Here is a 57,671-nt window from a genome sequence, read left to right as displayed (position 1 = left end):
AAAGAACATGGTGCCGCTATTTTGGCAGGTCATGAAATGCCGGATGGTGCTGCGCAAATTGCACAGGCCTACGCGGGTCATCAATTTGGTCATTTTAATATGTTGGGCGACGGAAGAGCGTTATTACTGGGAGAGCATCTTGCGCCAAATGGGGAACGATTTGATCTTCAGTTGAAAGGATCCGGTCGTACGCCATATTCTCGTGGCGGTGATGGACGAGCTGCACTCGGTCCGATGTTACGCGAATTTATTATCAGTGAGGCAATGCATGCACTTTCGATTCAGACAACACGCAGCTTGGCTGTTACGGCAACAGGGGATGTTATCTATCGGGAAACAGCTTTGGAAGGCGCTGTTTTAACTCGTGTCGCTTCAAGTCACTTGCGGGTCGGTACGTTTCAATATGCGGCTGCATTTGGTGAACCGGAAGATTTAAAGGCTTTGGCGGATTATGCAATAGAGCGCCATTATCCTGAGCTATTGCAGCAAGAAAACCGCTATCTTGCACTGCTTGAAGCGGTGCTTGACAGACAAGCGGCTCTTATAGCGAAATGGCAAAGTGTCGGCTTTATTCATGGTGTGATGAATACCGATAATATGACGATCAGCGGGGAAACAATCGATTATGGTCCATGCGCGTTTATGGATACATATGATGTGGCAACGGTATTCAGTTCGATTGACCGACAGGGGCGTTATGCCTACCGCAATCAGCCACCGATTGCATCATGGAACTTAACACGTTTTGCTGAGAGTTTGCTGCCGCTCCTTCATGAAAATGAAGAGGAAGCGGTCCAACTGGCTCAAAATATTCTTGGGAAATTCCCATCTATTTATGAAGCTTATTATTACAGTGAAATGCGGGAAAAATTAGGTCTGCTTTCGATTGATGAACAAGATGAGAAGCTGATTGATAATCTGCTGAATTTAATGGAAGAACACGAAGCGGATTATACAAATACATTCCGTGCTTTGTCGGAAGGTAAGCGACCGAACAATGACTTGTTCCAGTCAGACGCCTTTAAAAAATGGGAAGAAACATGGTTTGAACGTATTGAACAGCAGGACACGACGATTGATGAAACGATGCAAGTAATGCAGTCTGTTAATCCAGCCGTTATTCCTAGAAATCATTTTGTGGAACAGGCAATTGATCAATTTGCTGAAGGAGACCCGTCAATGTTTGCGGAGATGCTGCAAGTGCTGACAAGTCCGTTTAGCATGACAGAGCAGTACAAAAAATATACAGAGCCGCCGACAGACGAAGAACCACCGTTTGTAAGTTATTGCGGGACATAAAAAGGAGCACGGTACAACGTATAAGTTGTTGCCGTGCTTATTTTTTTAGTAGGGAATAAAAAAACATCCATTTCCTCAAAGAGAGAATGGATGTTTTGTTACCCTGTATTGTTAATTAAGATAGACGGTTACGGTAGTCTTCATATTGGAATGTACGAACTACTTTTACACCATCTTGTTCATTGTATGTGCAAATACTTGGTAAATTTACACCGTTGAACATATGCGTTTTTACCATTGTATAATGGGCCATGTCCGTAAAGACAAGTTTATCGCCTGCTTGAAGCGGTTCATCAAAAGAATAGTCTCCGATAATGTCACCTGCTAAGCAAGTCATGCCGCCTAATCGATAAGTGTAAGCTTTTTCGTTTGGCTGACCTGAACCGATAATATGCGCACGATAAGGCATTTCAAGTGTATCCGGCATATGGCAAGTAGCTGAAGAGTCGACAATTGCAAGCTCCATACCGTTATGCACGATATCAAGCACTGTTGCCACTAAATACCCTGTATTCAGTGCAATTGCTTCACCTGGCTCTAAAATTACTTTTACACCATATGTCTCTTGGATACGGTTGATTAAGCTGATTAATAGCTCAACATTATAACCTGGTTTCGTAATATGGTGACCCCCGCCGAAGTTGATCCACTTCATTTGATGCAAGTATTCACCATATTTCTCTTCGAAGTGTACTAAAATACGCTCCAGTACTTCAGCGCCTTGTTCACACATTGCGTGGAAGTGAATGCCATCAACACCGTCAAGTTCATCCGGACGGAATGACTCCACCGGAATACCTAAACGCGAGTTAATATAGCAAGGGTCGTACAGAGGTGTTTCCACTTCTGAATAACCAGGATTTACACGTAAACCAATTGAAATATTTTTCTCGTGATTTAACACTTTGTCTTTGTATTTATTTAACTGATCAAATGAGTTAAATACAATATGGTCGACATACGTTAAATATTCATCGATTTCATGCTCTGCATAGGCAGGGGCATATGCGTGCACTTCCTTGCCGAATTCTTCGAAACCAAGACGTGCTTCAAATAGTGAAGAAGATGTGATCCCCGCTAAATAATTGCGCGCCATCGGAAATGTTGACCACATAGAAAAGCCTTTAAGTGCAAGTAAAATATCACAATTCGTACGATCTTGTACGGATTTTAAAAGTTTTAAATTGCGCTCAAGTAATCGCTCGTCCACTACGAAGGCAGGAGATGGTGCCTGTGACCAGTCGATCCCTGTTTCTTCAGCTAGTGCAGCCGCCATCACAGGTTTTTTCACATTTTTGATATCTGTCATTACGCTTTTTCTCCAGCAGAAGTGAATTCCAAGTCGATTAATTCAGGGTTTTCTGTTTCGTGCCATGGTAATCCCCATTTATTTAATGCATCCATGAATGGGTCCGGATTGAAGTCTTCCACATTCCATACACCTGGTTTTTGCCATTCGCCGTTCATTACAAGCATTGCACCGATCATTGCCGGTACACCAGTTGTGTAAGAAATCGCCTGTGAGCCAACTTCTCTGTAACATTCTTGGTGATCACATACATTGTATACATAGTAAGTTTTTTCTTTACCGTCTTTAATACCGCGAACGATACAGCCGATGTTTGTTTTACCTTTTGTAAGTGGACCTAATGTAGCTGGGTCTGGTAAAACAGCTTTTAAAAACTGGATTGGCTGAATCATTTGACCTTGGAATTCGATTGGCTCGATTGAAGTCATACCTACATTTTCAAGAACGTTTAAATGTGTTAAGTATTTTTCGCCAAATGTCATCCAGAAGCGGATTTGCTTTAAACCTTTAATATTTTTCGCTAAAGATTCCAATTCTTCATGGTATAGAAGGTAGCAATCTTTTTCACCGATTTCCGGTAAGTTGTAAACAGTTTTATATTCTAAAGGCTCCGTTTCAACCCATTCGCCATCTTTCCAGAAACGACCGTTCGCAGTGATTTCGCGAATGTTGATTTCAGGGTTGAAGTTTGTTGCGAATGGAAGTCCGTGGTCTCCACCGTTTGCATCAACGATATCGATATAATGAATTTCATCGAAATGGTGCTTTTGTGCATGCGCTGTGAATACGCCTGTTACACCTGGGTCAAAACCTGAACCTAGAAGCGCAGTAATCCCTGCTTCTTCAAAACGCTCTTTATACGCCCATTGCCATTTATATTCGAATTTAGCAGTATCTAAAGGCTCGTAGTTTGCTGTATCTACATAGTGAGTCTTCGTTGCTAAACATGCATCCATAATAGTTAAGTCTTGATATGGTAAAGCTACATTGATCACCACATCTGGATTAAATCCATTGATTAGGTCAATTAGTTCCTCGGTGTTATCCGCATCCACTTGTGCTGTGTGAATAATCGTTTTACCACCATCTAATTTTTCTTTTAAAGCATCACATTTTGATTTAGTTCGACTTGCGATCATAATCTCTTCGAATACTTCTGAGTTTTGTACACACTTATGTACGACAACGCTAGCTACTCCGCCAGCTCCAATAATCAATGCTTTACCCAATTTCTTGTCACGCTCCAAATCTATAATTTTTTGGTTTCATTTTTGAAACAAGATTGATTATATAGAATAGTACGGTAGTTAGCAATTATGTTCTCGAATTTTTTTTGGAGAATATAGAGAAATTTAAATCATAAATTAATATCATTTTTGTCTAAAGAAGAAAAAGCCCAGAGAGAAGTCAATTCCACTGGGCAGGTATTTCTATTTAACTGTCTGTTTTTGCAAAAAGCTATCACGATTTGTAACGGCCTCAACAGCTTCATAAATTGTACTTTCAAAATGATTGACTTGAAGTGAAGTGACACCTTGAATTGTCGTTCCACCGGGTGAACAGACTTGATCAATTAATGCCCACGGGTGGGAATCGGACTGTAAAACCATTTGTGCACTGCCTAATACAGAGCTTGCCGCAATTTGAAGTGCCATCTCTTTCGGCATCCCTTCACGAACTGCCGCACGTGCCAAAGAGTCGATATAAAGGTAAGTGAAGGCAGGGGAAGCACAACCGATTGTTGTAAAGATTGAGAACAGGTTTTCAGGAAGCTCGACAATTGTTCCGACTGTAGCAAATAGCTTCTCAACGATTGCTTTTTGGTCGGTACTAGCTTTCTGAGTTGAGTAACAGCTTGTCGATGCCCCGATTGTAGCGTTGATATTCGGCATAACGCGGAAAATAGATGTTTCGCTTCCTAGTTCTTCGTGTAAATAATCGAGCGATTTTCCGGCAGCGATTGAAATGACGATATGGTTATTTGTCAGATGTTGTTTAATTGCAGGTAAAACCTCTTCAAACATTTGAGGTTTAACAGCGATGACAATAACATCGACTTGTTTCATTAATTGTTCAATCGAATCAGTTGCCTGAATGCTGTATTTATCTACAAGGTCATCCGTTTTTTCGCGGCTCCGATTCATCCCGTAGATATCGGCAGCATTAAACTGCTCGCTTGTAATCATGCCGTGTATAATTGCGCCAGCCATGTTTCCAAGACCGATAAATCCAAATTTCATTTTTAAATCCTTCTTTCAATTATTAATTATATTTAATACGTAAAATATCATAGCGCTTAGTATACCGCACTGGTCGGTCAATGCAACCGGAACGACTTTTTCTAAGCTTATAATGATGTTAATTCAGTTGCAATCCTCAATAAAACGGGTTATTTCCACGTGAGAACGGGAACATTGTGTGAAATGGGGAACGGTTTCGGATTAAATCACGCATTCGAGTAATAAATTGTATATAACGATAATTTTTGAGTACTTATTGTTGGAATGTATAAACAACGTTAAAATAAATGCAATGGACGAAGAGTGCAGATGCATTACTTTGTCGCCGATGGAGTGATTAGATGAAGGAAAACAAAAAAAATAAGGGTCAGGGAAAAGTAATTATTTTTCCAGGGATGATGGACCGGTTACTTAATGAAGCAAAATATTTGGCCGAAAATAACCAATACAAAGAAGCGAATGAGTTATTTGAGCAAGCTTTCTTGCTAGGTGAAGGGGATGAAGTATCACTTAGTATATTTGCATACTCTTTATATGAAGAAAAAAATTTCGAACGTGCCAAACAAGTATGTGAGGAACTGCTTGCGATAGGTCCTAACATGTACTTTGAAGTCATGGAACTGTATTTAACTATCTGCATGCAGTTACGCCAATTTAAACAAGTTGAAAAAATTATCGAATCATTGTTTGATGAACAATTAATTCCTGAACATGAAGCGGAAAAGTTTGAAAGGCTTAAGAACCTGAATGCGCATATCGCCGAAAATCAGGAATCTCATTTTCAAGCACCAATTATAGAAGGTGACGAACTAGAGGAATTTACGGTAGCTGAATTTTTAGAAATGTCCGCACAACAGCAAATGATGCGTATCCATGAGCTTACGGAAAAAAATATCCGTCCGTATTCAGAGGAATTGAAAGCGGTCATTGAAAATGAGTCAATTCAACCGTTTATAAAAAGTTTATTGCTTATTCTTCTTGTTGAACAGGAAGTTAATTTGGATGTAACTATATCAAAATTTGGTCAGTCCAAAGCATTGAACCCAGTGGATTTTCCGTTGCCGACAGAGCTGCCTCAATATAAGGAAATCTCGGGGGAAATAGCGGAACAGTTAGCGCAGGAGCCCTCGACATTGGAGTTTGCGATGCACTTGATCGACAAGCATGCAATTGTCCTTTACCCGTATGAATGGTCAGGATACGCCACTGAAGAAGTCGCATCAGGCTATATTGATTATGTGAAAACAATGTTTGGTGAAGAGAGAGAAATGAATGATGAAATAGTAACTTTTTTACAAAACATAGAAAAAATGTCGGATTTGCAAGAGTAGTGAAAAAAGTTGAAACATTGAGCATCTATGTTATACTAAAATGGTTGTCAAACAATATATATGACAGTTTGTTTAATCAAACGAATGTTAACTTTGGAGGTAATATATATGTCAGTAAAATGGGAAAAACAAGAAGGTAACGAAGGTTTATTAACAGTTACTGTAGAAGCTGCAGAAGTTGATAAAGCTTTAGACCAAGCTTTCAAAAAAGTAGTAAAACAAATTAACGTACCAGGTTTCCGTAAAGGAAAAATGCCTCGTAACGTATTTGAAAAAATGTACGGTGTAGAAGCTCTTTACCAAGATGCTTTAGAAATCGTTATCAATTCTTCATACCCAGTTGCTTTAGACGAAGCTGGTATTGAGCCAGTTGATTACCCAGAAATCGCGGGTACTGAGAATTTCGCTAAAGGCACTGACTTCACATACACTGCAACAGTAACTGTGAAACCAGAACCTAAATTAGGTGAATATAAAGGTTTAGAAGTAACAAAAGGATCAGCTGAAGTAACAGACGAAGAAGTTCAATCTTTAATCGACGCTCAATTAGCTAAAAAAGCTGAATTAGAAATTAAAGAAGATGAAGCAATCGTTGAAGGCGATACAGCTGTAATCGATTTCGAAGGTTTTGTTGGTGAAGAAGCATTCGAAGGCGGTAAAGGTGAAGACTACGCATTAGAAATCGGTTCTGGTTCATTCATTCCAGGTTTCGAAGAGCAATTAGTAGGCGCTAAAACTGGTGAAACGAAAGATGTAGTAGTTACTTTCCCAGAAGAGTACCATGCTGCTGAATTAGCTGGTAAAGAAGCGAAATTCGTAGTAACAGTTAAAGAAGTTAAAACAAAAGTATTACCAGAGTTAACTGATGAGTTCGCTAAAGAAATCGATCCAGAAGTTGAAACTGTAGAGGCATTACGTACTAAATTAAAAGAAACAACTTTAGCTAACAAAGAAGCAGACGTTGAAGCTTCTTTACGCGACGAGTTAGTTGAAAAAGCTGCTGCTAATGCAGAAGTTGAAATTCCACAAGGTATGATCAACACTGAAGTTGACCGTATGATTCAAGAATTCGGCCAACGCTTACAAATGCAAGGCATGAACTTAGACTTATACTACCAATTCTCAGGTCAAAACGAAGAAGCATTACGCACTCAAATGGCTGAAGAAGCTGTAAACCGTGTACGTGTATCTTTAGTTTTAGAAGCAATTGGTCAAGCTGAAAATATTGAAGTATCTGAAGAAGATATCAATACAGAAGTTGAAAAAATGGCTGCTCAATTCGGTATGTCTAACGACCAAATTTTAACTGCTTTAGGTGGAACTCAAGTTCTTGAGAACGATATCCGCACTCAAAAAACAGTTGAATTCCTAGTTGAAAACGCTAAAATTTCAAACTAATTATTTGTTTTGAGTTATCGAATTTAAATTCGATCCTGTACTGATTCATGACCATGGTGAATCAAGAATCAGTACCGACAAGTATCGGTTTTATTACTGGGCTACCGTCTAACATAAAGGTAAAACTAGTACGGATTGAATAAAATGAGATTTTGACAAGGTACGGTATTCCCGTGCCTTGTTTTCTACCTTTGAATACATACATATAATAGTTGGTTCATTTGAATATTTAATGATAAAAAGTTACAATATAAAGTGAAACTTAAATCAGTGGGGTTCTTTATCTCCCACTGATTGTTAGTTGAACGAATCGGGCTTTTACGGGTAGTTGATTTCCCGTCTTTCCTATCGCTGTACTTTAGTCGAAAGGCGGGAATCATACTACCCGTTAATGCGGGATAACTTCATTAACTATTGAACAGCCAACAAAGTTTAATAGGACATAAAATAAGCTAGTAACAACGCGCAATCAATTTATTTGATAAAACAACTAGAATCTTGTAAGATTGTTGCTTGAATAGGGGTGAACCAAATTGTTTAAATTTAATGATGAAAAAGGCAATTTAAAATGCTCTTTTTGTGGTAAGCCACAAGAACAAGTTCGTAAACTGGTTGCAGGACCAGGCGTATATATTTGTGACGAATGTATCGAACTATGCTCGGAGATCGTAGTGGAAGAGTTAGGGATCGAAGAGGAAATCGAGTTCAATGAAATTCCAAAACCTAAAGAGATTTTAAATATTTTAGGTGAATATGTAATCGGACAAGAACGTGCAAAAAAAGCATTGGCAGTTGCTGTATATAATCACTATAAACGTATTAATTCGAATTCAAAAATTGACGAGGTTGAATTATCAAAATCGAATATCGTATTAATCGGACCAACTGGTAGCGGTAAAACTTTACTTGCTCAAACGTTGGCGCGTATTTTAAATGTACCATTCGCAATTGCTGACGCGACAAGCTTAACTGAAGCAGGTTATGTTGGTGAGGATGTTGAAAATATTCTTTTAAAACTAATCCAGGCTGCAGATTATGATATAGAACGTGCAGAAAAGGGTATCATTTATATTGATGAGATTGATAAGGTTGCTCGTAAATCTGAAAATCCATCTATTACACGTGACGTATCAGGCGAAGGTGTACAACAGGCATTACTGAAAATTTTAGAAGGTACAGTTGCAAGTGTTCCACCACAAGGCGGACGTAAGCATCCACATCAGGAGTTCCTTCAAATCGATACTTCGAACATCCTATTTATCGTAGGTGGCGCATTTGATGGTATTGAAACAATTATTAAACGTCGTCAAGGTGAAAAAGTAATTGGCTTTGCTTCAACACAGAACAAAGGGATCGATGAAGATGCTTCAATTATGTCTCAGCTAATTCCTGAAGACTTATTGAAATTCGGTTTAATTCCGGAATTCATCGGACGTTTACCTGTATTGGCTACTTTAGAGCAGTTAAATGTTGATGCATTAGTACAAATTTTAACTGAGCCTAAAAATGCTTTAGCAAAACAATACCAAAAAATGTTGGAGCTGGATGATGTTGCACTAGAATTTGAAGATGAAGCCCTTGTCGAAATTGCCAAATTGGCAATCGAACGCAAAACAGGTGCCCGTGGTCTTCGTTCAATCATCGAAGCGACAATGCTTGATGTAATGTTCGAATTGCCTTCACGTGAAGATATTAAAAAATGTATCATCACAGCTGAAACTATTCGTGATAAAGCAGAGCCAAAATTAATTTTGGATGATGGTTCTGAATTGAAAAAAGATGACAACAAAAAAACTTCAGCTTAATTTATAGCTGAATGGATTCCAACAATGTAGCTGACTTAGACTTCACAAGCAAGTCCAAAGTCAGCTTTTTCTTACAAAACGTATATACATAAAGTTTCGGGTATTTTCGCCGAATGTTACAGATTTTGAAGCGTTATTTATGGTTATTCCAGTATTTAGAGCACATAAACTCGGAAAAATCTGGACACAGTTACGCTAAGGCGTAATTGACAAGGAACTAACACATACTTATATTGCGGGTTGTTTTTAAGATTTGGATGGAGGTGAATACCCGCGTGACAAAAAAATTAACTAATATGCCAGTTTTACCGTTAAGAGGACTTCTTGTATACCCAACGATGGTTTTACATATTGATGTGGGTCGGGAACGTTCTATTGCTGCACTAGAACATGCGATGCTTGAAGATAGCACAATCTTTTTAGTAACTCAAAAGGATCTACGTGTTGATTCACCGGGAAAAGCAGATCTTTATAAAATGGGAACATTAGCGAAAGTGAAACAAATGCTAAAACTTCCGAATGGAACATTACGTATTCTGGTTGAAGGTTTAAACCGTGCGGAAATGGTTCGTTATGAAGATTCCGGTAAATTTACAACGGCAGATTTAGAATTGTTTGAAGATGAGCTGCACAAAGATGCGGAAACCGAAGCTTTAATGCGTACGGTATTGTCGTATTTTGAAAAATACGCAAAATCTTCAAATAAAATTACGACAGAAACAATCGAATCGGTGCTTGATATTGAAGAACCGGGCCGTTTAGCGGATGTCATTGCTTCTCATTTACCTTTCAAGATTAATGAAAAGCAAGAAGTGCTCGATATTACGAACATTAAAAAGCGTTTAGATCACTTAATGATTCGTTTGCATGACGAGCAGGAGATCTTAAATCTCGAGAAAAAAATCAGTACAAAAGTGAAGCAGGCGATGGAGCGCACGCAGAAAGAGTATTATCTGCGTGAGCAAATGAAAGCAATTCAAACAGAGCTTGGTGATCGCGAAGGAAAAACGGGAGAAATTGCCGAACTTCGTAAAAAAATCGATAGTGCCGGAATGCCTGAGTCTACACAAAAAGTTGCATTAAAAGAACTGGATCGCTACGAAAAGCTGCCTGCTGCAAGTGCAGAGAGTGGTGTCATCCGCAACTATTTGGAATGGCTTGTTTCGATTCCTTGGACAGAAAAAACGGAAGACCGTATTGATATTGCGTATGCAGAAGAAATTTTAAATCGCGATCATGATGGCTTGGAAAAGGTAAAAGAGCGTGTTTTAGAATATTTATCAGTACGTCAATTAATGAATTCATTGCGCGGTCCGATTTTATGTTTAGCAGGACCTCCGGGCGTAGGTAAAACGAGTTTAGCGCGTTCTATTGCAGAAAGCCTTGACCGTAAGTTTGTCCGTGTTTCACTTGGCGGTGTGCGCGATGAGTCTGAAATTCGTGGTCACCGTCGTACGTATGTCGGCGCAATGCCCGGACGTATCATTCAAGGAATGAAAAAAGCAGGTACGACAAATCCTGTATTTTTACTTGATGAAATTGATAAAATGTCAAATGACTTCCGTGGAGACCCATCTGCTGCAATGCTGGAAGTACTGGATCCGGAGCAAAACAATACATTCAGTGATCACTTCATTGAAGAGCCATACAATTTGCAGGATGTATTATTTATCGCAACTGCAAATGATTTAAGTACGATTCCTGCACCATTACTGGACCGTATGGAGGTCATTAATATTGCGGGTTATACAGAGTTCGAAAAAGTAGAAATTACGAAGAACCACTTGATTCCGAAGCAGATGAAGGAACATGGTTTAAAGAAAACGCAAATGGCAATGAAAGATGAAGCCATTACGGATTTAATTCGTTACTATACACGTGAGGCTGGTGTTCGTGGGTTAGAACGTCAAGTTGCAACAGTTTGCCGTAAAGCTGCGAAAAAAATCGTATCCGGCGAAAAGAAAAAAGTAACGGTCAACTCAAAAGTATTAGTAGATATGCTTGGAAAACACCGCTTCCGCTATGGACAGGCGGAAATGGAAAACCAAGTAGGTGTTGCGACAGGTCTTGCCTATACGACAGTCGGTGGAGATACATTGCAGATTGAGGTTTCATTAACACCTGGTAAAGGTAAATTAATTTTAACAGGGAAGCTTGGCGATGTAATGAAGGAATCCGCTCAAATAGCGCTTTCATTTGTCCGCACATTAACTAATGATTTAGGTGTCGATGCCGATTATTTCGATCAGCACGATATTCATGTCCACGTTCCGGAAGGTGCAGTACCTAAAGATGGTCCATCAGCAGGTATTACGATGACGACTGCAATAGTTTCTGCAATAACTGGAAAAGCAATTAAACGCGAAATTGGAATGACGGGAGAAGTAACATTACGTGGTCGTGTACTGCCGATCGGTGGCTTAAAAGAGAAATCATTAAGTGCTCACCGTGCGGGATTGACGACGATTATCATTCCGCAAGACAATGAACGTGATATTGATGATATTCCTGAAACAATTCGTGAGCAACTCACATTTAAACTAGTTTCACAAGCGGAAGAAGTTCTTGCGCTCGCACTAGATGGAGGTTTTAATAAGTAATGAAAGTCCATAACGTAGAAATGATCGGCAGCTTTGTCCGACCAGAACAGTTCCCGGAAGACGGGCTACCTGAATTCGCTTTAGCGGGTCGTTCAAATGTCGGCAAATCTTCGTTTATCAATCGTATGATTGGCCGTAAAGCAATGGCGCGTATTTCGTCAAAGCCTGGTAAAACACAACAGCTGAACTTCTATAAAATTGAAGAACAGCTCTATTATGTTGACGTACCCGGCTACGGCTATGCAAAAGTTTCAAAATCAGAACGTGCAGCATGGGGAAGAATGATCGAGCAGTACTTTATGAGTCGTGAACAGTTAAGAGCGGTTGTCTTAATTGTTGATATCCGTCATAACCCTACTTCAGATGACTGTATGATGTATGATTTTTTAAAGCATTACAATATCCCGGTAATCGTAGTCGCAACGAAGGCCGATAAAATTCCTAAAGGAAAATGGGATAAGCATAAAAAGATTGTTCGCGAAACATTACAAATGGAAAAGCAAGATCCATTAATTGTGTTTTCTTCTGAAAAAGGTCTTGGTTTTGAAGAAGCCTGGGCCGAAATTGAATCACGCATGTAAACAATGCAACCCCGAATTAACTTTCGGGGTTGTTTTTATTTGGGCAATTTTCCTGTTAGAAATAATAATAATTACTTGATATTCATAGTATTTTGCCGATAAAGGTAAATAGGAGGTGTACTTTGGATATTGCTGCATTAGCGATGTCGATGAAACAAACTGAATTGATCCAAGATGTTTCATTGGCCATGACGAAAAAAATGATGAAATTTCAGCAAGAAAATGCGGAACAAATAGTCGAAGTGATTGAGGCATCACACCCCTTTTTAGGTCAAACAATCGATATTTCCGTATAAATAATTTCGACAACCAATGCCATTAGTCGGCAAATTTGTTACACTAAAATAGGTCCTGCAACAATATTTGGGATTAAATACAAATATTTTCAGGCGTTTACTTTGATTAAAATGAAAAGTTACTGAAAGAAGGAGGCGGAAAAATTGCTTAAAAAAATCATTACCGTATTGATGGCAATTACTTTTGCTTTGGCAATCTTACCGACAGGGCAGAAAGCTGAAGCATCGAATACATATACATTTATGAAAGCAAATTATAATGAAACCGAAGATAAAAAAGGGAATGTCACACGAACATTAAAAAGTGTCACATTAAAAAACAGTGCCGGGAAAACCGCTACATTTAATCTTGCCAATACGCAGAAATACTATATTAATAATACGGCGACAACTATTGCAGGGTTTAAAGCAGGCATGAGTGTCACGATTAAATTAAACTTAGGCAAAATTACTGAAATGCGTGGTTCTACAAACGTTGAAGGCGGTTCAATCGTCGAAAACACCAAACAAGTAACCGGTGCTGTCACACAGATTGATCCGAACGGTTTGCAAATCCGTGTGAAAATCGATGGTTCTTCAACGAAAAACTATACAGTGACAAACAATACGGAAGTGTTCAAAGGAAATTCATCTGTAGATTTGAGCACACTTTATGTAGGAGACCGTGTCCGCTTAAAATTCGCAACAGCCAATACTTCCCGCATCGCTGAAATTACGATTATGAGCACAGCCAATATGGTAACGGAGTTATATAAAGCAGATTTAAATACAGTTAATACTAACAAAAATTCACTAAATGTTAAAAATGCCCATCCTTTACTAAACTGGCGTTTTGGAACAGTAAGAACAAAAACACAGGCAACATTCAATTTTACAAATAATACAAGCATTTATGTAGGGAATAAGAAAATTTCAAAAAGCCAACTGAAAAACTATAAAAATAGTGAACTATATTTTGTAACTAAAACTCAGTTCAGCAAAGAAGTAATCGATAAGATTATTGTATTAGCTAAAAATGAGCGTACATTCTATCAACCTATTACAAGTGTCAATCTTGGTGTAAACACGCTGCAACTTAAAAACTCTTTAAAATTAAATTACCATAACGGTTCGATTTTAATCCGCAATGGCCGTTTAGTAGAACCAGAAGGCCTTATTGCGCTTGATTTAGCACAAAAACCAATCTCGACAACGGCGTTTGTATTAACGGATGGGGCGACTAAGAGTGATTATGCCCATATCGTCAATATTACAAATGATGCTTATTTAGCACCAAATCTATCGAAATACAAACTTTACTTTGGCCGAATTGATGTGGCGGATTTAGATGCTTATGAAGTGGAATTATCAGATTTACAACGCTTCGATAATCATTTCTGGAATACGGATAAATCCATTACATCATTTGCTTTCAGTAATTCAACAATCGCATCAGAACTGGATGGAACGAAGCAATTTAAAGTCATTCCGGAACTGGATCTCGATTTATATGATAATTACACAAATTCACCAAATCCATACTACGGATATTTCTTTGTAAATGATGGTCATATTGAAGGCATTCATTTTGTGCCAAATGAAAAACTGGCTACGTTAACATTAACTGGCAGTGCAAGTTCGATTAATTTCAATACGAAAAAGATATCTGTTGTTAACAGTAGCCAGTGGAGCAAGGACGGTCACTGGAGCTACCGTTCCGGTTCACTTTCACTCGACCTGTCTAAAGCGATGATTATTAAAGATGGGGAAGTTATCGACATTACTGATATTCATAAGGCAGATCATGTAACAGCGATTGCACGCTCTACATCGGAAGTCTATGTACTATTAGTGAACTAATTTAAAAAGGTGTGCGGGAGCATTTACCCGCACCCCATTTAAACTAAAATGATTTTAAAGAAATGGGGGACGAATTTGTGAGAAAGAAACTTTGCTTCACCTTCCTACTGGCATGCTCATTTTTTCTGATGCTGCTCCCTTCACCGAGTTCCGCACAATCTATTGATTTAACAGGCGGTATTAAAAATGAATACGAATATGAAGAATACTTTTTCTTAACAGGAAAGCCGATTAAATTTACAGGTACAAATAAAAATGCAACGATTTCCACGAAAGAGTCAAAAGGCAAGTTAACTGAAACATACAAGTTTACATTGGCTGGACCTAATGGAGAGAAGCTGACACGAAATTTTACGTATACATACGATGTGACGAACTATGACCAAGTAGGGCAAAGTTCGGCAACGGGTGAGGTTACTAAATTTACTGAGAAAATTACAGTTGGCGAAAGAACATTTACACTGGCGGATTATCAGCTGTCTAAAAGTACGATTACAGACAAACGGCCGGCATCCGACTATTATTCAGGCAATGCGATTGCCCGCAAAACATATACCGAAACAACAGGCCGTGGCAAAAATGCTGTGACAAAAACGATAACGGTACATGCAGATAGCCGAAACGAAGGATATGAAAACTTCTGGGGAGCTACAGAAACACAAATTACAGATTTTGAGATTGAATTTGATGACGGGACGATCGGTACAGTGAACAACAAAGTATCGACATCCAAGTCACGTACATTGGAATATAACGAAAGCGATGCATCTTTATCCAGTTTTTACGGCAACTATAAAACGATTAGCTCAGCCGATTCGCTATCGGAATATGAATATGATTTGCCTGATAGCGAGGGAACGGTCGCAAGCAATATCGATTATATGCCGAAGCTGGAAATGCTGAAAATCCCTAAATTCCGTGATTTATCTTCCAACTGGGCACGTGAGCAGATTGAAAAACTGTATTCACTTGGCATATTGGATGATCAATCGAACTTCTATTCACCGAATACACCTGTACAGCGCTACGATTTTGCAGTTGCTATTGGTAAAGCAATCGACCTTCGTGTATTGGAAGAAACGAACCGCAAAAAGACACAACCATCTATTTTTAAAGACGTGAAACGTACAGAAAAAGATTACAATTATTTAGTAGCGACTGTTGATAAAGGTGTTATTAAAGGGAAAAACCCAACAACATTTGATCCCGACGGCTTTTTAACACGCCAGCAGGCAGCAACAATTTTAGTGCGGGCACTTGGACTGGAAGGAAAAGCCCCTGAACCGGGCTATACAACAGACTATAAAGACGACTATAAAATTACGGATTATGCACGCGATGCAATCTATGTCGCGACAGAGTTAGGATTAATGTCAGGAAGTGACGGTTATTTCAATCCGAAAGCTACATTGACACGTGCACAATCTTCTGCGATTATTGAACGATTTTTACGTTATTTAGAATCAGATTTAAAAGAGAATTACCGTGACAATATTCTGTTCTTTAACTAAGGGGTTGCAAACATGAGTAAGATGAAAAAACTAATGGCCATGCTGCTCAGTTGTCTTCTTGTATTTTCCGTAGTATTTCCGTTTGGTGCTACGGAAACGGAAGCTGCAAGCAAGAAAATTTCGGATATATCACAAAAAAATTCGAAGTATAAAGCAGCCAAATGGACAATTGATAATGATTATTTGCAGTTGTATAAAGGAAATAAGTTCCAATCCGGCACACTTGTGATGGAATGGCAGATGCTGCAGTTTTTAGCGAAGATGGACAAAAACTATCATTTCAATACAAATGATAAAGATATGCTGTATGAATATTATGGTGATTTGAATATCCCGTTATATGGCGTGGATAATAAATCAAAGCGCAATGCCAATATTTCTCGCGGCCACTTTGCAAGGCTCTATGCTGCGGTAAATGGTCTTGATTTATCCGAGATCCAGGCAGTCAGATATTTATATATGAACGAAATTACAACAGGTACAACAGGAAAACGTACTTATGAAGACTATAAGCCGACACGCAATATTAATCGTGGTGATATGGCGGTCTTCATGTACCGTATCAATCAACAAGGGAAGTTGGCGATTGAAGGCCTGGCAAGTGCTCCATCAGGCAAAGACAACAATAAAATTACATTACCTGTGAACTTTGTTGAGAGTAAAAACGGTACTGTGACGATTCCGACAACTCCGGGTAAAAACACGGATGATAAAGTGACACGTCCTGATGTTTATAAAGCGGTTAAAAAGATAAATGTAGAAAACGAAGAACTTACAGCAAATGGCGTCGATTCAACTTTAATTACGATTGATTTGCGTGATAGTTACGGTAATGACATTTCATATGATGAATCATTGGCATTTAAGGTGACTTCAAAAGCCGGGGCAAAAGTATCGGAAACGAATACAAGTACAAGCGGTCAATCAACAACAGTTTATACTGATGGACCACAGCTTAGCGTCTATGTAACGGCACCTGCTTTGACAAAATCGGTAGTCGATACAATCCGCTTTGAGATGATTAATCCATCGGAAAAGTATTACACATATAAAAATCAGGTCATTGAAGCATCTGTCCGCTATGTACCGAAAGCGGAACTTCGAATTACTTATGAAGTGTTTGATCCGGAACAGACAGAATGGAACGGCGGAACGGTTGATCCTGGCGTACGCCCATTACCGGCATTACCACAAGGTGTTGTAGGGACAACGACAGTACCATTTACACAAAATGGGGTTATTACCATTTCAGATTACGATCCCGATTTAAAATTGATGACAGGATCTAAATGGGAAAACTATACAACAGCTGACGGGAAACTGACTCAAGGTGAGATTACTTCCAAGGAAATCCAGTACGGAAATGCGGATCTAAAGCTGGAAGGTCAAATTATTTCGGTTTGGCTGTTCGAACAAATTCTCGACTATATGATTGAAGGGCCAAAAGAGGAGTCTTCCTGGGGCGGTCTTGGCAGTGCTAAAGTGATGTACACGGTCAACAATGAGGGACGAGCAACATACGATTTGCAAGGTGTTATGAGTGAAGAAGACACTAAAGCATTCGATTCGATGCTCCATGCGGTCATTATTTATTTAACGGACAAGTTTTTACCGATTGCTGATCAGGTAACATTAGCACATGAAGAATCGGTAGAGGTCATTAAAGCGATGTATGATCGTTTAGGTCAAATCGACAAGAATTTATTGCGTAAAGATTATGCGGACGTAATCGGGAAGCTGGAAGGTGCCGTTGCAAAAGTTAAAGTATTGCTTGCAGGAAAAGAACTGCAGCAACGTCCGGATGGTATGGATCGATACACAAAAGTGATCGTTAATCTTGTCGCACCAGGCGGAGTAATTATTACCGACTATAAAGGTACGGTAGAAGTTACATTTAACGGCAAAACACGCGTAGTATCATTTGATACAAATACGAAAGACTATAATAACGGCACAGGCAGCCGCGGCTCTGCTGTCGTATACTTTGACGATATTTTATACGGTAAATCACAAGTTAAGGCACGCTTGATCGATTTGGATCCACGTTATGATAAAGTCATCCAGAGCCTGAAAAATACAACGGTCTCTGAACAAATCTTTGCCAATCCGCGCTATGAAACCAATTTATGTGCCGTTGAATCGGAAGTGATGTTTGTCGTAGACCACTCTGGTTCGATGAAAGCGCGGGATGCAAAAAATTATACAGCAAATAAAGTGAAGCAAACGATTAAACAAATCGGTGCAAACCCAAGTCATGTGTATCGTTTCAATAATCGACCAAATCACGAAGCGACAGATAAAGCGGATGTCGTTTCAAGTATTGACAGCTTATTGACGTACAAAAATGAAAACCGGTCGACAAATATTGTGAAAGCTCTTGAAACGGCAATCGCCAACTTCACGACAAACCAATATACAAGTAAAGCGATTGTACTTGTGACAGACGGTAACTCAAACAGTAACGGGCTTGAAAAAGTGCTGAATGATGCCAAAAATAAAGGAATTGCCATCCATACTGTATCGGTTGGTTCATATACAACGGTAAATGAAAAACTGTTGAAAGATATTTCTTCCGAAACAAAGGGTACGTATCAAAATATTACATCGATTGAAAACCTGCACAGCTCATTGCAGGCGATCATTACAACGATTTTATGTAAAACACCTGTGATGAACAATAGTTGTCTAGTCGGAGATACAATCTTTAATAATACGGATGTACGTATCGAAACATCAAAAGTAACAATATTAGCGGATGTGAATACTGGATGCGACAATGTAAAAGGTGTCCGCGTTGTATTCATTTCACCGAATGGCGATGTTAAATATGACTTGCCGGCACGAGGTTCTTCTCGCTATATGCATCGACCGAACCTGTATGAGTTCCCGGAATTTGATTTATATGTTGAAGTGGAATTTCAGGCACTTGATGCAACAGGAAAGGTAATAGGGACTAAAATTCATAATATGTGACAAAATAGAGGCTCACTTATAAAGTGAGCTCAGACTGTAGACAAACTCGAAGAAATTCGAGTTTGCCTACAGTCTTTTTTGTTTTAAAATAAAGTTAACTGATGAATACCGTTGATTTCCATTCCAGGGGACGCGTTTCGCGGGCGGGTGCCAATCCTCCTCGTCGCTACGCTCCTGCGGTGTATCGGCAGTCCCGCTTTTCCCGCAGAAGTCGCCCCTTCCATTCCAATCAACTTGATCTATTCTTTCTAATAAAGTTTATCTAAATCAAAGAGGTGTCCCGATATGATGACTAAAAACCAAATGAATGAACGTAATCAATTAGAAATGTTGACGATTGAACAGCTTGTCCCAGAAAATCATCTCGTACGTAAATTAGATGCAGCCATTGACTTTTCTTTTGTATATCCATTAGTTGAAAACTTATATTCACCTTTCGGTAGACCAAGTATTGATCCTGTTGTCTTATTTAAAATGACAATGATTCAATACGTTTTTGGTATTCGTTCGATGCGCCAAACGATTAAGGAAATTGAAACGAATGTAGCGTACCGCTGGTTTTTAGGCTTCGGTTTTCATACAGAAGTGCCTCACTTCTCGACGTTTGGGAAAAATTATACGCGGCGTTTTGAGGATACAGATGTATTTGAACAGATTTTCTATCGCATCTTGAAAGAAATTGTGGAGGCGGGTTTATTATCAGCTGACCATATCTTTATTGATTCCACGCATGTGAAGGCAAGTGCGAATAAACGAAAATTTGATAAAAAGATGGTTCGAAAAGAGACACGTGCCTATGAAGAAAAGCTACAGGAAGAACTAAACATAGACCGTGAAAAGAACGGAAAAAAGCCGTTTCCACCAGAGAAGTTTGAAAAGGAAGAATGGAAAGAAATCAAAGAGAGCACAACGGACCCTGAAAGTGGTTACTATGTGAAGGACGAACGAACAAAACAATTTGCCTATTCATTTCATGCAGCGACAGATGAACGTGGCTTTGTATTAGGAACGATTGTGACACCTGGTAATATACATGATAGTCATATGCTGCAACCGCTTGTTGAAAAGGTCATTCATCGTGTGAAAAAGCCAGTGGCTGTTGCTGCGGATGCTGCTTATAAAACGCCTGCGATTACGAACTTTTTGTTAGAAAATCAAATGTTGCCTGTTCTTCCTTATACAAGACCAAAAACGAAAGATGGCTTCTTCCGTAAACATGAGTATGTCTATGATGAACATTATGATTGCTACATTTGCCCAAATGATCAGATGTTACCATATGTGACAACTACGAAAGAAGGCTACCGCCAATACAAATCAAATTCCGCGATTTGTGCCAACTGTCCATTTTTAGCACAATGTACAGAAAGCAAAAATCATACGAAATTGATTCAACGTCATATTTGGTCCGAATATGTTGAAGAAGCGGAACATCTTCGTCATCATCATGAAATTAAATCAATCTATGCGAAACGTAAAGAAACGGTTGAGCGTGTCTTTGCGGATGCAAAAGAAAAGCATGGTATGCGATGGACAACTTTAAGGGGCCTTAAAAAATTGTCCATGCAGGCGATGCTTACTTTTGCTGCCATGAATTTGAAGAAACTTGCCACATGGACTTGGCAAGGAGCTTAGATGAGGGCATCTTCCCTCGAAGAGGAGAACTTTTACAGAACTTCGGGACCTAATTTGATAAAATAAATGACAAAAGGCATCGAGAGACGAACTCTCGATGCCTTTTGTCGACAATCTGGGCTCACTTATAAAGTGAGCTTCTTTTTTGGTTCGAATGATTGAAATCTGTGTCGAACTTTGTTAGACTTACATTAGAATAATTCTAATTTAACAATATAAATTTCTTTTACGAAAAGATTTCATCTTGCACACTCTGTGACAAGATGTATTTTTCTGAAGTTAGGGTATAGATACAAAGATTTAAACATTTACTGACAATTTTAAAGTCGTTTTGGATTTAATTAAATACGTTTAGTAAATACTTTCAAAGCATGTTCACAAACTAAGCTAGAATCATGCTGTCATTATGTTACAATAAAAACTATGAATTAGAACGTGTGAGGTGTGGAGGTTCATGCATACATTAGTAGTAGGCCTGAATTATAAAACAGCGCCAGTAGAAATTCGTGAAAAGCTCTCATTTATCGAATCAGATCTTCCGAATGCTATGGAAGCGCTGCAAAAACAAAAAAGCATATTGGAAAATGTAATAATCTCTACTTGTAACCGTACTGAAATTTATGCGGTTGTCGATCAATTACACACTGGTCGCTATTATGTTAAGCAATTTTTGGCGAACTGGTTTAACATACCGATGGAACAATTTGAAGATCACTTATTCATCCGTGAAGAAGATGAGTCATTAAACCATTTATTCCGTGTAACGGCTGGTATCGATTCCATGGTGCTTGGGGAAACGCAAATTTTAGGACAAGTAAAGAAAAGTTTTTTACAAGGTCAGGAAATTGGGACAACTGGTACAGTTTATAACCAATTATTTAAACAGGCCGTAACATTTGCAAAACGCGCGCATAGTGAAACAGCGATTGGGGAAAATGCTGTTTCGGTTTCTTATGCTGCCGTGGAGCTTGCCAAAAAAATCTTTGGTTCTTTAAAAGATAAGCATGTAGCCATTTTAGGCGCAGGGAAAATGGGTGAGCTTGCGATTCAAAACCTGTACGGAAATGGTGTAGGAAAAGTAACAGTGATTAACCGTACATTTGAAAAAGCTCAAAATTTGGCGTCGAAGTTTGATGGTGATGCAAAAGCGATGAATGAGCTGCAATGTACGCTGCTGGAAGCGGATATTTTAATCAGTTCAACTGGGGCTACTGACTATGTTATCGATTATGACTTGATGAAAGATGTAGCGAAATTCCGTAAAGGCGATCCGTTATTTATGGTCGATATCGCAGTACCGCGAGATTTAGATCCGCGTATTGGCGATGTACCGAATGTATTCCTGTACGACATTGATGACCTTCAAGGAATTGTACAAGCCAACTTGGCAGAACGGGAACGTGCGGCAAATGAAATTAACACGATGATTCAAGAGGAAATCATTCAATTTAAAGATTGGTTTAATACACTTGGTGTCGTGCCTGTCATTTCTGCTTTACGCAAAAAAGCGGCATCTATTCAAGAAGAAACAATGATGAGTATCGAAAACAAAATGCCGAATTTAACGGAGCGCGAACGCAAAATTTTAAACAAGCATACAAAATCGATTATTAATCAGCTCTTGAAAACGCCGATTCTACAAGCAAAAGAACTTGCAAACGAGAAAAATGCGGAAGCACAGCTTGCTTTATTCCAGCAAATCTTCGGGATTGAAGACGAAGTGCAGCAAGAAGTACAGCAATTACGCCCGGAAGTAAAAAACAGTGAAACAGCAAAAGAGGCAACATTAAAACCAGGTTTCTCTTATTAATTGAACAATAGCCAATAGACATTGAGCCTTATTGAAGCACTTTATTCAAATAAATCATAAGCGTTTTCGTATCTATATGGTAAAATTATAGATAGCGAAAGCGCTTTTTTAGTAAGTTTCCATCAGGAGAAGGTGCATATGACAGAAATGGTAATGACAAGATTATATGAGCTCATGATCATTCTCTATGGGCTCTGTATCGTACTCTATTTTACAGACTACCTTTATAAAAATATGAAATTCAGACGTGTAGCCTTCTGGTTTGTTTCCATCGTCTGGGTATTGCAAACATTATTTATCGTCTTATTTATCATTGAAACGAAGCGATTTCCGATTTTGTCGTTGTATGAAGGGGTCTTCTTTTATGCATGGCTCTTAACGACGCTTTCGATTATCCTCCATTGTATAGTACAAGTTGATTTACCGGTGTTTTTTATTAATGTATTGAGCTTTGTCTTTATGACAATTCATTTATTTGCACCGCAAACTAATGATCAGATTGTCAGTGATTCATTAGTTTCAGAAATGCTGTTAATCCATATCAGTTTTGCGATTGTGTCATACGCCGCTTTTTCGGTTGCGTTTGTCTTTTCGCTGCTGTATTTAATTTTATATCGCATATTAAAGCAGAAAAAATTAACGAATTTATGGTCACGATTGCCAAGCCTGCAGCAAATGGTTAAGTGGATTAATTTATCGACCATTATTGGTATTCCATTGCTGTTAATAAGTTTAATTTTAGGGTTAGAATGGGCATTTTTAACATTAGAGGATGTTTCCGTTTTCGATGTGAAAATTTTAGGCTCGTTTATCGTATCGATTGTTTACTTAATTATCTTTTTGCTGCATCGGAAAGGAAAGTTAATCGGCATGGTATATGCACAGGTGCATATCTACTTATTTTTACTCGTTGTCATTAATTTCTTCCTCGGCAGCAAATTATCAAATTTCCATCTGTGGGTTTAGCAGAATAGAAAGGTCGGAGTAACGTGAGAAAAATTATTGTAGGATCTCGAAAAAGTAAATTAGCATTAACACAAACAAACTGGTTTATTAATGAATTGAAAGAAGCTGGCGTACCATTTGATTTTGAAATTAAGGAAATTGTAACAAAAGGCGACCGTATTTTAGATGTACAGCTTTCTAAAGTTGGCGGTAAAGGTCTATTCGTTAAAGAAATCGAACAAGCTCTTTATGATAAAGAAATCGATTTTGCGGTGCATTCGATGAAAGATATGCCTGCTGTATTGCCTGAAGGACTGATCATCGGCTGTATTCCACCTCGCGAAGATGCACGAGATGCCTTCATTTCAAATGGTCATGTGAAATTTGCCGATCTGCCAAAAGGTGCAATCGTCGGAACGAGTTCATTACGCCGCAGTGCACAATTATTACAGGCACGTCCAGATCTTGAAATTAAGTGGATTCGTGGAAATGTCGATACTCGCCTGAAGAAACTGGAAACAGAAGATTTCGATGCCATTATTCTAGCTGCAGCGGGGCTAAAACGACTTGGCTGGAGCGATGATGTCGTAACGGAATATTTAGATGCAGATATTTGCCTTCCAGCTGTTGCGCAAGGTTCCTTAGGAATTGAATGCCGTGCGGATGATGCGGAGCTGCTTGAACAACTGGCAAAATTAACGGATGAAACAACATGGACTACTGCACATGCAGAGCGTTCATTTTTAGCTGCAATGGATGGCGGCTGCCAAGTGCCGATTGCCGGCTATGCTACAGTTGATGGTGAAACGATAACTTTAACAGGTTTAGTGGCAGCACCGGATGCTTCTGTATTTTATAAGGAAACATTAACAGGGACTGATGCGGATGCAGTGGGTAAAGCAGTTGCCGCAAAATTAACTGAGCAAGGTGCCTTTGACTTAATTCAAAAAGTAAAGGCTGAGTTAGATGCCGAGTAATGCGCTCTTAGGAAAAACATTGATTATTACAGGATCGAAGGTTGTAAGGTCAGTAGAGCAATTGATTGAGCAACATGACGGGAAAGTTTATAATTATCCATTAATCGAGACAGTAGAAAAGGTTTCGAAGGAAGATGAATTCTATTTTCGTCAATTACCTGCATACCAGTGGCTCATTTTTACAAGCCAAAATGCGGTGAAAAACTTTATCGATAAATGTATCCGGCATGAACAGTCGATTCCTGTAACAATGAAAATTGCGGCTGTCGGTGAAAAGACTGCTGCTTTATTACAGGAGCACGGCTATGAAATTCATTTTATGCCGACTGTTTACAGCGCGGATGTATTTGTGAAGGAATTTTCGATGAAGCCAGGGGAACGGGCATTGTTTGTCCGTGGGTCGTTGGCAAAAAAGACGATTCATGAAGGTACCGGTGCAGATGAATGGACCGTTTATGAAACACGTCCTTGCAGAAAATATTTTTCGCAGTTAACAGAGTGCCTGCTGACAGAAAAACATCCGATTGTAATATTCGCCAGTCCATCTGCAGTAGATATTTATGCTGAGCATATTGTGCCGCATGTAGATTGGCAAAGTGTGAAATTTGCATCGATTGGTCATGTAACAACAGCAGCCCTTGAGAAATACGGGGTTGAGCCAATAGTGCAACCGAAAATCTATACGATGCAAGCTGTAATTGAACAGCTCATCCTGGAGGAACAGACAAAATGACAGAACTTTATTTCCAACGTCACCGTCGCTTACGTCAAAATGCAGCGATGCGTGCACTCGTAAAAGAAACGTACCTACAAAAAGAAGATCTTATTTATCCGTTGTTTATTATTGAAGGGGAAAATGTAAAAAACCCTGTAAGTTCAATGCCTGGCGTGTTCCAATTATCTTTGGATAACTTGGCTGCGGAAGTGGATGAAATTGTAGACTTAGGCATTCGTGCGGTATTGCTTTTTGGTATTCCTAAAGAAAAGGATGCAGTCGGTACTGGTGCTTTCCATGATCACGGTATCGTACAGGAAGCGACACGTTTAATTAAAGAACGTCATCCAGAGCTTCTTGTCGTAGCAGATACGTGCTTATGTGAATTTACGGACCACGGTCATTGTGGTGTCATTGAAGGCGATCAAGTATTAAACGATCCTTCACTTGATGTGTTGGCTCGTACAGCCATTTCTCAAGCGAAAGCCGGTGCTGATATCATTGCACCATCGAACATGATGGACGGGTTTGTAACAGCGATCCGTGCAGGATTGGATTCAGCAGGTTTTCAGCATATTCCGATTATGTCCTATGCGGTGAAATACGCTTCTAGCTATTACGGTCCATTCCGTGAAGCGGCAGAAGGAGCACCACAGTTTGGTGACCGTAAAACGTACCAAATGGATCCTTCTAATCGAATGGAAGCGATTCGTGAAGCAACTTCGGATGTTGAAGAAGGTGCAGATTTCCTAATCGTGAAACCTGCATTGGCATATATGGATATTATCCGTGATGTAAAGAACAGCTTCCCATTACCTGTTGTGGCGTACAATGTATCAGGCGAATATTCAATGGTAAAAGCAGCTGCACAAAATGGCTGGATCGATGAAAAAGCGGTAGTAATGGAAACATTACTAGGTATGAAGCGTGCAGGTTCCGATTTAATCATTACTTATCATGCAAAAGACGTCTGTCGTTGGTTGGAGGAAAAATAATATGCGTAGTTATGAAAAGTCAAAAGCAGCATTTACAGAAGCGGTTGATTTAATGCCGGGTGGAGTAAACTCTCCTGTACGTGCATTCAAATCAGTAAACCTTGATCCGATTTTTATGGATTCGGGCAAAGGTGCAGTCATTAAAGATATCGATGGCAATGAATATATTGACTATGTCCTGTCATGGGGTCCTTTAATTTTAGGACATGCACACCCGGAAGTTGTTTCGGCTATTCAGGAACAGGCAGCTAAAGGCGCATCATTTGGTGCACCTACTGTTTCGGAAAACAAATTGGCGAAGCTTGTCATGGACCGTTTGCCTTCAGTGGAGATGATTCGTTTTGTATCATCAGGCACAGAAGCAACAATGTCTGCACTTCGTTTAGCGCGCGGGTTTACAGGACGCGATAAAATTTTAAAATTCGAAGGTTCATATCACGGTCATGGGGATTCACTGCTTATTAAAGCAGGTTCAGGTGTAGCGACACTTGGTTTACCTGACTCACCGGGTGTTCCGGCTGATATAGCGAAAAATACTTTAACAGTTGCCTACAATGATTTGGAATCTGCAAAATTAGTATTCGAAAAATTCGGTGCCGATTTAGCCGCAGTTATTTTAGAACCGGTTGCCGGGAATATGGGTGTTGTTCCGCCACAGCCAGGTTTCCTTGAAGGTCTGCGTAAACTGACTGAAGAAAATGGAACGGTTTTAATTTTCGATGAAGTTATGACAGGCTTCCGTGTAGACTATGGCTGTGCCCAGGAATATTACGGGATTAAACCGGACCTTACTTGTTTAGGTAAAGTAATCGGCGGAGGTTTACCGGTTGGTGCATTCGGCGGTAAGCGTGAAATTATGGAGAAAATCGCGCCTGCAGGTCCGATTTATCAAGCAGGTACATTATCAGGTAATCCGCTTGCCATGACAGCCGGCTATGAAACATTAAGCCGCCTGAACAAAGAATCATATGAATACTTCCGCAAACTGGGAGACCAGTTGGAAGAAGGTTTCCGCGCGGCAGCGACAAAATACAATATTCCGCATACAGTGAACCGTGCAGGCTCAATGATCGGTTTCTTCTTCACAAACGAAGATGTTACCGATTTTGACTCGGCGAAAAGTTCGGATTTAGAGCTGTTTGCAGAGTACTTCAAACTAATGGCCGAAGAAGGCATTTTCCTGCCGCCATCACAATTTGAAGGACTGTTTATTTCGACGGCGCATACGGAAGAACATATCGCAAAAACAGTTCAGGCATTCCATAATGTCTTTGAAAAATTAGCGAGATAATCTCATAAATAAATCATAAATTCCCTTTCTATGCATAATGTAAGCGTAGGGAGGGGATTTTTTATGCAACAGTGGGAAATGAAAGAAACATTTACATTTCCAAAGCAATTAGGAAATGTTCAAGAGAATTCTAAAATAGTAGTAGAACCAAAATGGCATGAAGAGATTAGCGAAGATTCCGTTGTAGTAAGAGGCATTTATGTTGTAAAAGGAAATATTCAATTTGATCACGTAGCACGCGAGGAAGATGTTGAGGAAGGCATCTATATCGAACATATGGATATTGAAAAAGACCAAGGTTATTTCGAATACGCCCTGCCTTTTTCAGTAGATTTTCCGAATGAAGATATTGAAGCTGTTTCACTTCGCATAAATGATATTAAAGTGGAACCGAATAATGGCTACTGCTCATGTAGCTGGGCTGTCCATTGTGATGTGGAAAAGAAAGTACAAGCAATTCCTGAAGTAAAAGAACCAGCACCAGTAAAAGAAACCGTTGTGGAACAGCCAATCGTTGCCGAACAGCCTGCAGAAGAAGTACAACCCCGACTTCAAGCGGAAAAAGAAGTAGAGTCTACGCAGATGGCCCAAACCGTCCCGCATGAGCTTGATTTCCTGGAACAGTTGGCCGATGCATATAGCCGTGTGCAAATACAATTGAAAAAATAAATAAATGTTCCGTAAGATTGACCCTTACGGAACATTTTTTTGATTTAAAATTTTAAATAAAATCTGTGAGCAATAAGTAAGTGAATAAAATTAGAATGGCCAGCAATAATATATCACCCGTTGTCGGAAGGAAGACCGTTCGGATCGCCTGAAAGATCGTAATCGGCAAAATACAATGGCGCATAAAGAAACGGAATTTCCGCAGCCATGGAGGCAATAAATATGGATTGTAGTTTTTTCGCAATGTCCAGACTCCTTTTGCATAGTATATGTGAAGAGCGCAAATAACGTGTTAAAGTATATTCTCCATTCGTGCTTGATATTTCATAAAAAACAGCTTAAAATAAAGTGCAACTATATAATTGAAGCGAAGATTAGGAAGAGTACGTATGAGTTTGATGGCAAGAGAGGAAACGGCAGCTGAAAAGTTTCTCCATCAACCATGCAGAAGGTAGCCTAGGAGCTGACTTAGTGAACTAATAGTAGCTAGGATCCGGTTGAACACCGTTATCGAATGAAGTGCCGATTGGGCATTGCAAGGCCGCAGAGTACTGCATGCACGTTTCTTTTAAAACAAAAATCTAAAGGAAGTGTTGTCAGGTAGAATAATGCGTGCGCTTGACTAAACCCGACCGGAAATAAAGGTGGTACCGCGAATTAACTCCCTCGTCCTTTTTTAAGACGAAGGGAGTTTTTTGATGTCCAATAATAAGTTGACAAAGGAGAGATTCATCATGTCGGAAATTACAATGCCAACAAAATATGATCCGCAACAAACTGAAGCCGGCCGCTATGAGTGGTGGTTAAAAGGCAAGTTTTTCGAAGCGGATCCAACAAGCGAAAAGGAACCATATTCTATCGTTATCCCACCGCCAAACGTAACAGGTAAGCTGCACCTTGGCCACGCTTGGGATACAACATTGCAAGATATTTTAATTCGTATGAAACGCATGCAAGGGTATGATGCGCTATGGTTACCAGGTATGGACCATGCGGGTATTGCTACACAGGCGAAAGTTGAAGAGAAATTACGCGGTGAAGGGATTTCCCGCTATGATCTTGGCCGTGAAAAGTTCCTTGAAAAAACATGGGAATGGAAAGAAGAATATGCTTCACACATCCGTGCACAATGGTCGAAGTTAGGTTTAGGTTTAGACTATTCTAAAGAGCGTTTCACACTTGATGAAGGTTTATCGGATGCGGTAAAAGAAGTATTTGTTAAATTATACGAAAAAGGCTATATTTACCGCGGTGAGCGTATTATTAACTGGGATCCGGCTGCCAAAACAGCCCTTTCAGACATCGAAGTAATCCATAAAGAAGTAGAAGGTGCATTCTACCATATGGAATACCCGCTTGCTGATGGTTCAGGTAAATTACGCGTTGCCACAACTCGTCCGGAGACAATGCTTGGTGACTCTGGTGTAGCTGTACACCCTGAAGATGAGCGCTATGCACACTTAGTAGGAAAAACAGTTATTTTACCTATCGTAGGCCGTGAAATTCCTATCGTTGCAGATAACTACGTAGATATGGAATTCGGTACAGGTGTTGTAAAAATGACACCGGCACATGACCCGAACGACTTTGAAGTTGGGAACCGTCATGACCTGGAACGTATTTTAGTTATGAACGAAGATGGTACAATGAATGACCTAGCCGGTAAATATGCTGGTATGGACCGTTTCGAATGCCGTAAGCAAATCGTTGCTGATCTACAAGAAGCAGGCGTATTAATCGAGATTGAGCCACATGTACACCAAGTAGGCCACTCTGAGCGTACGAATGCTGTTGTAGAACCGTACCTTTCTAAACAATGGTTCGTAAAAATGGGCCCACTTGCGGAAGAAGCACTAAAAATGCAGGCGGATGAAAACGAAAAAGTTAACTTCGTACCAAACCGTTTTGAAAACACATATAACCGCTGGATGGAAAATATCCATGACTGGTGTATTTCCCGTCAATTATGGTGGGGACATCAAATTCCGGCTTGGTACAACAAAGAAACAGGCGAGCTTTATGTAGGTAAAGAAGCCCCTGAAGATGCTGAGAATTGGACACAGGATGAAGATGTTCTTGATACATGGTTCTCATCTGCTTTATGGCCGTTTTCTACAATGGATTGGCCAAATGAAGAATCTGAAATGTTCAAGCGCTATTACCCGACAAATACATTAGTAACAGGCTATGACATCATCTTCTTCTGGGTAAGCCGTATGATCTTCCAAGGGAAAGAATTTACAGGCGAGCGTCCATTTAAAGACGTTTTAATCCATGGTTTAGTTCGTGATGCTGAAGGACGCAAAATGTCCAAATCACTTGGTAACGGGGTTGACCCGATGGATGTAATCGACCAATACGGTGCGGATTCACTGCGTTACTTCCTTGCAACAGGTTCATCACCAGGTCAGGATTTACGTTACTCTACAGAAAAAGTAGAATCGACTTGGAATTTCGTAAACAAAATCTGGAATGCATCTCGTTTTGCATTGATGAACATGGAAGGCCTGACATATGAGCAAATCGACTTAACAGGTAATCTTTCAACAGCCGATAAATGGATTCTGTCACGCTTGAACGAAACAATTGACCGAGTGACTACATTATCTGATAAATACGAGTTCGGTGAAGTAGGCCGTGAACTTTATAACTTCATTTGGGATGACTTCTGTTCATGGTATATCGAAATGGCGAAATTGCCATTATACGGTGAAGACGAAGCAGCTAAATTAACGACTCGCTCAGTACTTGCTCACGTTTTAGATAACACGATGCGTTTACTGCACCCATTCATGCCTTTCGTAACAGAAGAAATTTGGCAGCACTTACCGCATGAAGGAGAGTCAATTACAGTTGCTGCATGGCCGACTGTAAATCCGGCGTTCAACTTCACTGCAGAAGCAGGAGATATGCAGCTGTTAATGGATATTATCCGTGCAGTACGTAATATTCGTGCAGAAGTGAATACACCAATGAGCAAAAAAGTACCGATGACAATTTCAGCGAAAGATGAACAAACATCGGCAGTACTTGAAGCAAACAAAGGCTATATTGAAAAATTCTGTAACCCGGATGGCTTAACAATCGGGGCAAAACTTGAAGCACCAGCACAGGCGATGTCTGCAGTTGTTTCAGGCGCAGAAATCTTCATGCCACTTGCAGGCTTAATCAATATCGAAGAAGAAATCGCACGTCTTGAAAAAGAGCTCGACAAATGGGCGAAGGAAGTAAAATTAGTTTCCGGAAAATTATCGAATGAACGATTCGTATCAAAAGCGCCGGAAGCATTAGTAGCGACAGAACGCGAAAAACTTGCGGACTATGAAGCTAAATACGCAACAGTTGAAAAACGCATTGCAGAACTGAAAAATATGTAATGCCAAAGAGAGGTACCGTATAACGGTGCCTCTTTCTTTTAATTCAGCTATAATAATACTTATTACATATACATATTAGCCGTATTAGGGAGAGAACATAATGTTTCAAACGATGGAGCAATGCACAGATTTTATATTTAAATTAAAAGCAAGCCAATATAAAGGTGAGCCATTACAGTCAGCGAAGATCATCCTCGATGCGCTTGGCAATCCGGAACAAAAAACTAAATTTATCCATTTTGCCGGCTCCAATGGCAAAGGTTCAACATTAAATGCAACAAGGGAGATTTTTATGGAGCATGGCTTAACGGTGGGTGCCTTTATCTCTCCGCATCTTGAGCGTGCCAATGAACGGGTGACAATCAATAAACAGCAAATTTCAGATGAAGATTTTTTACGTATTGCAAATGAACTTGCGGAAGTTATTGAAAATAAATTGGGCGGGAAATTCCCGAGCTTTTTTGAGTTCGTGACATTGCTTGCCCTAAAATACTTTTCGGAGCAGCCGTTGGATATCGCATTGCTGGAAACCGGAATTGGTGGGCGTTTGGACTCGACAAATGTTGTGACGCCTGAAGTAAGTGTCATTACAACAATATCGCTTGAGCATACGGATATGCTCGGGGAGACATATGCCGAAATCGCCGCAGAAAAAGCCGGGATTATTAAACTAGGTACGCCGGTCGTTGTCGGAGTGAAAAATGCCGAAGCGCTCGCGGTCATTCGGCAAACGGCAGCACAGCTTCATGCTCCAATCTATACATTGGGAGAACACTTTCATGTGGAAAATCAAAAAGGTACCTATTTTGATTACTGTGGAAATGTCCTAATCGAGGAAATTGAACTTGCGATGGCAGGGGAACATCAAATGGCGAATGCCGCGCTTGCCATTACGGCAGCAAAATTATACCTCGCGTCATTTAATGCGCAAAAAGTAAGGTTGGCCTTGCAGCATGCGAAGTGGGAAGGCCGTTTTGAAAGAGTGCGCCCCAATATAATTTTGGATGGAGCTCATAATTCGGAAGGGACGACAGCGCTCATAGATACATTAAAGGAAACGGCACCACAGCATAAAGTGAAGTTTGTGTACGCAGCATTACAGGATAAGGACCATGGTGTCAGTATAAATTTAATGGATGATGTCGCATCGGAAATGCACTTCACACAAATTAGCTTGCCGCGTGCGGCGACAGCAAAGCAGCTATATGAGCAAAGCGCACATCCAAATAAGTTTATGCATTCGGACTGGCAGGAGCTAATTGAAAAAGAGATGAATCATTTGGCTGAAGATGAGCTACTCGTTATTACCGGGTCTTTATATTTTATCGCTGAAGTGCGCAGTTATTTTGCAGAGAGAGGTTGGATTTCATGATTCCGTTACTGGATGTATACAAAGAGCGTTGGCAAGTGGAAAGTGAACGAGCGATCAAGCCGGGTTTGGATGCTATTGAATCCGCACTTCGTCTGCTTGGACAACCTGAAAAACAGCTGAATGTAGTTCATTTAGCAGGAACGAACGGTAAAGGTTCAACATTGGCTTTTATTGAAGGGATGGCACGAGAGTACGGGTTATCAGTCGGGAAGTTTATGTCGCCTTGTATTGTAGATGTTCATGATCAAATCCAGATTAATGGCCGTTCCATCACAAATGAGCAGATGGACAGGATGTTTCAGCAGATGGCAAAAGCCGGACTTAGCGGAAGACTGACGGACTTTGAGCTATTAACGGCTGTTGCGCTTTTATACTTTGCCGAGCAAAAGCCGGACTTAGTGTTAATCGAAGCAGGTATGGGCGGCAGGGAAGACAGCACAAATGTGGTGACACCGATTGTCTCGGTTGTCCCGAGCATCGCTTTGGAACATACGAATTTTTTAGGCAATACATTAACGAGTATCGCGTATCACAAAGCCGGAATATTGAAAGAGAACCGTCCAGCGGTCATAGGACAGATGACAAATGAGGTTACCGAAGTTTTCGAAAAGGAAGCCGCTCAGAAAAATGTGCCGTTATTCAAGTTCGGTACCGACTTTTTCATTTCAAAAAATGGAGGAGAAGAAGCATATAAATATCCGCTACTGCAACTAAACATTACGGACTTGCACCGTCAGTTATTAGGACAACACCAAGGACATAATATGGCTTTGGCCATTACAGCATTTTTGGAAGTGTTAAAGAATTTTGAATTGCCGATAGATGATCAAAAGATCCGTACAGGTGTGAACAATGCTAAACTTGCCGGGCGTTTTGAACAAATTCGACCGAACTTATATTTTGACGGAGCACATAATCCTGCTAGTATCCAGTCATTGATCGATACGGTAAAAGAACATTTTCCGAACAAGCGAATCGAGTTTGTCATCGGTTTACTTGCGGACAAGGATGTTAAAACAATATTACGGCTATTGGAAGAAGTCGGGGATGCTTTTTATTTCGCCAATATTCATAATGAACGGGCAATGCAGGCAATGACTCTTTACGATCATAGTCAGGCGATGGAAAAACATATCGTGGATGACGTAAATGAATTTTTACAGGGCCCAGTACTAGGTGAAACCGTACGGATTGTTACCGGTTCATTATACTTACTGAGTGAAATTCGACGAAATATGCAATGAATAATTAATGACCAAACTTGGTAAAAGCTTGTATATTGCGATATATGGCTATTTGAAAGACCTTAAGCGGGCTGCAAATAAAGAAGAATAATAGCGAAAACTTTTTAGAAGGAGGCGACAGCAGTCTCCTCTTTTTTTATCGTTATTTTGCTATGGTTGTATGAAAAAGAGATGGAGCTGTGGCAACGATGAAAGCTTTAAGGAATAATGCCATTTTTCAAGCAATGTTCATTGGAAGTATTACAGGGCTTGCTGGCGTCATACTATTTGTTTTTATACTGCAACTACCTTCAACAACCGAAGAAGCTGCAGAAACAATCCCGACAACTGTTCAAACACCTGAGGAGCAGCAAGTACAGCAAGAGTATTTTGCATTGCAGCATGGTGTTTTTTCAAATTTTGATAGTGCAGCACAATTTTTGGGGACTTATCCTACATTGAATAAAGCCGCCGTCGTTAAGGTGGGCGAACAATATTTTGTCTGGTCACGACTAGATACTGAAAAAGTGGAAACGGCATTAACGATAGTGCCGACAGGTTTTTATAAAAAAATTACGATTGCGAGCAGCTGTCCGAATCCTGCAGAACTGCAGCTGCCGGTTACATTGAAAGATTCAAAACTGTTCTCGACAGAAGAGACAGAATCAGTTGACAAACAACAGGTGCCGGAAGACTGGCCAGGAGTAATGACCGAAGTTTCAAAGCTTTCCACGAATCCGAATGTTGTTCGTCTCCATATGTTTATAAATTATTTTGAGAGTCTTGATTGCTTGAAAGTGTCATTTTAATCGGTGGAAACTTCAAGAAATCGTGTTTTCTCATATATAGAAGTGGAGTTGGCTGTTGTTCAAATTTCCTTTTCTCAGTTACTATAGAGTGTAGGAGGATTGGAAATGAATTTTACTACTAATGAACAACTTATATTAGCTTCTGCATCACCACGGAGAAAGGAATTGCTCCAAATGCTGAACGTCCCGTTTGAAATTGTGACAAGTGATGTTGTCGAAACAAGTGTCACTGGCGATACGGTTCATGAATATGTGACAGAAGTGGCATTATTGAAAGCGCGTGATGTGGCTAAAAAATGTCCTGGCCATTGTATTATCGGAGCGGATACAATTGTTGTATTTAATGACCAAATACTGCACAAGCCAGTTTCGGAAGAAGAAGCTATAGAGCATTTAACGAAACTTGCAGGAAAACGGCATGAAGTGATGACTGCTGTAGCTCTGATTTTACCGGATGGAACTGAGCATACATTTGTTGAAGTCACATCGGTGCTGTTTAAAGCTATTTCCCCGCAGATGATCAAGGCCTATGTTCAGACAGGAGATCCTTTTGATAAAGCAGGCGGATACGGAATTCAGACGAGTGGCGCCATGCTCGTTGACCGTATTGAAGGCGACTACAATAATGTCGTCGGTTTACCGATTGCTACATTAGTGCAAAAAATGCTTACATTACAACTACTAAAACTACCATTTTAGGAGTGATGTAAATGACGGTCCAACAACCGTTATTAAATATGAAAATCCATGACGTGCATGAAGCGGACCGCCCGCGAGAACGCCTCATCCGCCAAGGCGCAAAAAGTCTGTCGAACCAGGAGCTTATTGCTATATTGCTCGGTACCGGAACAAAAAGAGAGTCTGTATTGACAGTAGCCAATCGGGTATTGATCAACTTCGAGAAATTGCATAATTTAAAGCATGCAACACTTGAAGAAATAACCGAGATTAAAGGGATTGGGGAAGCGAAGGCAGTTTTGCTGCTTGCTGCGATCGAACTGGGAAGAAGACTCGCATCCAAAGATTTGGAAGAGCGGTTTACAATTCGCTCGCCGGAAGATGCAGCTACCTTCTTAATGCAGGATATGACGTCATTACAGCAGGAACATTTTGTCTGTCTTTTTCTTAACGTAAAAAATCAGGTGCTCCATAAGCAAACCATTTTTGTTGGGAGCTTAAATGCAAGCATCGTCCATCCACGGGAAATTTTTCGCGAAGCTGTAAAACGTTCCGCTGCTTCTATCATTTGTTCCCACAACCATCCAAGCGGCATCCCGACCCCAAGCCCGGAAGATATCGATGTCACGACAAGACTTTATGAAGCCGGTAAAATAGTCGGAGTCGATTTGCTCGACCACGTCATCATTGGCGATCATCAGTTTATAAGCATGAAGGAAAAAGGATATTTCTAGGTAACTGGACAAACGTAGAAATTTTATAGAGAAAGTTCAATAACTCTTATAAAAGAAACGAATACTTTATAAAATTGATTGGAATGGAGGGCGACTCCAGCGGGAAAAGCACGACGCCTGAGACTACAGGCTCAGGCCGTGCCCGCGGAAAGCGTCCCGAAATGGAAATCATTAATACGGACAGTGAAAAAACACCATTTTTTCTTAAAAAGAAAAAATGGTGTTTTGAATTATGTCTCATGATTGTAGTTATTTTATAATTAGGAATTATTACATTGCGATAACAATTATTACGGATTTAAAAATTCATCGACAATTTTCGCAATCGCAACTTTTATCTGTTATATTCGTCATAAGTATGTGGCGATTTTGTTAAATCTTACATATTAATTTTATTTGTCTCGTAACGCAAATAGAAATACAATAGTAAAGTAGTGTTGCAGAAAAAAACATTCGACAAAAGTCGCGATTCGGTGCTAGTAACACTATAATTTTTTGATGGAATTCGTTATAATAGAGCGTATGATTTTGCTAGCATCATAAATTAGAAATCGTTTTAATAAGAAAGGGAGTACTTAATTTGTTTGGATTAGGGAATAAAGATGTCGGGATCGATCTTGGCACAGCTAATACATTAGTATTTGTAAAAGGTAAAGGAATTGTATTACGTGAACCTTCAGTAGTCGCGAAAAATACAAAAACAGGCGATATTGTAGCAGTCGGAAATGACGCAAAAAATATGATCGGTCGTACACCGGGTTCTATCGTGGCTATCCGCCCGATGAAAGATGGCGTTATTGCTGATTTTGAAATTACAACAGCAATGATCCAATATTATTTAAAAGAAGCAATGAAAGCATCAGGGTCTAACTGGAAGAAACCGAATGTCATGATTTGTGTGCCATATGGTATTACTTCAGTTGAGCAACGTGCTGTTATTGATGCAAGCCGTCAAGCAGGCGCAAAAGAAGCATTTACAATTGAAGAACCATTTGCTGCGGCAATCGGTGCAAACTTACCTGTATGGGAGCCAACAGGTTCGATGGTAGTTGATATCGGTGGCGGTACAACAGAAGTTGCTGTTATTTCGCTTGGCGGTATTGTAACAAGTGAATCAGTACGTGTTGGTGGTGATGCAATGGATCAGTCAATCATTGCCTACATCCGTAAAACATATAACTTAACTATTGGTGAACGTACGGCGGAAAGCATCAAGGTTGAAATCGGTACGGCACGTGCTGAAGGACCTGCTGAAACGATGGAAATTCGCGGACGTGACCTATTAACAGGTTTACCAAAAACAATTGAAATTACATCAGATGAAATTTCAAAATCATTACATGAAGCAATCGTAGTAATTTTAGATGGCGTTAAGAAAACATTGGAACAAACACCACCTGAATTATCTGCAGACGTAATGGAGCGCGGCATTGTTTTAACAGGCGGTGGTGCATTATTACGCAACTTAGATAAAGTAATCAGCGATGAAACAAAAATGCCTGTATTTATTGCTGAAGATCCGTTGGATTGTGTTGCAATCGGTACGGGTAAAGCATTAGACAACATCGCTTTAATTCGCGCGCAACAATTGAAGTAAGGAGGACTGGCAGTGCCACATTTTTCTAATAAAAAGTTAATTGTCCTATTAGTAAGCGTGATTTTTCTAGTGGCATTGATTGGTTTCTCTTTACGTGATCGTCATAACGCAACATTACCCGAGAAAATTATTAAAGATACAGTTGGCTTTGCACAATCGCTTGTCGCAAAGCCGGCTAATTACATAACAGGTATTTTTAGCAATATTGATTCGCTGTTAAATACGTATGAAGAGAACCAGCGCTTAAAAATGCGTCTAGAAGACTTTGCCGTCCTAAAGGCGGAGGTAAGCACATTAAAGGCAGAAAATTCTTCATTGCGTGAACTCGCATCAATCGAGGAAAGTTTGCGTGATTTCGACCCAATTCAGGCGACGGTCATCGCGAGAAACCCTGATCAGTGGGAAGAAAAAATTATTTTAAATAAAGGGACAGCACATGGTGTTGAAAAAAACATGGCTGTTATGACTTCTCGAGGGCTAGTTGGTAAAATTGTCATCGCAACACCTTATACTTCTGAAGTGGAGTTGCTTTATACGAATAATGAAAACTATCGTGTATCAGCAGTAGTCCATGATGAAAAGAATAGGGAAATTCATGGTTTAGTAGAAGGGTATGACGTTGAGCGTAACGAATTATTATTAAAGCGTATCGATTCCAAAGTTGATCTGAAAGAAGGCGGAAAAGTCTTGTCTTCCGGACTCGGTGGAATCTTCCCGAAAGGTATCCTGATCGGTGAGATTACTGAAGTAACAACGGATGATTTCGGTTTAACGAAAATGGCCTATGTCAAACCAGCAGCAGATTTTTCAATGATCGAACATGTTATAATTGCTAAGCGCAAAACAATTTCGGTAGATGGGTCTGACGGGGGCAATACAAATGAAGATCTAGTAAATGGACCAGCCGATGAAAATGAGGGGGATAAGTAATGCTCGCTCGATTTTTAATTGGCTTCGTTGCTGTCTTGCTGTTTTTGCTGGAATCTGAATTCGCCGTCTTCTCTCCATTGCAGTTCGGCGAAGGAATCTATTATTTGATTCCGCGTTTTTTAATTTTATATTTAATTTTTCTATCCATTTATTACAGCCGAAAAAAAGCGATGATTTATGGTCTTATTTTTGGACTTTGTTTTGATGTGTTTTATATTAATATTATTGGTCTATATACAGTTTTATATCCTGCAATCTGCTATATTGCGGCATGGTGTGTAAAACGTGTTCATCCACATTTAGTATTTTCTACGATTTTGGCATTATTGCTAATGATTGTTTTCGAATTTGTTGTATATGAATTTTTCTATATGCTTCAATTTACAACGATGGCGCTTCAGCCGTTTCTAGTAAATCGATTAGTTCCGACAACAATTGGTAATCTATTATTTTTGATAATGCTTGCATGGGCGTTTAAATATTGTCTTAGCGCTCGTGTATTTCAACGGGCACAATAGCATTTTAAAAAAACGAAAAGAAACAAAACGGACCGATAATCCGTTTGTTTTCTTTTCGTTATTATGTAGCGCGAGGTGACTTGAAAAAGCTATGAAAAAACAACTTATCCATATTAAAGGAACAAAAGATGGGTTAGTACTACGTTTGGATGACCAATGTTCTTTTGCTGAGTTGGTAGAAGAACTTGGAAAAAAAGTTACAGACGGCCATCTTGATGGTAAAATAGATGTACAACTGCACTTAGGAAAACGTTACTGTACACAAGAGCAAAAAGACCAGCTCACTGAAATTGTGGAAGGACAGCAAAAACTATGTGTAAAAAAGATCCAAAGTGATGTCATTACATTGGAAGAAAGCCATAAACTCCTAGAGACAAGTCGCTTAGAAACATTTGTAGGCATAGTGCGTTCCGGACAAACAATTCGTGTAACGGGTGATATACTTGTGTTAGGAGATGTGAATCCTAACGGACGTATTGAGGCAGGGGGTAATGTACATATTGCGGGTAAGTTAAAGGGCATTGTGCATGCAGGAATGGGTGGCAATGAACAAGCAATTGTATCCGCGTCACATTTTGAACCGACACATATATTAATTGGGAATTATGTGGAAGTAATGACGAACGAGTCGCAATATATATTAGATAATACCGATCAAATTTTTGCCTATCTTGGAGAAAACAATGTAATAGCATATGACAGAATCCAGGAAATAAGAAATGTACGACCGAATTTATCAACATTCAAAGGAGGAAGCTAAATGAGTGATGAAGAATTATTATTCTCTAAGAATACTGATGATACTGGAGCTCAAAAAGCTACCTTATATAAGGAAGGGGCCGCTAATGTGGGAGAAGCAATCGTTATAACTTCAGGAAAAGGTGGAGTAGGGAAAACTACTACGACTGCAAACCTAGGAACGGCATTGGCACTTCAAGGTAAGAAAGTTTGTCTAGTCGATACGGATATCGGACTGCGTAATTTAGACGTTATATTAGGCTTGGAAAATCGGATCATTTATGATTTAGTGGACGTAATTGAAGGGCGTTGTAAAATGCATCAGGCATTAGTAAAAGACAAGCGTGTAGATGAACGTCTATACTTGATGCCTGCTGCCCAAAATACAGACAAAAACGCCATCAACCCTGAACAGATGAAAGCTTTGATTGATGAGTTGAAGCGTGAGTTTGACTATATTTTAATTGATTGTCCTGCTGGTATTGAGCAAGGCTACCGCAATGCGGTTGCTGGTGCGGATCGTGCCATCGTTGTGACGACACCTGAAATTTCTGCAGTAAGAGATGCGGATCGAATTATCGGATTGCTTGAGCAGGAGCCGATTGAACCGCCAAAGCTTATTATTAACCGAATCCGTAAAAGTTTGATGAACACCGGAGATGCAATGGATATTACAGAAGTAACGACTCATTTATCGATTGATTTATTGGGAATCATCGTCGATAGTGAAGATGTTATCAGTTCATCCAACAAAGGTGAACCAATTGTCATGAATCCGAACAACAAAGCATCATTGGGATACCGTAATATCGCACGCCGTATATTAGGGGATTCTGTGCCGCTAATGTCCTTGGAAGATGATCAGCCAAAAGGCGTTTTCGCGAAACTGAAAGCATTATTTAAATAAGAAGTCAGCTGTATGGGATAGATTCAATTATTCTTTACAGCTTTTTTTTGTTAAAGAAATTAAAGGTTTGGCATTGTGGATCACTTTGAAACAGGGTTACTTCCCGTCTAGGCTAAAGCGCCAGCTCCTCGGTCATTTCGGTCCCTCATGCAAAAGTGGTGAAGCGTTTACTTTTGCGTCGGGCCCTCCAAGTCTTGCGGCTCACACGATGTGAGTCATTGGGGGCATGCCACATGGATGTGGCGTTTTGCCCACTCGGAGCTGAAAGGGCTTTAGCGCTTTTGTTTCTATGTACAGGCTTTCTTGAATTGTATTGTCATTCCTGACATATAATAGTGCAAAAAGATTGGATGGTGAGCTTGAAAAAATGGCAGTGGCTCATCGCGAGTATTGTCTTTGTTGTTATTTATAGCTGTAATTATTATGGGGATCTCGCTACAAAACGTGTCATCCATTCCATTGTCTACAGTTCGGATGATTTAGTCATGATGCGAAAAGCGGTTGTGAATATGTTATCTAAAGAAGACCAGCAGCTCCCTGTTAGTGCAGATGTATCGATTAATCAGTTACAGCTTTTTGAGACGATTGATCGTTTTAATGACGGATATTTACTCGTGTATGATGAACCGTTTGTATTAAATGCATTGTATGATGGGATGATTGTATTTACGGGCCATACAAAGTATAACGGGAAAACGGTCTCGGTTGTTTATGATACAGGCGATACGGTTACATTCGGATTTGTGGACGATTTCTACGTATTACCGTACACGACCGTAACAAAAGGAACGATAGTCGCAACGAAAAAAAGCGGGGAACTCTACATTCAGATCGAACGTGACGGGCAAGTGTTGAATATGGAAGAAACGATTCGCTGGCTAAAGGAACAGCCGATTTAGATGAAAGTTACGATTCATCCATTGTTTTTGTTACTGCTCTTATCAATTGTTTTATATGGAGATATCGCTTTATACAGCGTTATTATTGTTTCGCTTTTATTTCATGAGTTAGGTCATTTTATTGCTGCAAAACTCGTCGGAGCGAAAATAACGCAATGTAAAATTGTTCCGTACGGCGGGGAAATGACGATTAAGGATGAACTGCAGTTATCCTATAATCAGCTGATCATCATTGCTATTGGAGGACCTGTTGCAACATGTCTCGGAATCTTCATCAGTTTATTTCTGCCTGATATGCTGAGTGCTAAATTAATAGAAGTGCAGCTCTTTATTCTTGCTATTAATCTTGTTCCGATTTGGCCACTCGATGGTGGGAGAATAATATGTTACAGCATTTTGAAACGGCAGCCGTTTTCTAAAATTTTCGAATTTTATTTAACGGCTTCTTTTTATTTACTTACGGGAACAATTATCGTACTATTATATTTATTGCCGCAATCATTATCTTTAGTAATTATTAGCCTCTTTTTATGGAGCAAAGTTATTGGAGATTGGAAATATCGGAAATACCGCGCTGCTTTTGAGAAAATAGTAATGAAGCGGTTGACTTGATAATTTCGATGTGGTAGTATTTTAATGTTATTGTTTGTAGCACCCGTGCTACTGCAACCGCGCTGAACAGGTTTAAGTACCTTTATAGGTCACCTGCAATTCCGGGCGAGTCTGAGTCTAAGAGGAGGTGCATTTTAATGTACGCAATTATCGAAACTGGTGGAAAACAAATCAAAGTTGAAGCAGGTCAAGAAATCTATGTTGAAAAACTAGGTGTGGCTGCTGACGAAATCGTAACTTTTGACAAAGTTTTATTCGTAGGTGGAGAAACAGTTAAAGTTGGAGCTCCAACTGTTGCTGGCGCTACTGTAACAGCGAAAGTTGTTAAAGAAGGTAAGCAAAAGAAAATTACTGTTTTCAAACTTAAAGCGAAAAAGAACTACCGTCGTAAGCAAGGTCACCGTCAACCATACACTAAATTAGTAGTTGAAGCAATCAACGCTTAATAAGTAGGTGATGGACATGATTACAGTAACTATTTATAGTGATGATAATCGTAAATCGTATGGATTTGAAATTTCAGGACATGCTTTATCGGATGTCTATGGTCGAGATTTAGTTTGTGCAGGTGCTTCTGCTGTTGCCTTCGGTGCAGTAAACGCGATCCCGCAAATTACAGGAGTTACTCCTGAAATCGAACAAGGTGCTGAAGGCGGTTACTTAAAAGTGACTATTCCGCAAGCTGAACTGAATGATGAAACAGACGCTAAATTACAAGTTATTCTGAACACAATGGTGACACAGTTCTATACAATGACTGCGAGCTATTCAGAATATATCGAATTGAAATATAAAATGATCTAGGAGGTGGAACAGAATGTTATTATTAACTTTAGATCTTCAATTCTTCGCATCTAAAAAAGGTGTAGGTTCTACTAAAAACGGACGTGACTCTGAGTCTAAACGCCTTGGTGCTAAACGCGCTGATGGTCAATTCGTTACTGGTGGTTCAATTCTTTACCGTCAACGCGGTACAAAAATTTACCCAGGTACAAACGTAGGCCGCGGTGGTGACGATACATTATTCGCAAAAGTTGACGGCGTTGTTAAATTTGAACGCTATGGTCGCGACAAGAAAAAAGTATCTGTATACCCTACAGCTCAAGAAGCATAATTCTTGCAATGAAAGGACTGCATTTATTGCAGTCCTTTTTTTAAGTTTTTGCACAAATTTTTGATGATTAACGATGCCTTCAAGCAATGCAAATGGATGATTGAACTTTTCTTAAGTATTGAATATGTCATGAGTATGGAGTATGGAAGGAAAACTGATAAAAAACTTGTTATACTAATAATACTGTAATACGGAGTGTGTGAAATGACCGTTTCGAAATTAACTGTAAGTGAAGCATTGCGCTTTGCAAATCACGATTATTTGAATCAGCTTCATTTAATCCAGATGAACCTGGATTTAGGACGAGTGGATGAAGCGAAAAAGGTGATTTTTGACCAGTCTGAACATTGTAAAATGCTTTCGAACATCAATCGTCTCCAAATAAAGGAAACAGTCGAATGGCTTCAGACCCTTTGCTGGCGTTATCCGGCTTTACAACTAAGCATGACGAGTGATGTAAATGCACCAATACAAAGCAAGTACGATGAAGCGATTGTTCAATACTTGGAAAACACAATTATTCATGTTTACGACAAGCTTGATCCATATGAAGAGCATCAATTACTGTTAAACATCGAAACATATGAAGATAAATGGAATATTTCATTTCATTTAAAGGGAAAATGGGAACAGTCGCCATTTTCAATAGAACAGAATATTTTTAATGTGGAAACATATGAACAAACGGATACAAGTTGGAAATATGTTCTTCACATATGAGGAGTGAAAGAAATGTTTGTCGATCACGTTAAGATTTATGTTAAAGGTGGAGACGGCGGGGATGGAATGGTTGCATTCCGCCGTGAAAAGTATGTACCGAATGGTGGTCCGGCAGGTGGAGATGGAGCACGTGGCGGTAACGTAGTATTTGAAGTTGAAGAAGGTTTACGTACGTTAATGGATTTCCGTTACAAACGTCACTTCAAAGCTGAACGTGGAGAGCACGGAATGAGTAAAGGGATGCACGGTCGTCGTGCAGAAGATTTAATCGTTAAGGTGCCACCAGGTACAGTTGTAATGAATGCAGAAACAAAAACAGTCATTGCCGATTTAGTTGAACATGGCCAACAAGCGATTATTGCTAAAGCGGGCCGTGGCGGACGCGGTAACTGCCGTTTTGCAACACCTTCTAACCCTGCACCGGAATTAGCCGAAAAAGGTGAACCAGGTCAGGAACTGGAAGTAATTTTAGAATTGAAAGTATTAGCGGATGTTGGATTGGTTGGTTTCCCTTCAGTAGGTAAATCAACATTACTATCGGTAGTTTCTTCTGCAAAACCTAAAATCGGTGCTTACCACTTTACAACAATCGTACCGAACTTAGGTATGGTGGAAACAGATGATGGCCGTTCATTCGCAATGGCGGATTTACCTGGTCTAATCGAAGGCGCACACCAAGGTGTCGGATTAGGGATGCAGTTCCTGCGTCACATCGAGCGTACACGTGTCATCGTACACGTAATTGATATGTCCGGTATGGAAGGCCGCGAACCTTATGATGATTATGTAACAATCAACAATGAGCTTGAACAATATAATTTACGATTACTTGAGCGTCCTCAAATTATCGTAGCAAATAAAATGGATATGCCGAATGCGGAAGAGAACTTGGAAGAGTTCAAAAAGAAAGTAGGCGAAGATGTAAAAATCTTCCCGATTTCAGCCGTTTCCCGTCAAGGTTTAAAGCCATTGCTATTTGAAATTGCGGATCTTTTAGAAGTAACACCTGAGTTCTTATTACATGATGTATTTGAAGAAGAATCAGATGCGGTAGTAATGTACAAGCATGAAGGCCAAGGTGGCGACTTCGAAATTACACGTGATGATGATGGTGCATACGTACTTTCAGGATACACAATCGAACGCCTATTCAAAATGACGGACTTCAGCCGTGAAGACGGTATTCGACGCTTTGCTCGCCAGTTACGTGCGATGGGTGTCGATGAAGAGTTACGTAAACGCGGTGCTCAAAACGGCGATACTGTTCGTTTAATGGAATTCGAATTTGACTTTGTCGACTAATTAAGTGGGGGATGACGATGAAAAACGTAGCAAATCAGCGATATTATTTAGTGCGTGAAGATGTCCTGACAGATGCGATGCAAAAAACATTGGAAGCAAAACAATTATTGCAAAAAGGATCTGTTTCATCCATTTGGGATGCGGTAAAAGAAGTGGATTTATCTCGCAGCGCATTTTATAAATATCGTGATGCAGTTTTTCCTTTCCATTCGATTGTGCAAGAGCGTATTTTAACGGTTTTCATTCAATTACAAGACCGAAAAGGTACACTTGCCAAATTACTCGAAACTGTATCTGATGCCCATTGCAATGTACTGACGATTCACCAGACGATTCCGATTCAGGGACGTGCCAATGTGACGCTTTCTTTAGATGTGACAAGCATGTCTTATGAGCTGGATGAACTTATTCGAAGCTTGAATCAGCTTGAATTTATCGAATCTGCTGAAGTAATCAGTTCAGGCGCATTTTAACTTACTTAAAGTGAGATGTCCTATGTAATGGCAATGGCATCAGAAAATAAATAAAATTTGCTGTCCAATAAGTTTCAGGGCATATTGGACAGCTTTCTTTTTAGGATTAATTTCCAGAAAATTTAGAACTTATAATAGAGGTGCTTTTTTATGTCAGAAAAAAATTGGGAAAAAAGAATTGCTTATCTAGGTCCGGAAGCATCATTTACATATTTAGCGACAAAAGGTCTGTTTCCGAATGATTGGCATATTCCGTACAAGTCCATTCCGGAATGTATCGAAGCTGTATCGGAGGGGAAAGTCGAGCTGGCCGTTGTACCAGTTGAAAATGCGCTGGAAGGATCTGTTCCGCTGACAATTGACTATTTGTTCCATGAATCCGAGCTTTTTGTTACAGCCGAAGTCATGTCAAAAATCCAGCAGCATTTATTAGTTAATAAAAAATTTGCGGAAAATAGCGAGGCAATCGAAGAGATTTATTCACATCCACATGCTTTGGCACAGTGTCATAAATATTTATATTATAATCATGGAGGAGTAAGACAAACATCGTATTCTTCAACTGCCGCCGCAGCAGAACTTGTTTCCCAAACGGAAGACCGCTGTATCGCCGCTGTTGCGAACCTTTCTGCCGCTGAGAAATATAATTTACATATACTCGAAAAAAATATTCATGATTTCCATTTTAATCATACGCGTTTCTTCGTTTTATCGAAGCAAAATATAAAGCATGGCTTAGTCCCGCTTCACGCACAGCCAAAAACGACATTCATGCTGACATTGCCGACAGATGTATCAGGGGCGCTTCATCAAGTACTTTCGGTATTTGCATGGCGTAAACTGAACTTGAGCAAGATTGAATCGCGTCCACTTAAAACCGGACTCGGGAATTATTTCTTCATAACTGATATACTAGCAGATGAAGAGGAACCGATGATGAAAGGCGCTGTGGAAGAACTGATAGCGCTCGGATGTAAGGTGAAGTCACTCGGAACCTATTATACATACGTCACACCAGAATGAGGTGAAAAGCATGAAGCGAATCTTATTATTTGATGGAGAGTGCAATTTCTGTGATGCGAGCGTCCAGTTTATTATTAAACGTGACCCGAAAGCATTATTTCAGTTTGCCTCGCTTCAAAGTGATGTTGGAGCAGCTTTGTTGAAAAAGTATGATGTGCCGGAAACAACGGACAGCATTGTGTTTATAGAAAATGACCGGCATTATACGGAATCGACGGCCGCACTTAAGATTACACGAAATTTATCAGGTTTGTGGAAGTTGTTTTATGTATTTATCGTTGTACCGAAGCCGGTTCGCGATATTGTGTATCGCTGGATTGCCAAAAACCGCTACAAATGGTTCGGGAAAAAGCAGGAATGCATGTTACCGTCACCAGAACAGCGTAAACGTTTTTTATAAGATGTACAGGTGCACTTTGCTTTCATGCAGAGTGCGCTTTTTATTTGTTCGGAAGTTGTCGGGGGAGATTTTATTAGAACAATCTTGCCGGTTATTAGAACAATGGTGGCGTTTATTCGAACATGTGAAGAGGATATTAGAACTTTGGGGAAATTTGAATACGTACTCCGGATTTTTTGTCCGTATAGGGGCGAAAAAAAATAGGCGTACCGTTTATATTAGAAGATTGGTGCAACATATTAGAACATCTCATGCGGATATTTGAACATCCGGCAATGATATTAGAAAATAAGAAATTATATTAGCACATCCGGCCAGTATATTAGAAAACTGCCATTTTATTAGAAGATAAAAATTTATATTAGAAGATCTTCAAATATATTAGAATTTCCGATAAGAAATCAAACTTTCCTATAACGGGGCTCGTCTAATTGTTGAAAGGAGGTATTCCGGTGGAAAGTTACTTAATCAATGATACCGTTAACTTATCAAATGAAGCGATTATAGACGAACTTATGCAACAGTACGGAGAAGACGTATTAAAGCTTGTCATGCAATATGTACATAACAACTCGGTTGCCGAGGATCTGACACAGGAAATTTTCGTGAAATGCTACAGGGCACTTCCAACATTTCAGTATGGCTCGTCGTTAAAAACGTGGCTTTGGCGCATTGCCATTAACCATTCGAAAGATTATCTGAAAAGCTGGTATGCCAAAAATGTCGAAGCAAAAGATGATGAAGTGTTTATGAAAGTGGAAAGCAGCCATTCCGTAGAACAGGAAGTCATCCAGCAGCAGGAAGATGCTGATTTAGTAAAGGCGGTCATGGCGCTGCCGGTCAAATACCGTGAAGTTATTTATTTATGCTATTACGAAGATCGGACGATGAAGGAAATGGCCGATGTACTGCAAATTAATGAAAACACCGTAAAAACGAGGCTTCGAAAAGGGAAGCAGCTATTAAAAAAACATCTGGAGCGTGAAGGAAATGGATGATCGTTTAAAAAATTTGAAAACAGCGATGGATCGCACTGCATTTTCCGGCACGAAATTCACAGAGCAGCACAAGCAACATGTTCAGCGTCAGTTAAACGTCGATGAGTTGAAAAAAATGATTCTATCACTTCTTTTCGAAGCGAAGTCCGGTATTGAAATTACGCAGTTACTCCATGTAAGGGGAGTACAGGATGTTGTCAACAATGAGGGCATGATCTATTCCATTCTACATGAACAGGAAAACGATGGACTTGTGTTTGCCAGTTGGAATGACGGTGTTAAGCGTTACAAGCTAACGAAGGCCGGTAAAAAACAATTACAGCAAGAAGGTCATGTGAAACTGACTTTTAAGGAACGTTTACTGGGGGTGCGCATGCATGCAGAGTGAAAGCTTCTTAAGAAAAGTCACTGCCTTTATTCGATCGAAGGAAGCTCAGGTTCATGTATATGATGAATTAAAGCAACATCTAGAACATTCGAAAATTGCATGGATGAAAAAAGGGTATACAGCGGAGGAAGCAGAGCGAAAAGCAATCGAAGAAATGGGGTCGCCTTCTGAAATCGGTAAATCGATGGATAAAATTCACCGACCGAAAGTAGACTGGCTATTAATCGGTTTAGTGGCCATTCTTTTAGGTACAAGTTTTATCCCGCTAGTAACATTTGACAGTACCATCTTTTTTGGAGCCGATATGACCAATCATTTTATTCGAGGTAAGTGGCTGCATCTTGTATTTGCCGTAATATTGATTGCCGTCCTGATGTATACCGATTATCGGAAGGTGGAACGATTCAGTCTCGCTCTATATTTAGGTGCACTTATTCTGTTAATGGTATTAAGTTATTTCCCGACAGTTAGAGTGCAGGGGCAAAGCTATTTAATGGCAGGACCGATACAGATTCAGGCTTTGACCGTTTTACCAATGCTGTTCATTGCCTGGGCAGGTTTTTTTACGCGGGGGAAATTTAAAAGCTGGCAGTTAATCGTCTTATTTGTTTTGCCGTTATGGTTTATTTTAAGTGCGCCAAGCCTGATAGCAGCATTCCTGTATGCTGGGGTAGTGACGGTTTTATTTTTTGTCAGTGATTATTCCGCCAAGGCAAAAATAGTAACAAGTTTAGCGGTAAGCGGGTTCGTAGCGAGCAATATGTTCCTCATTATACCCCGGTTGCATGATTACCAGCTTGTGCGGCTATACGCATATTTGGATCCGGCCAGTTATCCGACAGAGGAAGGCTATGTTTATTTGGCAGTTAAAAATGCATTAAATGAAGCAGGATGGTTTGGCGCGGAGACGATTCGTTATATTCCGGAAGGGCATACCGACTTCGCTTTAGTACTGCTTATTCAGAAATTCGGATATATTGCAGGAATTGCCGTCGTTTCGGTATTATTTGCCGTTGCCGTTCGTATACTTTGGAAAGTGAACCGATTACCCCGTTCCTATGGGAAAATGCTTGTAATTGGAGCAGTCTCTTTTTACTGCATGCAGTTTGGCTATTCTGTTGCGATGATCCTTGGCTGGCTGCCGATTATCGGATTGGCGCTTCCTTTTATCAGTTATGGTTTTACGTCTCTATTATTAAATTCGTTTGTCATCGGGATTGCACTAAGTGTATATCGCAGGAAAACATTCACCGGATATGGAGTACAACGGAATTATTCATAATGAAAAACAGCTTATTCATCGGACGAGTGTCTTTTGAATAAGCTGTTTTAACTTAGTTTTCAATTAAGAAGCCGCGCTGGCGTAATTTCTCTTCGGCCAGGTTCAGGCTTTCTTCAGAAGTCGAGCTAATGACGTGCAGGTGTGTACCATCCGTTAATGCAGATAGATACAGGGCGTTCGTTTCCTGGACGCGTTTCACAAAATGCTCAACTTCCAAACGGTTCGAAACCATAATCGAAGCGGTAATTTCTCCATATACCGGATGTTCGACAATAACGCTTTCGACAGTCACGCCACAATCGACCAATATGAAAAGTTCTTCTTTAGCTTCATTTGGATTGTGCATACACACAATTTTTCGCTGAAGGCGTGTTTGCTGGACGTTGTGCATATAAATATACCCTTGGCTTGTTGCTACAATCGGTTCATTTCGTGCTTTCAATAAATTCATATCATTGACGATAACTTGTCTTGAAACATTTGTATGCTTCGCCAAATCTGTACCCGTCATCGGTTGTTCAGCATTTTTTAACAATGCGAGCAGTTCCAGACGACGTTCTTCACCTAATAACTTTTTCAATATCTTCACCTCAATTAGCATACCAGTTCCTTTTTATCTTATCATATTTACCGTTTGCTAAGCGTGAACATTGTGGCAATAGCACAATTTGTGCATATGCTATTACGAGAAAAGGAGGAAAGAAGTGCGCGTTCATATTGTTCAAAAGGGAGACACTTTGTGGAAAATCGCGAAGCAATACGCGGTTGGCTTTGATGAGTTAAAGCGATTAAATGCCCATTTAGCAAACCCTGACTATATTGTTCCGGGAATGGAAATCTATTTACCGGACACGACTACGAAAAAAGAAGTGCAGCAACCAGTGAAGGAACAGCCAAAGTCTGTTAAAGAGCAACCGGTACCAACACCGGCGCCGGCACCAAAACCAGCTCCAGCCCCAGTCCCAGCGCCGAAAAAAGAGCAAGTTAAGCCAGCACCAGCGCCAGCACCAGCGCCAGCACCGGCTCCAACACCGGCTCCGATGCCAATGCCACAACCGCAAAAACCGATTTGGCAAGGGGATATTATTTATTTCCAGCAACCGCAGCCGATGCCGATGCCAATGCCGAATTGGCAAACACATGTACATGTTCAGCCGACATTCGAAAATACGGTGACAGTACCGCAACCAATGCCGACACCACAGCAACCGGTTGCTCAACAACCTCCGCAGCAACCACAGCAACCAATTTTTATCGAGCAACCGCAATATATCCAACCAATGCCGATGCCAATGCCGCAAATGCCGGTATGTCCAACATGTCACCATATGCCGATGCCAATGCCAATGCCAATGCCTCAAATGCCTGTATGTTCAAAATGTCATCAAATGGCAATGGAATCTCCAATGCATATGCAGCCAATGCCGATGCCAATGCCAATGCCGATGCCGCAAATGCCGGGTTGTTCGAAATGTAACCAAATGGCAATGGAATCCCCAATGCAGATGCAACCAAATATGTATATGGAGCCAATGCCAATGTCGATGCCGATGCAAATGCAGATGCAGATGCAGCCGATTTGCCACGAAGAGTCATCATTAAAAAGAGATCATTGTCAGGATAAGGATCACCTAGTACATCAGTATTATGAAGAAATTGACCACATGATGCGTCAACCAAACCCTTGTCACCCACATATGATGCCGATGCCGTATCCTGAAAATACAATGCAGCAGATGATGCCATATCCAGCAAATACGATGCCTCAAATGCAACAAATGCCACACCCGCCGAAATCATGTCAATAGTAATTAAGGAAAATTGCTGGAAGTGGGATACACATAAAGGGTCCTTTTTTATGAAGTATTATGAAAATGGTTTTGTTGCACAGAAAGTTAAAGCGGTTCACCGAGAGCTTGAAAATATACAATTTCCATATCATATTCCACTTGTTGAAAATGAAGAGAAGCATATAATAAAGCAGTTTTGGTTTGAGGGGAAAAGTGCTGAGTATAAACGTTTTGAACATCAGCAGCTTTCCCTCCATGCTATCGAAAAACTGCATGAAACAAATGAAGTCATTCCTTGGGCGGAATTGGGCATCTTGTCCACGTATCAATTACAGGAGAAATGGACGAGGAGATTCGAGCGTTTTATCAATCATGAAAGAGAATTGAGACGTTTACTAAAAAGCAATTATGATATTTTAGTCAATCATGCTTCCTATGCCTTAGGTTTAATGGCTCAAATTACAGTGCCGAGTGAAAAGCCAACGATTTTACATGGGGATGTTGTTCATCATAATGTGATGCTACGTGGTGAAGATGTGAAACTTATTGATTTTGATTTAGCCTCTTTAGGAGAGGCGTCAGATGAAATTATTTTATGGCTTCATCGTGTATTGCCACATGTTCAATATGAAGTTCAGCCACTTGTAAATGACCATCAATATTTGCATAAAGCGCAGGAAAAGCTTCACTATCTGTTTTTCCCGAATGAAATATTAAGGGAATGTTTATACTATTTGAAACTCAGCGACCGGCAAAAGCTTTCCTGCTATCCATTTATTCAATCGATTGTATATGACTGGATGAAACATTATGATTCTTTTGCAAGACAGATTGATACATTGCAAAACTAATTGGCAGTTTATAATCGATGTGAGATGGAGAAGAATATGATAAACTATTAAAGGCTGTCTTCAAGGACGGTCTTTTCTTTTTTGATGCAACATACGTTCGGTAATTCACAGTTCTTATGCTATAATAGAGCGTGAAATGTGAGGGATAAACGATGTATGATTATTTAAAAGGACAGGTTACTAGGGTTACCCCGGAATATATTGTATTGGAGCAGCAAGGAATCGGCTGGATGCTGTATACACCAAATCCATTTGCATTCCGTACGTCTGCAAGTGAACAGCAGATCTATGTGTCATTGCAAGTACGTGAAGATGCACAAAATCTATATGGGTTCAATAGTTTGGAGCAACGTGAATTATTTAAAAAACTGATTCAAGTATCAGGCATCGGTCCAAAAGGTGCGCTTGCTATTTTAGCGAGCGGAAATCCAACTTCAGTCATCCAGGCAATTGAAATGGAAGATGAAGCATTTTTAATCCGTTTCCCGGGTGTCGGAAAGAAAACAGCACGTCAAATGATTCTGGATTTGAAGGGGAAACTGGATATGCTGCTTGATCACGTCGAGTTACCGAGCGCGGAAAATGAGCTGCCGTTGTTCGGAGTGAATCCGAATGAACATGAATTGCAGGAAGCGATGCTGGCACTTATGGCATTAGGCTATTCAGAAAAAGAATTAGATAAGATCAGACCACAATTAAGTGAAGATGAAAAGTTAACGACAACAGACGCCTATATTAAGCAGGCATTGAAGCTGTTGTTGAAATTGAAATAAAAAGGAGTGAGAATCATGTCAGACCGTGTACTTTCTGGTGAAGCAACAGATGCCGAAGAGCAGTTTGAGCTTTCTTTAAGACCGCAACGTCTAGCGCAATACATAGGCCAGGATAAAGTGAAGGAAAACCTGAAAATCTTTATCGAGGCCGCTAAGCTACGTCAGGAAAGTCTTGACCATGTTCTCCTTTATGGACCACCAGGTTTAGGTAAGACGACGTTAGCAATCGTTATTGCCAATGAGATGGATGTAAATGTGAAAATGACGAGCGGTCCTGCAATTGAGCGGCCTGGCGATCTAGCAGCGATTTTAAGCTCCCTTGAAGCAGGGGATGTCCTTTTTATCGATGAAATTCATCGCCTGCCTAGAGCGATAGAAGAGGTGCTCTATTCGGCGATGGAAGATTACTGTCTTGATATCGTTGTCGGAAAAGGTCCTGAAGCCCGTTCGATCCGATTGGAATTGCCGCCATTTACTCTTGTCGGTGCAACAACGAGAGCTGGCGCTTTATCTGCTCCACTTCGTGACCGTTTTGGTGTATTATCCCGCCTGGAATATTATGATGAACAGTCACTCGCTGAAATTGTTATCCGGTCCGGTGAATTGTTCGGTGTTCAACTCGATAAGCATGCCGCATTTGAAATTGCACGCAGATCCCGAGGGACACCTCGTATTGCAAACCGATTGTTAAAAAGGGTCCGGGACTACGCCCAAGTACTGGCAGATGGCATTGTTTCCACAAGTCTGGCTGAACAGGCACTGGAACTGCTGCAAGTTGACCCTCGTGGACTGGATCATATCGATCATAAGCTGATGCAGTCAATGATTGAACGATTCGGCGGCGGACCTGTCGGATTGGATGCATTAGCAGCATCGATTGGAGAAGAGCGCATTACGATTGAAGATGTATATGAACCATATTTACTGCAAATCGGATTTATCCAACGAACACCACGCGGCCGAATTGCGACAAATCTATGTTACGACCATTTCGGTTACCCGCCGACACAAAATGAATAGAAGGAAGTTTTAAACGTGAAAGTAGAAGATTTTGATTTTTATTTACCAGAAGAATTAATTGCCCAAACACCATTGTTGGACCGTACAGCGAGTCGTCTAATGGTAGTAAATCCAAACTCATTGGAAGTGGAGCATCACACATTCGGTCATATTTTGGATGAGTTAAATGCCGGAGATTGTTTAGTATTGAATGATACACGCGTATTGCCGGCACGCTTAATGGGTGTTAAAGCTGATACGGGTGCGAACATTGAATTATTGCTGTTAAAACAGACAAATGAAGATGAGTGGGAGACGCTAGTAAAGCCAGCGAAGCGTGTGAAAATAGGCACTGTCGTGACATTTGGTGACGGACTATTGACGGCGACTTGTACAGGTGAGCTTGAGCACGGCGGCCGTACATTCAAATTCACATACGACGGGATCTTTTATGAGATTTTAGATCAGCTTGGTGAAATGCCGTTACCGCCATATATCCGTGAAAAGTTGGATGACCAAGATCGTTATCAAACGGTATTTGCGAAAGAGCGCGGGTCTGCAGCTGCACCAACAGCGGGTCTGCATTTTACACAACCTTTACTTGAGGCGATTAAAGCAAAAGGTGTCGAAGTTGTATTTATTACATTGCACGTAGGTCTTGGCACATTCCGTCCTGTGAGTGTGGATTCGATTGAGGACCATGATATGCACTCTGAATTTTACAGTGTGACGGAAGAGGCAGCTGCTGTAATCGAACGTGTTAAACAAGCGGGGGGCAAGGTGATCTCGGTAGGGACAACTTCCACTCGTACACTTGAAACGGTTGCATCGAGAAATGATGGGAAAATTGTCGCTTCTCAGGGATGGACAAATATTTTCATTTATCCGGGTTATGAATATAAAGCAATCGATGGACTCATTACAAACTTCCATTTACCGAAGTCGACATTAGTCATGCTTGTCAGCGCACTTGCATCGAAAGAAACAATAATGAACGCCTATGAACAAGCGGTTAAGGAAAAATACCGATTCTTCAGCTTTGGCGATGCCATGTTTATCCGCCCGGCTAAGTAATTTGCAATTAAATCAAAACCTATATACAATAATAATTTGTGCAACACCTACTAAACTTAGTAGGTGTTTTCATTCGAAGTACTGTTTTTACTTTAGAAACGAGAGGATTTTTTTATTATGACTGAAACAACAAAACAACCACCAATTCGTTATGAATTGATTAAAACATGTGCACAGACGGGTGCACGATTAGGTATTGTCCATACTCCGCATGGTTCATTTGAAACACCGACATTCATGCCGGTTGGTACACAAGCGACAGTAAAAGCAATGAGCCCTGAAGAATTAAAAGAAATGAATGCAGGAATTATCCTTTCAAACACATATCATCTATGGCTTCGTCCAGGGAATGATATTGTGAAAGAAGCAGGCGGGCTGCATAAATTCATGAACTGGGACCGTCCAATTTTAACGGATTCAGGCGGATTCCAAGTATTCTCATTATCTAAATTCCGTAAAATCGAAGAAGAAGGCGTTCATTTCCGTAACCATTTAAATGGAGACAAGCTGTTTTTATCACCGGAAAAAGCAATGGAAATTCAAAACGACTTAGGTTCTGATATTATGATGGCGTTTGATGAATGTCCTCCATTCCCGGCGACATATGAATATATGGAAGCATCTGTTGACCGTACAACACGTTGGGCAAAACGTTGTAAAGAAGCACACCAACGTCCTGACGAGCAAGGACTGTTCGGTATTATTCAAGGCGGAGAATATGAAGAGCTGCGCCGTAAATCGGCTGAAGCTTTAGTAGAGCTTGATTTCCCGGGTTATGCAATCGGCGGTTTATCAGTTGGTGAGCCGAAAGATATTATGAACAAAGTATTGGACTTTACTGCACCAATGATGCCGGACGATAAACCACGCTATTTAATGGGTGTCGGTTCACCGGACTCTTTAATCGATGGAGCCATCCGCGGTATCGATATGTTTGACTGTGTATTACCAACACGTATCGCACGTAACGGTACATTAATGACATCTGAAGGACGTATGGTCATCAAAAATGCAAAATATGCAAAAGACTTTACGCCAATCGATGAGAATTGTGATTGTTATACTTGTAAAAACTATACTCGTGCATATGTGCGTCATTTATTACGTACGGAAGAAACGTTCGGTTTACGATTAACTTCATACCATAACCTGCGCTTCCTTATTAAATTAATGGAAGATGTACGTCAGGCGATCCGTGAAGACCGTCTAGGTGATTTCAAAGAAGAGTTCTTTGAAAAGTACGGCTACAATAAACCAAATGCTAAAAACTTCTAAAAATATGTTCGAAATCCGAAATTCACTATAATTTTTTGAGAAAAAATAGAGTTTTTTGCGCAATAACGTGCAATTCTATACTATACTAGGTAAGTGAGAAAGAGATAGAGAAAGGGGGCAATTTGAAAATGGAAGGTTTAGTACAATTTTTACCGATTATCGTAATGTTCGTTGCGATGTGGTTCATTTTAATTCGTCCAGCACAAAAACGTCAAAAAGCAACCGCTACAATGCAAAACAGCTTAAAACGTGGGGATAAAGTAGTTACTGTAGGTGGCTTACACGGAGAAGTTGATGCAATTGAAGATACGACTGTTTATTTAATCGTTGACGGGAATACTCGTTTAAAATTTGAACGCCAAGCAATTGGTCGTGTAGAATCAGTTTAAACGTTAAAAAAAGCTTGCGGAAATTTAATTTCCGCAAGCTTTTTTGTATCTTTCATGCAATTTAGAACAAGCTATTGTATGAGAGGTGAATCAATTGGAAGATTATACATTAATTATATTTCGAACAATTGTTTTGTATATTATTTTACTCATTGTTTTCCGTCTGATGGGCAAACGTGAAGTTGGTGAACTCAGTATTGTGGATTT

General features: G+C 40.1%; 55 protein-coding genes and 2 other annotated features (2 of these 57 only partly in view). Of the genes, 50 read left to right on the top strand and 5 right to left on the bottom strand.

What is annotated here, in order from left to right; translation table 11 throughout:
- On the top strand, positions 1–1,299 hold the 3' portion of the coding sequence (locus MKY71_RS12035; protein ID WP_340732762.1) for a protein adenylyltransferase SelO. Its footprint begins 165 nt before the window's first position; only the last 1,299 of its 1,464 coding nucleotides appear in the window; its start codon lies off the left edge, out of view; its stop codon occupies positions 1,297–1,299.
- Positions 1,300–1,414: 115 nt separating this feature from the next.
- Here MKY71_RS12035 and nspC read toward each other — a convergent pair whose 3' ends face one another.
- From nspC to proC, 3 genes are all read right to left on the bottom strand, one after another.
- Positions 1,415–2,575 carry a carboxynorspermidine decarboxylase gene (gene nspC / locus MKY71_RS12030; protein ID WP_340733643.1) on the bottom strand — a complete coding sequence of 387 codons (1,161 nt, stop codon included), beginning with the start codon at positions 2,573–2,575 and terminating at the stop codon, positions 1,415–1,417.
- Positions 2,576–2,607: 32 nt separating this feature from the next.
- A complete protein-coding gene (locus MKY71_RS12025) occupies positions 2,608–3,837 on the bottom strand; it encodes a saccharopine dehydrogenase family protein (protein WP_079528102.1) in 1,230 nt (409 codons plus the stop codon).
- Positions 3,838–4,038: 201 nt separating this feature from the next.
- On the bottom strand, positions 4,039–4,848 hold the full coding sequence (gene proC, locus MKY71_RS12020; protein WP_339172244.1) for a pyrroline-5-carboxylate reductase: 810 nt from the start codon (positions 4,846–4,848) through the stop codon (positions 4,039–4,041).
- Between the two features lie 341 nt (positions 4,849–5,189).
- On the opposite strand from proC, the gene MKY71_RS12015 reads away from it, so the two are divergent.
- The 17 genes from MKY71_RS12015 (at position 5,190) to MKY71_RS11935 (ending at position 28,219) form a co-directional block, all read left to right on the top strand.
- Positions 5,190–6,179 (top strand): DUF3196 family protein, encoded by a 990-nt coding sequence (locus tag MKY71_RS12015; protein ID WP_340732760.1) that lies wholly within the window; start codon positions 5,190–5,192, stop codon positions 6,177–6,179.
- A gap of 108 nt (positions 6,180–6,287) precedes the next feature.
- Entirely contained in the window at positions 6,288–7,577 is a 1,290-nt protein-coding gene (gene tig, locus MKY71_RS12010) for a trigger factor (RefSeq protein ID WP_339172239.1), read from the top strand.
- Positions 7,578–8,110: 533 nt separating this feature from the next.
- Positions 8,111–9,382: an ATP-dependent protease ATP-binding subunit ClpX gene (gene clpX / locus MKY71_RS12005; RefSeq protein ID WP_339172238.1), complete on the top strand. Its 1,272-nt coding sequence runs from the start codon at positions 8,111–8,113 to the stop codon at positions 9,380–9,382.
- Between the two features lie 257 nt (positions 9,383–9,639).
- Complete coding sequence (gene lon, locus MKY71_RS12000; RefSeq protein ID WP_339172235.1) at positions 9,640–11,982, top strand: endopeptidase La; 2,343 nt, start codon at positions 9,640–9,642, stop codon at positions 11,980–11,982.
- Positions 11,982–12,563 (top strand): ribosome biogenesis GTP-binding protein YihA/YsxC, encoded by a 582-nt coding sequence (yihA, locus tag MKY71_RS11995; RefSeq protein WP_339172233.1) that lies wholly within the window; start codon positions 11,982–11,984, stop codon positions 12,561–12,563. Before lon ends, yihA begins: the two co-directional genes overlap by 1 nt.
- Positions 12,564–12,685: 122 nt before the next feature.
- A complete protein-coding gene (locus MKY71_RS11990; protein ID WP_340732758.1) occupies positions 12,686–12,859 on the top strand; it encodes a YjfB family protein in 174 nt (57 codons plus the stop codon).
- Positions 12,860–13,003: 144 nt separating this feature from the next.
- Positions 13,004–14,698 carry a phosphate ABC transporter ATPase gene (locus MKY71_RS11985; protein ID WP_340732757.1) on the top strand — a complete coding sequence of 565 codons (1,695 nt, stop codon included), beginning with the start codon at positions 13,004–13,006 and terminating at the stop codon, positions 14,696–14,698.
- 77 nt (positions 14,699–14,775) lie between these two features.
- Positions 14,776–16,209 carry an S-layer homology domain-containing protein gene (locus MKY71_RS11980; RefSeq protein ID WP_340732755.1) on the top strand — a complete coding sequence of 478 codons (1,434 nt, stop codon included), beginning with the start codon at positions 14,776–14,778 and terminating at the stop codon, positions 16,207–16,209.
- A 12-nt stretch (positions 16,210–16,221) separates the two neighbouring features.
- A complete protein-coding gene (locus tag MKY71_RS11975) occupies positions 16,222–19,182 on the top strand; it encodes a vWA domain-containing protein (RefSeq protein ID WP_340732754.1) in 2,961 nt (986 codons plus the stop codon).
- A 285-nt stretch (positions 19,183–19,467) separates the two neighbouring features.
- Positions 19,468–20,817, top strand: coding sequence for an IS1182 family transposase (locus MKY71_RS11970; RefSeq protein ID WP_340731670.1), 1,350 nt, complete (start codon positions 19,468–19,470; stop codon positions 20,815–20,817).
- A 454-nt stretch (positions 20,818–21,271) separates the two neighbouring features.
- Positions 21,272–22,627, top strand: coding sequence for a glutamyl-tRNA reductase (gene hemA / locus MKY71_RS11965; RefSeq protein WP_339172223.1), 1,356 nt, complete (start codon positions 21,272–21,274; stop codon positions 22,625–22,627).
- A gap of 138 nt (positions 22,628–22,765) precedes the next feature.
- On the top strand, positions 22,766–23,593 hold the full coding sequence (gene ccsA, locus MKY71_RS11960; protein WP_340732753.1) for a cytochrome c biogenesis protein CcsA: 828 nt from the start codon (positions 22,766–22,768) through the stop codon (positions 23,591–23,593).
- Positions 23,594–23,616: 23 nt separating this feature from the next.
- Positions 23,617–24,549: a hydroxymethylbilane synthase gene (hemC, locus tag MKY71_RS11955; protein WP_340732752.1), complete on the top strand. Its 933-nt coding sequence runs from the start codon at positions 23,617–23,619 to the stop codon at positions 24,547–24,549.
- The gene (locus tag MKY71_RS11950; protein WP_340732751.1) at positions 24,539–25,282 is read left to right on the top strand and encodes a uroporphyrinogen-III synthase; all 744 of its coding nucleotides are present in this window, start codon (positions 24,539–24,541) and stop codon (positions 25,280–25,282) included. Before hemC ends, MKY71_RS11950 begins: the two co-directional genes overlap by 11 nt.
- The gene (gene hemB, locus MKY71_RS11945) at positions 25,279–26,259 is read left to right on the top strand and encodes a porphobilinogen synthase (protein WP_339195152.1); all 981 of its coding nucleotides are present in this window, start codon (positions 25,279–25,281) and stop codon (positions 26,257–26,259) included. Before MKY71_RS11950 ends, hemB begins: the two co-directional genes overlap by 4 nt.
- Before the next feature lies 1 nt (position 26,260).
- Positions 26,261–27,550: a glutamate-1-semialdehyde 2,1-aminomutase gene (hemL, locus tag MKY71_RS11940; RefSeq protein WP_340732749.1), complete on the top strand. Its 1,290-nt coding sequence runs from the start codon at positions 26,261–26,263 to the stop codon at positions 27,548–27,550.
- Positions 27,551–27,613: 63 nt separating this feature from the next.
- Positions 27,614–28,219 carry an alanine racemase gene (locus MKY71_RS11935; protein WP_340732748.1) on the top strand — a complete coding sequence of 202 codons (606 nt, stop codon included), beginning with the start codon at positions 27,614–27,616 and terminating at the stop codon, positions 28,217–28,219.
- A gap of 52 nt (positions 28,220–28,271) precedes the next feature.
- On the opposite strand, the gene MKY71_RS11930 is transcribed toward MKY71_RS11935, so the two are convergent.
- Positions 28,272–28,463, bottom strand: coding sequence for a hypothetical protein (locus tag MKY71_RS11930; protein ID WP_339172208.1), 192 nt, complete (start codon positions 28,461–28,463; stop codon positions 28,272–28,274).
- 117 nt (positions 28,464–28,580) lie between these two features.
- Positions 28,581–28,896: a binding site (T-box leader), on the top strand.
- A gap of 57 nt (positions 28,897–28,953) precedes the next feature.
- Between MKY71_RS11930 and MKY71_RS11925 the strand changes: the two genes are divergently transcribed.
- From MKY71_RS11925 to MKY71_RS11810, 24 genes are all read left to right on the top strand, one after another.
- Positions 28,954–31,596 carry a valine--tRNA ligase gene (locus MKY71_RS11925; RefSeq protein ID WP_340732746.1) on the top strand — a complete coding sequence of 881 codons (2,643 nt, stop codon included), beginning with the start codon at positions 28,954–28,956 and terminating at the stop codon, positions 31,594–31,596.
- Between the two features lie 100 nt (positions 31,597–31,696).
- Positions 31,697–32,968, top strand: coding sequence for a bifunctional folylpolyglutamate synthase/dihydrofolate synthase (locus MKY71_RS11920; protein WP_340732744.1), 1,272 nt, complete (start codon positions 31,697–31,699; stop codon positions 32,966–32,968).
- Complete coding sequence (locus tag MKY71_RS11915; protein WP_340732743.1) at positions 32,965–34,212, top strand: bifunctional folylpolyglutamate synthase/dihydrofolate synthase; 1,248 nt, start codon at positions 32,965–32,967, stop codon at positions 34,210–34,212. Before MKY71_RS11920 ends, MKY71_RS11915 begins: the two co-directional genes overlap by 4 nt.
- Before the next feature lie 188 nt (positions 34,213–34,400).
- Positions 34,401–35,000, top strand: coding sequence for a translation initiation factor 2 (locus tag MKY71_RS11910; protein WP_339176623.1), 600 nt, complete (start codon positions 34,401–34,403; stop codon positions 34,998–35,000).
- Between the two features lie 105 nt (positions 35,001–35,105).
- A complete protein-coding gene (locus MKY71_RS11905; RefSeq protein ID WP_339172199.1) occupies positions 35,106–35,699 on the top strand; it encodes a Maf family protein in 594 nt (197 codons plus the stop codon).
- An 11-nt stretch (positions 35,700–35,710) separates the two neighbouring features.
- A complete protein-coding gene (gene radC, locus MKY71_RS11900; RefSeq protein WP_340732741.1) occupies positions 35,711–36,412 on the top strand; it encodes a RadC family protein in 702 nt (233 codons plus the stop codon).
- Positions 36,413–36,992: 580 nt separating this feature from the next.
- Positions 36,993–38,009 carry a rod shape-determining protein gene (locus MKY71_RS11895; protein WP_079528052.1) on the top strand — a complete coding sequence of 339 codons (1,017 nt, stop codon included), beginning with the start codon at positions 36,993–36,995 and terminating at the stop codon, positions 38,007–38,009.
- Between the two features lie 12 nt (positions 38,010–38,021).
- Positions 38,022–38,939 (top strand): rod shape-determining protein MreC, encoded by a 918-nt coding sequence (gene mreC / locus MKY71_RS11890; RefSeq protein WP_339172193.1) that lies wholly within the window; start codon positions 38,022–38,024, stop codon positions 38,937–38,939.
- Positions 38,939–39,457, top strand: a complete 519-nt coding sequence (mreD, locus tag MKY71_RS11885; RefSeq protein WP_339195140.1) for a rod shape-determining protein MreD — start codon at positions 38,939–38,941, stop codon at positions 39,455–39,457. The genes mreC and mreD overlap by 1 nt, the downstream gene beginning before the upstream one ends.
- A gap of 91 nt (positions 39,458–39,548) precedes the next feature.
- Entirely contained in the window at positions 39,549–40,217 is a 669-nt protein-coding gene (locus MKY71_RS11880; RefSeq protein WP_339172190.1) for a septum site-determining protein MinC, read from the top strand.
- 87 nt (positions 40,218–40,304) lie between these two features.
- Positions 40,305–41,102: a septum site-determining protein MinD gene (gene minD, locus MKY71_RS11875; protein ID WP_339176622.1), complete on the top strand. Its 798-nt coding sequence runs from the start codon at positions 40,305–40,307 to the stop codon at positions 41,100–41,102.
- 359 nt (positions 41,103–41,461) lie between these two features.
- The gene (locus MKY71_RS11870) at positions 41,462–42,001 is read left to right on the top strand and encodes a hypothetical protein (protein ID WP_339172187.1); all 540 of its coding nucleotides are present in this window, start codon (positions 41,462–41,464) and stop codon (positions 41,999–42,001) included.
- Positions 42,002–42,613 (top strand): site-2 protease family protein, encoded by a 612-nt coding sequence (locus MKY71_RS11865; RefSeq protein ID WP_339172186.1) that lies wholly within the window; start codon positions 42,002–42,004, stop codon positions 42,611–42,613.
- A gap of 45 nt (positions 42,614–42,658) precedes the next feature.
- Positions 42,659–42,736: a sequence feature (ribosomal protein L21 leader region), on the top strand.
- 14 nt (positions 42,737–42,750) lie between these two features.
- Positions 42,751–43,059, top strand: coding sequence for a 50S ribosomal protein L21 (gene rplU, locus MKY71_RS11860; RefSeq protein WP_008405205.1), 309 nt, complete (start codon positions 42,751–42,753; stop codon positions 43,057–43,059).
- A gap of 16 nt (positions 43,060–43,075) precedes the next feature.
- Positions 43,076–43,417, top strand: coding sequence for a ribosomal-processing cysteine protease Prp (locus MKY71_RS11855; protein WP_339172183.1), 342 nt, complete (start codon positions 43,076–43,078; stop codon positions 43,415–43,417).
- A 13-nt stretch (positions 43,418–43,430) separates the two neighbouring features.
- On the top strand, positions 43,431–43,727 hold the full coding sequence (rpmA, locus tag MKY71_RS11850; protein WP_008405208.1) for a 50S ribosomal protein L27: 297 nt from the start codon (positions 43,431–43,433) through the stop codon (positions 43,725–43,727).
- A gap of 204 nt (positions 43,728–43,931) precedes the next feature.
- A complete protein-coding gene (locus MKY71_RS11845; RefSeq protein ID WP_340732740.1) occupies positions 43,932–44,447 on the top strand; it encodes a Spo0B domain-containing protein in 516 nt (171 codons plus the stop codon).
- 12 nt (positions 44,448–44,459) lie between these two features.
- On the top strand, positions 44,460–45,749 hold the full coding sequence (obgE, locus tag MKY71_RS11840; RefSeq protein WP_340732739.1) for a GTPase ObgE: 1,290 nt from the start codon (positions 44,460–44,462) through the stop codon (positions 45,747–45,749).
- Between the two features lie 17 nt (positions 45,750–45,766).
- Entirely contained in the window at positions 45,767–46,222 is a 456-nt protein-coding gene (locus MKY71_RS11835) for an ACT domain-containing protein (RefSeq protein ID WP_008405215.1), read from the top strand.
- Between the two features lie 150 nt (positions 46,223–46,372).
- A complete protein-coding gene (gene pheA, locus MKY71_RS11830; RefSeq protein ID WP_339195133.1) occupies positions 46,373–47,245 on the top strand; it encodes a prephenate dehydratase in 873 nt (290 codons plus the stop codon).
- Positions 47,246–47,255: 10 nt separating this feature from the next.
- Positions 47,256–47,645, top strand: a complete 390-nt coding sequence (locus tag MKY71_RS11825; RefSeq protein WP_340732737.1) for a thiol-disulfide oxidoreductase DCC family protein — start codon at positions 47,256–47,258, stop codon at positions 47,643–47,645.
- A gap of 452 nt (positions 47,646–48,097) precedes the next feature.
- Entirely contained in the window at positions 48,098–48,643 is a 546-nt protein-coding gene (locus MKY71_RS11820) for a sigma-70 family RNA polymerase sigma factor (protein ID WP_340732736.1), read from the top strand.
- Positions 48,636–49,031: a helix-turn-helix transcriptional regulator gene (locus MKY71_RS11815; protein ID WP_340732734.1), complete on the top strand. Its 396-nt coding sequence runs from the start codon at positions 48,636–48,638 to the stop codon at positions 49,029–49,031. Before MKY71_RS11820 ends, MKY71_RS11815 begins: the two co-directional genes overlap by 8 nt.
- Positions 49,021–50,313: an FtsW/RodA/SpoVE family cell cycle protein gene (locus MKY71_RS11810; protein ID WP_340732732.1), complete on the top strand. Its 1,293-nt coding sequence runs from the start codon at positions 49,021–49,023 to the stop codon at positions 50,311–50,313. The genes MKY71_RS11815 and MKY71_RS11810 overlap by 11 nt, the downstream gene beginning before the upstream one ends.
- Positions 50,314–50,365: 52 nt before the next feature.
- On the opposite strand, the gene MKY71_RS11805 is transcribed toward MKY71_RS11810, so the two are convergent.
- Positions 50,366–50,893 (bottom strand): transcription repressor NadR, encoded by a 528-nt coding sequence (locus MKY71_RS11805; protein WP_445265717.1) that lies wholly within the window; start codon positions 50,891–50,893, stop codon positions 50,366–50,368.
- Positions 50,894–51,017: 124 nt separating this feature from the next.
- On the opposite strand from MKY71_RS11805, the gene MKY71_RS11800 reads away from it, so the two are divergent.
- The 8 genes from MKY71_RS11800 to MKY71_RS11765 form a co-directional block, all read left to right on the top strand.
- Complete coding sequence (locus MKY71_RS11800) at positions 51,018–52,121, top strand: LysM peptidoglycan-binding domain-containing protein (RefSeq protein WP_340732731.1); 1,104 nt, start codon at positions 51,018–51,020, stop codon at positions 52,119–52,121.
- A 50-nt stretch (positions 52,122–52,171) separates the two neighbouring features.
- Positions 52,172–52,954 carry a phosphotransferase gene (locus MKY71_RS11795; protein WP_339172167.1) on the top strand — a complete coding sequence of 261 codons (783 nt, stop codon included), beginning with the start codon at positions 52,172–52,174 and terminating at the stop codon, positions 52,952–52,954.
- A 152-nt stretch (positions 52,955–53,106) separates the two neighbouring features.
- A complete protein-coding gene (ruvA, locus tag MKY71_RS11790) occupies positions 53,107–53,727 on the top strand; it encodes a Holliday junction branch migration protein RuvA (protein WP_339172165.1) in 621 nt (206 codons plus the stop codon).
- Between the two features lie 15 nt (positions 53,728–53,742).
- Positions 53,743–54,747, top strand: coding sequence for a Holliday junction branch migration DNA helicase RuvB (gene ruvB / locus MKY71_RS11785; RefSeq protein WP_339172163.1), 1,005 nt, complete (start codon positions 53,743–53,745; stop codon positions 54,745–54,747).
- 15 nt (positions 54,748–54,762) lie between these two features.
- A complete protein-coding gene (gene queA / locus MKY71_RS11780) occupies positions 54,763–55,800 on the top strand; it encodes a tRNA preQ1(34) S-adenosylmethionine ribosyltransferase-isomerase QueA (RefSeq protein WP_339172161.1) in 1,038 nt (345 codons plus the stop codon).
- A 117-nt stretch (positions 55,801–55,917) separates the two neighbouring features.
- Positions 55,918–57,075 carry a tRNA guanosine(34) transglycosylase Tgt gene (gene tgt / locus MKY71_RS11775; protein WP_340732730.1) on the top strand — a complete coding sequence of 386 codons (1,158 nt, stop codon included), beginning with the start codon at positions 55,918–55,920 and terminating at the stop codon, positions 57,073–57,075.
- Positions 57,076–57,203: 128 nt separating this feature from the next.
- On the top strand, positions 57,204–57,464 hold the full coding sequence (yajC, locus tag MKY71_RS11770) for a preprotein translocase subunit YajC (protein WP_014823349.1): 261 nt from the start codon (positions 57,204–57,206) through the stop codon (positions 57,462–57,464).
- 94 nt (positions 57,465–57,558) lie between these two features.
- Positions 57,559–57,671, top strand: the start of a protein-coding gene (locus tag MKY71_RS11765) for a DUF421 domain-containing protein (protein ID WP_339172156.1). The gene runs 535 nt beyond the window's last position; the window shows 113 of its 648 coding nt (coding positions 1–113); it begins with the start codon at positions 57,559–57,561; its stop codon lies off the right edge, out of view.

The sequence above is a fragment of the Solibacillus sp. FSL W7-1324 genome (assembly GCF_038008025.1).
In the GTDB taxonomy this organism is placed as follows: domain Bacteria; phylum Bacillota; class Bacilli; order Bacillales_A; family Planococcaceae; genus Solibacillus.
The sequence above is the reverse complement of the archived record's forward strand: the minus strand, read 5'-3'. Positions and strand labels throughout refer to the sequence as shown.

Coding starts and splice junctions, on each gene's coding strand:
- MKY71_RS11855 (WP_339172183.1), top strand. CDS start 43,076: ATGATTACAGTAACTATTTATAGTGATGATAATCGTAAATCGTATGGA.
- nspC (WP_340733643.1), bottom strand. CDS start 2,575: ATGGCGGCTGCACTAGCTGAAGAAACAGGGATCGACTGGTCACAGGCA.
- MKY71_RS11845 (WP_340732740.1), top strand. CDS start 43,932: ATGACCGTTTCGAAATTAACTGTAAGTGAAGCATTGCGCTTTGCAAAT.
- mreD (WP_339195140.1), top strand. CDS start 38,939: ATGCTCGCTCGATTTTTAATTGGCTTCGTTGCTGTCTTGCTGTTTTTG.
- MKY71_RS12015 (WP_340732760.1), top strand. CDS start 5,190: ATGAAGGAAAACAAAAAAAATAAGGGTCAGGGAAAAGTAATTATTTTT.
- lon (WP_339172235.1), top strand. CDS start 9,640: ATGGAGGTGAATACCCGCGTGACAAAAAAATTAACTAATATGCCAGTT.
- MKY71_RS11810 (WP_340732732.1), top strand. CDS start 49,021: ATGCAGAGTGAAAGCTTCTTAAGAAAAGTCACTGCCTTTATTCGATCG.
- MKY71_RS11905 (WP_339172199.1), top strand. CDS start 35,106: ATGAATTTTACTACTAATGAACAACTTATATTAGCTTCTGCATCACCA.
- radC (WP_340732741.1), top strand. CDS start 35,711: ATGACGGTCCAACAACCGTTATTAAATATGAAAATCCATGACGTGCAT.
- ccsA (WP_340732753.1), top strand. CDS start 22,766: ATGACAGAAATGGTAATGACAAGATTATATGAGCTCATGATCATTCTC.
- hemA (WP_339172223.1), top strand. CDS start 21,272: ATGCATACATTAGTAGTAGGCCTGAATTATAAAACAGCGCCAGTAGAA.
- MKY71_RS11950 (WP_340732751.1), top strand. CDS start 24,539: ATGCCGAGTAATGCGCTCTTAGGAAAAACATTGATTATTACAGGATCG.
- hemB (WP_339195152.1), top strand. CDS start 25,279: ATGACAGAACTTTATTTCCAACGTCACCGTCGCTTACGTCAAAATGCA.
- MKY71_RS11925 (WP_340732746.1), top strand. CDS start 28,954: ATGTCGGAAATTACAATGCCAACAAAATATGATCCGCAACAAACTGAA.
- MKY71_RS11920 (WP_340732744.1), top strand. CDS start 31,697: ATGTTTCAAACGATGGAGCAATGCACAGATTTTATATTTAAATTAAAA.
- proC (WP_339172244.1), bottom strand. CDS start 4,848: ATGAAATTTGGATTTATCGGTCTTGGAAACATGGCTGGCGCAATTATA.
- MKY71_RS11815 (WP_340732734.1), top strand. CDS start 48,636: ATGGATGATCGTTTAAAAAATTTGAAAACAGCGATGGATCGCACTGCA.
- MKY71_RS11880 (WP_339172190.1), top strand. CDS start 39,549: ATGAAAAAACAACTTATCCATATTAAAGGAACAAAAGATGGGTTAGTA.
- ruvB (WP_339172163.1), top strand. CDS start 53,743: ATGTCAGACCGTGTACTTTCTGGTGAAGCAACAGATGCCGAAGAGCAG.
- rpmA (WP_008405208.1), top strand. CDS start 43,431: ATGTTATTATTAACTTTAGATCTTCAATTCTTCGCATCTAAAAAAGGT.
- obgE (WP_340732739.1), top strand. CDS start 44,460: ATGTTTGTCGATCACGTTAAGATTTATGTTAAAGGTGGAGACGGCGGG.
- ruvA (WP_339172165.1), top strand. CDS start 53,107: ATGTATGATTATTTAAAAGGACAGGTTACTAGGGTTACCCCGGAATAT.
- MKY71_RS11935 (WP_340732748.1), top strand. CDS start 27,614: ATGCAACAGTGGGAAATGAAAGAAACATTTACATTTCCAAAGCAATTA.
- hemL (WP_340732749.1), top strand. CDS start 26,261: ATGCGTAGTTATGAAAAGTCAAAAGCAGCATTTACAGAAGCGGTTGAT.
- rplU (WP_008405205.1), top strand. CDS start 42,751: ATGTACGCAATTATCGAAACTGGTGGAAAACAAATCAAAGTTGAAGCA.
- MKY71_RS11910 (WP_339176623.1), top strand. CDS start 34,401: ATGAAAGCTTTAAGGAATAATGCCATTTTTCAAGCAATGTTCATTGGA.
- MKY71_RS11825 (WP_340732737.1), top strand. CDS start 47,256: ATGAAGCGAATCTTATTATTTGATGGAGAGTGCAATTTCTGTGATGCG.
- tgt (WP_340732730.1), top strand. CDS start 55,918: ATGACTGAAACAACAAAACAACCACCAATTCGTTATGAATTGATTAAA.
- tig (WP_339172239.1), top strand. CDS start 6,288: ATGTCAGTAAAATGGGAAAAACAAGAAGGTAACGAAGGTTTATTAACA.
- MKY71_RS11915 (WP_340732743.1), top strand. CDS start 32,965: ATGATTCCGTTACTGGATGTATACAAAGAGCGTTGGCAAGTGGAAAGT.
- MKY71_RS11970 (WP_340731670.1), top strand. CDS start 19,468: ATGATGACTAAAAACCAAATGAATGAACGTAATCAATTAGAAATGTTG.
- MKY71_RS11865 (WP_339172186.1), top strand. CDS start 42,002: ATGAAAGTTACGATTCATCCATTGTTTTTGTTACTGCTCTTATCAATT.
- MKY71_RS11795 (WP_339172167.1), top strand. CDS start 52,172: ATGAAGTATTATGAAAATGGTTTTGTTGCACAGAAAGTTAAAGCGGTT.
- MKY71_RS11835 (WP_008405215.1), top strand. CDS start 45,767: ATGAAAAACGTAGCAAATCAGCGATATTATTTAGTGCGTGAAGATGTC.
- MKY71_RS11975 (WP_340732754.1), top strand. CDS start 16,222: ATGAGTAAGATGAAAAAACTAATGGCCATGCTGCTCAGTTGTCTTCTT.
- pheA (WP_339195133.1), top strand. CDS start 46,373: ATGTCAGAAAAAAATTGGGAAAAAAGAATTGCTTATCTAGGTCCGGAA.
- yajC (WP_014823349.1), top strand. CDS start 57,204: ATGGAAGGTTTAGTACAATTTTTACCGATTATCGTAATGTTCGTTGCG.
- yihA (WP_339172233.1), top strand. CDS start 11,982: ATGAAAGTCCATAACGTAGAAATGATCGGCAGCTTTGTCCGACCAGAA.